Genomic DNA, 56,773 nt, shown 5'->3' with positions numbered 1-56,773 from the left:
TGTTGAGACAATTAGGAAAGCTTTTAAGTATGGCAGGCGTGTTTGTTTTTTCAATGAGCTGGACAAGTTCAACTGAAGTTGGATTTGCTGAATCCGGTAATATGACCACTGTCATTTCAGTCGAAGAACAAGCAATGGTGGAGAATAGTTTCCATCAATCAGGTTTTGTATGGCAAGAAGACGGAACAGGTTTCTTCTTTCAAAAGCTGCATCTGTCTCAACCAGCCGCGAACGTATCTCACGTGATTGGAAATGGAGATGTACATACCATCATCTCTGTCAAAGAACAGCAAATGATTGAGCATTCTTCTCTTACAGGAGGCTTTGTTCCACAAGCGAATGGCGATGGCTTCTTTTTTATAAAAGACAAGCGCTAAATATTTTTTACTATAAAGCTACGTAAAAAAAGATGAGAATAGGATTACAGCACAATAAAGTCAAGCGTTCTCTATAGGATGTATTGTAAAGCATACACTCAGCAAATGGTGACGTTTGTAACAAGTGAACACCACAAAAAAAGCGATCCAACCCGTGGACCGCTTCTTTGCGGTTAACGTCCTCGCACAATTTGAATGAGAGTAATGGCTACAAATATTCCAAACCCCACCAAATGTAGTTTGGTCATCTTGCGGTGAATGGTTGCGGCACTTCGTAATTGCTTCGTTTCAGTAGCTTTTTGAAGTGCTTTTTTATACTTTATTTTTTCTAGATAAGAAGAGATGAAATACAATAAAATGACTGCAATTAAAACCATTCTTGAATACGTCATGTTTTTCCTCTTTTTTCTTTTTTTACAACTATATCATTAGTATAATAAAAGAGAAGTATAAATCAAAGGCTAGTTTACGAATGATATGTTAGAAGCAAGGCACGGCGTGGGAGCAAACGCCAAAGACAACTTACTCCAAAATAATTCGCAAAAAAAGAAGCGTATCGCAATGCAAAATACTTCTTTTTTTCAGCTTTCTTTATCTAGTTGAGGATACAGGTATTCTATAAATCAATGCATTTGGAACTTTTCACGAACGACTGGCTTGAGATTGAGAAGTAGGCTTCTCTAATGATTTAAATGGTTCATCGTTCAATTCGGATAAGCCTTTTTTCATCAATATGTAGTAAGTCAATATTAAGGTTATCTAGGTGAACGGTACAATCACTTTCCTGTTCCTCATTCTCTTCACCTAAATAACAAACGTATAGTTCACAGTAATCGCCTGGTGAAAGCAAGTCCATTAATAGATCGCATAAGTATTGAAACGTCTTTTTTGACTTTTGGTAATTATGCGGTGAATGTACCTTGTGATATTCATAAAGGTGCATATACATTGTCTTGGTCACATACTTTCGTCATAAAGGGCACAACGTATACAATGACTGCTGAGGAAATGGGCTACCAAAAGTATTTTGATGAGTGGAAAGCGCTAGGTATACTCAACTAACGCTCTTTATAGTGAAAAAAGGTATAAGCGGGTTTAAGTTAATACTTAATCGAGGAGAGAAGAAAATGAACAAGAAAAAGGTAGGATGGATTCTATCTATAGTTGCCATAGTGGTTGTGGCAGTATTTGTAGTAGTGCCTAACTTTACATATGAATCGTCAAAAGAGCTAAATGGTTTTCCTGTTCCGACGAAAGCGAAGCTTATTGACCAAGGTGATGGAGTTAACACCTATACGTGGTCTAGAGCTTCTGGAGAAAATGGCATACCTTCCGATTATGAAAAAGCAATTAAATCGGAAGGATGGAAAAAGGGTGAAAGAGAAGGTGCTTCTGTTGTTTACACAAAAGGGAAGCATTTAATAGACCTAACCACCTCGACAGAAGAATTAGATATTACTATTTATAAATAGGCTGTGTTAATCTTCAATGTTGATATTTAGTTAAAAATAGGGAAAGCTCTTATGATAAGGCTTTCCTTCTGAAATAACTTACTTCTCTGGACCACCATCATATTTGGTTTTGCCATCCCAAAAATCATTTAGGTGATTCCACCATTTTAATGATTCTTGTTTTAAATATTGATTAAAGGCATTCGTATTTATTTCATTACTTAGTAATCTATTTTGTAAATCTTCCAATAATCCCACTGACGCCGCCTCTTTAACAAAATCGTCGCCACTTATATGCAGCAATTCAATTACATCAAATACTGCTGGAAACTCACGTAACTCATGTTTTTTATACAAATCAACGAAATGAGTAGCAAAATCAGCTAAATCTATATATAGTAACTGTTCATCTCCGTTCTCATAATTATCCTGAACATATGCATCCCACTGTTTTTGATAAGATGGACACGCTTGGAGGAGTAATTGCATTACTTCGCTTTTAGAAATTTCTTTTTTCACTGTACTGCACCCACCTTTTTAGGGGTAATAAAAATCTTATTGGGTGATTTAACATCGACCACACGATAAATTCTGATATACGTAAGCGATCATAAGTGTCTGTCATTTCAAATACATTAGATTTAGGCTTTTCATCAGTATCCTTATTGTCCTTCGAATTAACCACAGCAATTTTATGTATTATAGCCTACATACACCTCAAAAAGTCATAATGAATGATTCGTTATGGCTTTTTATGTTCGGTAAAAAGTCTCTAAACTTAATATGGTAATTTATGTTAAAATAAATAAAGAGAACTTTGTAAGTTGATTAAATAAATAGAAAGAAGTTCCGTACGTGTATATATAGCGGAGGGGGTACAGTACATATGAAAACCAAACATATTCTCTATTCGTTGCTTGCTATAGTCGTTCTTTTCTTTTCGTTTAAACTTTATGACAAGTATAAGGAAAAAAACTTTGCTGATGAAATGAATTACAATCCATCTAGTTTTGAGTCATTGACATTTTCAGATAAAAAAAGCTTAGCTTGGAAAGAAGACACGAAAGAACCCGTGGAAACGTTGATGAACTATCTAAATAACTACCAAATCAAAAAAAATGATAAGTGCACCTTTTATTCTACAAAAGGATTTGAATTTACCATTCGTTCAAAAGATGGAAAGGAAAAGTATGTATCTATTTTCAAAAACTGCGCTTATATAATGGATTATGGATTAGTTGAAATTGTTAATGGACCAGTTGATATGAGCTGGGTACAAAAATTCAATAAAGCATATGAAAAATAGAGAAGATGCGATTTTGATTTTCAACACCTTTATTAAACCGTAAAAGGAACACTATTTTGTGCTCCTTTTATTTCTGTCCAGAATAAAGTAACTTACTATCGCTCTCGTTCTATTGCTCCGATATTGAAGTAACCTCAATAAAAGAAACATCTTATCGTCTATAAGGGATACAGGACGTCTAAATAAGAACTGTTGCCCATAACTACGGGGTTAATATTTATCTATTGTAACAATCACAGGGTTTTTATCGTCTAATTTGAATAATGGGTATTAAAAATTAGGAGGTAATAATATTTGAAGAGGATTTTCTTTTTGGCCTTATTCTTAGCCTTTCTATCTTTATTTGCTTTTGGTTGTCAATCGAAAGAAGCATCTACTGAATCCACTGTTAAATCATCGCCTACATCTGAAAGTAACAAGTCACTCTCAATTGATAACAATTTTACACGCATTACCGTTTCAAAACCAAAAGGATTCAATAAAATCACTTTTGAGGATCAAGAATCCTTAAAAACCTTTGCAGACATTTTTTCACGTGCGGTAAAAGAACCAGGTAAAGTTGATATGGATATTCCCGAAGTTTATATAGAAGTAGTTTATGATAAGGACAAACAACAAAGTCTATATTTAAGGATAGGGGAAAAGGGACAAAGAAGTACATTTATGAAACCAGACGATACAAGCACCATCTATACTGTTCCAAATAAAATTACCGATAAATTAATTGAATTGGTTGGATCTCAGTATAAATAGAACCTTATCCATTAAGCACAAAATATTGAGATAACATCGCCAAAGCAATAATACACATAGGATTAAGGGACTTCAAAATAATTGGAAGTCCCTTTTTAGTTTTCTTGCCTTTTGTACGGCAATTATTTAGGCCAATTTACTTGTTGATTTTACTGTTAAATGGGTTGTGAATTTGAGTTTTGTCCTTAAAAACCGAACCCTTTAGAAAAAGAAGTCCCTATTTTCACATTCAGACATAAAGACATAGTAAACTATAAAAGCTTAAGCATAACTAAAATAAGCCAAAGTAGGAGAGAGAACCCAAAATGAACGATCACACAATGTATGAATAACTATATACAATTACTCGAAGCATTGATTACATACAAACGCGGTTGAACATGACAATAGATTATGTAGAAGAAAGTCAAAAAGAGGGTGTGGATCACTGGGGAGTAGAAACTGCTGTACGTGAACGAAAACATATAAAAAACCAATTAGACTTAGATGTTTTTAACGTATAATGAACGGTATATACCGATAACTACTTACATAGAAAAACAGAATAAAGCGAATAAATGTGAAAGAGGAATGGAAAATGAGTAAGAAACAAGTGAAAAAAAAGAAAAAGTGGAAGCGCAGCACGAAAATCATTCTGTCTATTATTGCTGTCATCGTGATAGGGATTACGTGGTTAGTCTTAGACAGCGTATTTTGGTTACGCAGTTTGGAGTATCCTATTGGTAAGGACACTGTAGATACATTCGAAAAAAACCGTTTTGAGATTGTAGGTGCGCCAGATATGGACTCACCAGAAATGGACAATAACTACGTGCTATTCGATCATAGGAAACCAGTGCTTGATGAGGTTGTTTTAGAACACATAGTTCAGACGTATGAAGGCGATCATAGTTTTTACATCGTAAATAAAGCAGGAAACTATGGGGTAATTAATACAGAGAAACACACGTTACGTGTCTATAAGTCCTTAAAGGATCTTTCGAAGAAGCAACAAGAAGAAATTAAACACGGTGAAATAACGAAGTATTGATCATAAACACAAATAAAGCGCACCCGAAAAATGTACGGGTGCGCTTTTGTCTATACTGTCGCCATTATTTGAAATCCATTTTTTTGAAACTTACAGGAAGCTAAACCGTATTAAAGAAGAGAGGGTTTGGTGTGACTAAAAAACGCAAGAAAAGGTGGGATTGCAATGGAACAGAAAGAATGCCTTAAATGCAAAGGTACGGAGTTTGTAGAAGGGACAGATTTTATGCCTATTAAAACAAGTTATATGTCTATGAAGGGCGCTAATAAAATTTTCACCTTTTGCTTAAATTGCGGTGAGGTAGATTCAATCCGTATTGAAAACACGACTCTTTTTAAAAAGAATAGATAGATTGGGGATTTTTGCACTATGTACGGATCTTCATAATTAGAGCCCACCTGACAAATATCCAGATGTGTCTTTCTGTATTTATGCTATAAAATATACCTAAACCGTATAAGGGAATAAAAAAACTTTCATGTAGTTTCTCGCTGTATATGGGCGGGGAAAAAGCACTTTAGTCTTTTAATCATCATAGCTGAGGTGACAACAGAATTGTATAAAATTTCGCGCTGGTTTATCGGAGTGCTTTTAACAGTAGGGACGAGCTTTTTAGTAGGGGTCATTTTTATTTTGCCTCAAGAAATGTCTTTTTTCAAAGTGAGTGATATCTTCCTTTTTGTCGTTTCACTTGTTATTTCACTCACGTTTACGATCTACGGTATTTATTTATTTCAAATGAGAAGACAAGGTCGACATTTTTATTGGGACGATGAAGGAATTGTGGTCGATTTAAAAGGGAATAAGGTCTACTGGCATGAAATAGAAAGTATTTCGCTTAGCAACTACCAAGGAAGAAAAGCAACGCTTATTTACCTTCATTATACTCATCATGAATCCATACGAGTTCGTTTCCAAAAAACGTGGGGCACAACTGCTTATAGCATTGATTGGTTTTTTATCGAAAGAGGAAAAGCGTACCATAAAGGTTTAATGAAGAGATGGGAAGAACAACAGAAAAAGAAACATTTTTCGTAACAAATACCCTCACGCTAATGAAGCATGAGGGTGTTTGTGTTAATTGGTCACCGTTTTTTTGACAGAGACGAATTCTTCAATGTGCTGCAGAACGTCACGCAATAGTCCAAGAGATTGATGAACATTATTCTTTTCCAAGGAGTGATCGGCGCCTTCGATCTTCACAAAGTCAATACATTCACTGTTTTGCAGCTCTTCCGCAGCATGTACATCATAAAAATCATCATTCGTTCCCATAATGGCAAGCGAACGGTTCTCACAGCGAAGCATATTTTCGTGTACGTTTCGCGCATTTAGTAGTGGTGTGAGCCAGATCACATCGTGTTTGGCATAGGATGGTTCATGTGTAAGTATGTACGACAGGGCTGCTGTGCCAATAGATTTTGCGACAAATAGCACTTCTTCAAACTCATGAGCGGATAAAATGGTGTGGACGGCTGCTGTTACGTCTTGAATAATCATGTTGGTTTGTTCGCGTTCATTCAAATGAGAAAACGTTGGATGAATCTTATAATTGTAGTTGACCTGAAAAAGGTCGTATCCGTTCTCAAGAAGCAGATTTCCTGAATAGTGCATAATTGGATGATGGTTTGTGTACCCAAGACCGGGCAACAAGATAGCGGCTTTTTTACTGCTAGTGCCTACATGTGTAATCGGGACTTCTTGTCCATGAAAACCAATGGCCGTTCGTTTTTCTATTTTCATATTCTCACCTCTAGAGATTCATATTCGACAGATTGCGAGGAAAATCCTGCTTTATTTTATAGTCACTAAATAGTTAAAGATGTGAGACGAATTGAAACAAAAATTTAAATCCGAAATAGATAAGCACCGCACCTGCACTAAACGTAATGAGGCGTAAAATCGTTTCGTGCAGCAGTCTTCTTGAGAAGTGAACGGTAAAAGCAACGTTTAAATTCCACAATAAAACTCCTAGCAAAATAAAACCGCTATATACTAACGACGTTCCGAGACTATGGGCACGAAGCGTCTCGCTAAGCGTTGATCCATAAACACCAAACCAAAAGATGATATTAAGCGGATTGGTCATCGCAATCAAAAAGCCTGTTAAATATGATTTATGTGATCGTGTTTCATCCATTTGCGCACCGAACGTAGCGCTAAACGACTGTTTAACGCTTTGAAATCCTACCCACAGTAACATAAGCGCACCAGCGCCGTATACGGTAAGCAGAACGCCTTCCTTTTGCAAGTACGGCGTAAGTCCCCAAAAGATAAACAGCATAAATGACAGGTCAACTGTCATTCCCCCTAGACCTACTAGCCAGGAAGACCAAAACCCTCCAGAAATTCCGCGCTTAATCATTTCTAAATTAATCGGTCCAACGGGAGCCGCTAAACTTATTCCAAGCACCATATATTGTACGATCATAATCCAACCATCCATACGATCTTCCTTTCTTACAAGCTCTTATTACATCGTATGGGGCTGTCCACTAAAATTAGAAGCAATATTTTCGGTTTTCACTCATACATTTGTAACGTTAGCTTGATAAAGGGTACTTGTTTGGTTCATTTTCTAAAAGGAAGTGTAAGATGTCTTCTTTTTAGATAAAGGAGGATCTTCATGACGACATCTCAGATTTATACAGCAGGAAATATTTTAGCATCGACTTCTCTTGGAACGTGGGAAAAAGAGTGCTTTTCCGTGTTTCAACACGATTTGATTTCAAAAGATCGACCGTTTCCTTGCGTACTAGGAGTAGAGGGCTTTAAGCAGGACTTATTACGTTTTTGCTTCGCATCAGCAGATGAAGGCGGCATAGAAAACCTTGCTGCATGTTTGTATCAGTATTTACAAGAATTTCGCACCATCGGACGATATACGTCATTTGTTGCTTTTTTTGAGCCAGGTGAAACGTTATCGCTTGCAGAATACGAGCAGAAATTTTGGGGTGTTCTTCAAGCGCTTCATGAACGGGATGAATATGAATGGCCAGAAGACACCCCTCAAGACCCGAGTCACCCACTATGGGAATTTTGTTTTTCTGGCGAACCGATTTTTGTTGTATGCAATACACCCGCTCACTTAGAGCGAAAAAGCCGCGCTAGCAAGACGTTCATGATTACATTTCAGCCAAGATGGGTGTTCGAAGGATTAGATGAGACGAGTAAAAAAGGCCAGCATGTAAAAAAAATTGTTCGAAAACGACTGCAAACATACGATAACGTACCCGTTCATCCTGAATTAGGCTGGTACGGGCAGGCAAGTAACCGCGAATGGAAACAATATTTTCTTCGCGACGATCAAGACGGATTACAGACATGTCCATTTCAAACGAAACGAGGGAAAGTGCATGCAAGTAAAAAGAGTCTCTATTAAAAAAGGATTTGGTGGCAGTTTAGAAGAAGTAGTTAGAAATCTACTCCCGACAGATACGGGATACGTTGAAGTGCAGCATGATGTAGCGCATAAAGAACATCCAACTCATACACATCCAACAGACGAAATTTTGCATATTTTAGAAGGATCCGTTTATTTTACAGCTGACGGTGAAACGGTGCTTTGCGAGGCAGGAGATCGGATTTTTTTACCGAGCGAGACCGTTCATTCCTCAAAAGCAGGTCCGGATGGCTGTGTGTACGTTATTTCCATTTTGAAAAATTAAAGGAGGTTATTTATGACCGCAACGAATCCTGTTTTAGTACTCATTGATGTGCAGCAAGGCTTTGAAGATCCTGCTTGGGGAGAACGTAACAATCCTCATGCAGAAGTGCAAATGAAACGCGTCTTAGATACATGGCGAAAACAACAACTTCCCGTTATTCACGTTCAACACGCCTCAACGAATCCACAGTCTCCACTTCATCCAAAGCAGCCTGGCTTTCGGTTTAAGCAAGGCTTTGATCCGCTAGATGATGAATATTTAGTGCGGAAACACGTCAACAGTAGCTTTATTGGAACAGAGCTTGACTCTTATTTAAAAGCAAACGGCGTAGAAACGCTGGTATTTGTAGGGCTTACCACAAATCACTGCATGTCAACAACCGTTCGAATGGCTGGAAATCTGGGCTATCGTTCCTATGTATTACACGATGCGACGGCTTGCTTTGATGCGGTATCATTTGACGGCAAGCACGTAAAAGCGGAGAATCTTCATTATGCTGCGCTGACGTCTCTTCACGGGGAATTTGCAACGGTCGTCTCAACTGAAGACATGATTAAAACGATACAAGGTTTCAAACAAGGAGCTATTTCCTCTTAAAAGCGCGCGTGATCGCGTTTTTAAGATGCGAAAAAAATCCTTTTCCGTTACGTTTAAATTTGTCATAATAGAATTATCACAAGCGTAAAGGAAGAAACAGATATGACAACGATACGAAAAGCAGCTCAAGCGGATCTACCAATTTTAACGGATATTTATAATCAATCTGTGTTACATACAACCGCAACGTTTGACTTAACGCCTGTTACACCAAACGAACGTCAAGGGTGGTTTGATGCGCACGGTGGTCGCTATCCATTAATCGTCGCAGAAGAAAATGGTGTGGTAATGGGATATGCGTCATTATCTTCTTTTCGTGACAAAGAAGCGTATAACGGGACGGTCGAACTTTCCGTCTACATCGACGAAGCGCATCAAGGAAAAGGGTTAGGGAAGCTCCTGATGAGTGAAATTCTCCATCAAGCAAAAGAGCTTCATTATCATGTTGTAATTTCTGGCATTACAAAGGGAAATGATAAGAGCGTCCAGCTTCATGCTCGATTTGGCTTTGAGTTTTGCGGGGAATTTAAGCAGGTTGGGTATAAGTTTGATGAATGGCAAGATGTGTTGTTTTATCAACTCATTTTAAACGCATGATCAAAAAAGAAGGGCGATCGTTTCAGTCTGCCTTCTTTTTGATTTAAGCAATAAGCTCTCGAAAGAAACCTCTATTTAATAGGGGTTTCTTTCGTTATTTTAAGGTTAGGTAAAGCACCTTCATCGCTTAACGACTTCTTGTACTAGATAAATGACACCAGTTATAAATAATGTATTCTAAATTTTCTTGACAATTTATTTTAAATCCCTTAATATCACATTAATATACTTGGTATTATAACGCATATACTTCTTATCAAGAGAGGCAGAGGGAATGGCCCTATGAAGCCTCGGCAACGGATTCCAATGGAACACCGTGCTAATTCCATTAGATGAGAAGAGGGTATAACGACATTCATCCTCTTTTCTTTGAAAAGAGGATTTTTTATTTAGAGAGAGTTGAGAGGAGAAGATGTAATGAATAAAACGTTTCACGTAGCAGGACCTGAACTGTGGGAAGAGATCGAGCAGCTCCCGAATGATCAGCATCCTGCCATTGTATTTAATAGTCACATCACAGGACTTGCCGTCGCAAGAAACTTAGGGAAAGAGGGAATCCCCGTCATCGCCTTAGATCGAGACGGCCGCGCTTATGGATTGCAGTCCAAATATGCAAATATTGCGGCATACTGTCCCAATCCGTTAGTAGATGAAGACGGATTTATTCAGCTTTTAATCGATATTGGCAAACGATTGCCGAAAAAAGGCGTTTTATTTCCTTCTAATGATGAATGGGTGTTTGCGGTATTGCGAAATCAAAATCGACTGAATGCGTATTACTTTATTCCCTTTTCTGAACTTGAAACAGTCGAGCGTATTTTGAATAAACGAACACTTTACAAGGAATCCGAGCGCTTAGGAATACCGATTCCTAAAACGTGGTATCCAGAGGAAGACGAATTAACGCACGTTCCGTTTCCATGCATTGTAAAACCTGTTGAACAACGAAGTTTTTATGATGCATTTCAAGTAAAAGTGTTTGAAGTGCACTCTCAGGATGAGTTAACGGACGTATTGAAAAAAACAAACGGACATGAGGTTGTTATTCAAGAGGTAATCGGTGAGAGTTTATCAGACTTTTATTCTCTTTGTTCCTATGTAAGTCCAAAGGGAGAAGCAAAGGGTGTTTTTGTGGGACAAAAACTTGAGCAATATCCGTTGTCTTTTGGAACAGGCTGTTTAGTACGATCAGCTTACCGACAAGAAATTGTCGATGCAGGGATTCATATTTTACATACGCTCGGTTATCACGGCATTTCAGAAGCGGAGTTCATTTATGATAAACGAGATCAGACGTATAAGCTTTTGGATTTAAATACGCGTACATGGAAATGGATTGGGTTACCGGTGGCAGCAGGAATACCACTTCCATTGATTGCTTACCTAGAAGCTATCGGAAAAGAAGCGCCTACCTACGGCCGGCAAAAAGAGCCGTTAAAGTGGGTGTATTTCCATGATTATTATCGATTAAAACAAGAGGGAGGAAGTGGAGGCACGACAGGACACTTAACAGATGATGAATTGTCAACTATCGTTCGAGGACAGCTTCCAACGGAAACACTTGTCGATGCGGTGTTTGACCAAGATGATTCTAATCCAGGCGTACAATTAATTAAAAACGGCTACGGCGATCAATACGTGTGTCCGTGTTAATAAAGGGGAGATTGTGATGAGGTACGGATTTTGGTTACCGATTTTCGGTGGGTGGTTACGAAATGTAGAAGATGAGCATATGCCCGCAACGTTTGATTATGCAAAGGAAGTCATTCAAAAGGGCGAAGAATGGGGATTTGATACAACGTTAATTGCTGAATTAAATCTTAACGATATTAAAGGGCCAAAAGAAGACTCTTTAGAAGCTTGGTCAACTGCTGCGGCGCTTGCAGCGGTGACGAATAAAATCGAAATTATGACGGCAGTTCGCCCAGGGTTTCATTCGCCTGCTGTAACCGCAAAGATGGCAGCGAATATTGACCATATTTCAAATGGACGGTTCACATTAAACGTCGTATCTGCGTGGTGGGCAGAAGAAGCAAAGCAATATGGAGGTGTGTTCACCGAACATGATGAACGATACGAGCGCACGGAAGAATTTATTACGATTTTAAAAGGGCTGTGGGAGAACGAATCGTTTACGTACCACGGGAAATTTTATCAAATTGAGGATGCTAAGCTTGCTCCTAAACCTGTGCAGTCTCGACCAACCTTATATGCAGGGGGAGAAAGTCCACGAGGAAAAGAGACGATCACATCGTTTTGTGATGCCTATGTGATGCACGGTGGAACCGTTCAGGAAATCCGTCATAAAATAGGCGATATGAAGGAATTACGAGCGAAATATCATCCTCATGCACCGTTTTCAACATTTGGAATGGCAGCTTATGTCATTTGTCGAGATACAGAGGAAGAAGCGCAAGAAGAGCTTACGCGCATTACCACAACCAAACAAGGCGATGCGTACGCAGGGTACAAGGATTTTGTTTCGAAATCGCAGCTAGAACAGCAAATAAAATTATATGATTATTCGGTGTCTAATCGTGGATTACGACCTCATTTAATTGGAACACCGCAACAAATTGCACAGCAGATTTTAGCGTTTGAAGAAGCAGGACTTGATCTACTGTTATTGCAATGTTCTCCTCAGCTAGAAGAAATGGAGCGTTTTTCGACTCAAGTAATGCCGTTAGTCGAATCGTTACGTTCAAGTCAAAAAACTTACAGATAGAAGGAGAGGCATATGAAGAAACTGATTGTTTTTATTATTGTCGGATTTTTCGCTCAACTGATTGATGGCTCGCTTGGAATGGCTTACGGCGTGACATCCACGTCCTTGCTGTTAGCTTTTGGAATTGCACCAGCCATTGCATCTGCTTCTGTTCATTTAGCAGAAGTCGTTACAACGGCAGCTTCTGGCGTTTCGCATATCAAATTTGGAAACGTCGATAAAAACATTATTAAAAGCATGACGATTCCAGGAGCAATTGGCGCATTTATCGGCGCTTGTTTTTTAAGTAACATCTCAGGGGATATTGTAAAGCCGTATATTGCTATTTTCTTATTTTTACTAGGTATTTATATCATTTATCGATTCGTGTATAAAAAGGTATCTCAATCAGCACCAGCGAAACCTTTTACAAAAAAACGCCTTGTACCGCTTGCGTTAGTCGCAGGTTTTGCTGATGCAACAGGTGGAGGTGGCTGGGGACCAATTTCAACGCCGGTTCTTCTGGCACATAAAGGAACGGAAACAAGGAAAATTATTGGTTCTGTGGATACGACGGAGTTTGCCGTATCGCTAGCAGCAACGATCGGATTCTTTATTTCACTCGGATGGCAGGACGTTAACTGGTTTTGGGTCGGAACGCTAATGGCCGGAGGATTAGTAGCAGCACCGATTGCGGCATGGCTTGTTAAAATCATTCCGTCTCACTATTTAGGGATTTTAGTCGGTGGATGTATCTTATTAACGAATTCACGGACAGTCGTTCATTCAATTGGCTTTTCTTCAGCAGGCATTTATACGATCTATGCAGGCGTATTCGTATTTTGGTTCGTATCGTTGATTTATCTACTACAAAAGCGCAAACGCCACGTATTTCATGAAGTATCCAACAGCAATAGTTAAGAAAAAACTTGTAAGCTGTGCTCAGTTTACAAGTTTTTTTTATGATTTTGTGATGACTAACGTTTTTTATGAATTATTTCACTCGTTCTACAAACCTAATGGTTCTGATATAATGAATTGGGAATTGTTTCATTTTTTTCTATATTGATGGTGTTCTTTTATTTATTTCAAGTCTAAGAGGAGATTGATAATGTGAGAGGATATGAACGGGTAGAGGTAGGGAAAAATACGGGTGGACGATATACCGGTGCGTTTTTTGCTACGTTAGGAATTTTACTTGTTGGTGCGATTATTAGCGTCTTGGTGTTAATACTTATCGTGGTGTCAGATGGCAACAAAGATACTTACATTGATGCGTCTACATTTGAAATAGTAGGCCTGAGTCCAATCGCGACACTTGCGATTTCGCACATTTCGTACTTGTTTTGGTTATTAGGGATTTGGATCAGCGTTCGATTTATTCTAAAACGACCGTTCCGGACACTGATTACACCGCTTCAACAGATTAACTGGAAGCGCATCTGGTTCGGGTTCGGCATTTTTATTGTGCTGTATATACTTGTGTTGATTATTGATTTACTTGTTTTTGCTAGTTCGTATACGTGGAACGGCTTCAGTAGTCAATTTGGTTGGTTATTGCTGTTTGTGCTCGTTTTAACACCGATCCAAACAACGGTGGAAGAACTCTTTTTTAGAGGTTTCTTGCTTCAATGGTTTGCAAAAGGAATTAAAAACCACATTCTTTTAGCGCTCATTATAGGCTTCATTTTCGGTGCTCTTCATTTTACGAATCCAGAGATGACAAATTCAAAGCTATTTATGGGACTAGACTATGTAATGGTTGGGTTTATGCTGACGATTATTGCTCTTAAAACCAAAACCCTCGAGTTTTCGCTTGCGGCACATGCGGCGAATAATATGTTTATATTTCTTTGCATTCAAATGGAGAATTCAGTAGGTGGAGCTCTTCCGTCTTTATTTACAGTAGTGGGTCTGTCACCAAAGAGTGGTTTATTTCTTGATTTGTTGCTATTTGGTGCGTATTTGATCATTGCGATGAACTATATAAAAAAAGAAAAGGCGATACATTCATAAAAACAGCGCTAGGACCTAATGATCCTAGCGCTGTTTTTATTTATTAAGAAGGGCGTTCAATAGAAAAAATCTCTCCAAGCTTTGCATAATCCTGACCAGCAAGGCGACTGACAGGCTTTACTAAATCCGTACGAATATAGCCTTTTTCCTCATCATAAAGGGCATCATCGATATGATAAGCGACAATTCGCCCAATTAGCAGATCACATGCGGGCTGTTCTTCTGTACCACCAACTTCTAAATGATGCTCAAGCGTACATTCAAAGCGAATACGTGCTTCTTTAAGACTCGGTACTTTTACACGATCACTGGGAATCGTTGTAAGAGACGTATGAGACAGTTCACTTTCTTCTGGAGGAAGACTCGCAGCGGTTTGGTTCATATCTTCAACGATATATTCATCCCCAAGATGCACAACAAATTCACCTTGTTGAATCGCATTACGCGCCGTATCTTTCTTTTCGTTTGAATTGGGATGACGCTGTACAGCAACCGATACAAGGGGAGGATTCGCTGAAACGATATTAAAATAGCTAAACGGCGCAGCGTTAATTGTTTCGTTTTCTGTCAAAGTTGTTACAAATGCCACTGGGCGAGGAATAATCGTACCTGTTAAAATTTTATAGTTATCGCGTTCTGATAATGTAGTTGGATCAATGGCTACCATTTTGTTCATTCCTTTCATATTCGAATATGTAGGTTCTATTGTAACCAAGAGAAGGGAGGAAACAAAAAAAATGAACTTATGAATGTGCTTATTAATCAAAATAAACGAGTGTAATGATAAATTGTTCTTGTAAGCGCCAGTTTCGTTAGAAAAGGAGGAATAAGGAATAAACTATAGAAGATCTTGAAAGAACGCTTAAAAGGTATTGTGAGCGCCTTAAAGCGCATGTTGTAAAGGATATAATTTAATTTGTTCATTTAGAACATAAAATAACAAAGAGAGAAGGATTTATTGTTGAAATACACGCTTATAACGAATGTACGCATTTATAATGATTATTGTTGAAAGCGCATGACAAACATTAGATCATTTACAATTCAGCATTCAACGATCACATGATCCAATCAAGGCATCATATTTAGAATGAACGTGCTGAACAGATTGCTGCAATTGCTGATTGAAATTCATTAGATGATTTCATGATTACTAATTATAATCATGATTAAATTGATCATACAAAAATGATTGATTTATGTCTCTTCATTTTTCTTTCGTCTCATTATCTAAAGTATACTTATATTTTGAGACGAAAAATCTCATAATTATTTAGGTACTTATAATATATATTATGTAAACCTCTTAGAGAAAATTATAAGGAGAGATGAAAATACACTCTTCTCTCCTTATAATAATATAATCCTTTAAATAGATTTCTCTTGATCTAACTCAGCTACCTTGTCTTTAAAACAAGGATCTTTCCTCGTCCATACTTTTACTGTATTAGGTGTTACTCCAACACTTCTCGCACAATCTTCAAGGTCATAACTGGTTGCATAGCAAGCCAGGAATTTATTTTTACGATCTGCAACCGCGGCACGTGTTATCCGTTGTTTTTTATTTTGGAGTTGCTCTAAAGGTAGTGTTTCCCGTTCAAATTCATCGAACTTACGTGACAAATACAAAGTTTTATCTTTGTAAATCCAATTAGCAAACAATCTAATATTACGTCTACCAACAATGTAAAGCCTAAAATACCGTCCTTTATCAACAAAGTCAGGCTGAAACCCATGCGCTTCAAGTACAGCTTTTATCCCAAGCATAAAAGCTTCTGAGCCCCCAACAAAGCTGACAACATACTTTGGATACGTGACGTTGCCATCTCCGTCAAAATAACCGCGAATGAAATGAGATAGCAAGTGCGCTGGTACATAAGGAAGTGTAATCGTGGTTGATTTATTTGGTGTAATTCCGTGTAGCGTCATGAGATCTTCTTTCATCGTTTTGCTATGAATGTTTAAAAGGTATACGCCTGTGCGCTCATTTTGATGTAGAGGTTGATCTGACTGAAGTTCATCTCGAATATGCTCTAGAATACTGGGCTCTTTTTGCGAAAAGCTAATACACTGCAACGTTTTTGAAATGACGCCGTCCGCTGCAATAAACCCAAGGATGTACGCCATATTCGGTGACCACGTTTTAAAGTAATGCTCATTCACCGTATATTGGCGCTTCCAACTACCGCGAGGACGAAACGTTACATTCTCCTGATGAAGGATGTTTCGAACCTGACGAACTGATATACAAGCAAGGGCCGAAATATCAGTCGTACTCTTTCCGTCCTCGTACAACTTGACGATGTGTGATTTCTCCATTTTACGCTTTTTCAACGACTATCGCTTCCTTTCCTGATAAAATAGTGAGAATGCAGATGCATTTCTCAGTTCCATTATACGAACTTATGTTCTGTTTATAAAGAAATAAGTAGGATAATAATGGGTGAAAATCCAAGTTGATGATTTCAATCCCATATGTGGACTTTTTGGATTATTATTCATATGAAAATGTTGAAACCTCGGTAATTTCGCAATAAAATAAGTTTTGATGTATTTTAATTCGTATTTTAGATGAATTCTATATGAGGAAAATGCTTTTTAAACACTGTACTGTCAAGGTTTTACTTGTAGATATAGGGGAAATGGGTTATAATAAGCGTAATTTCAAACATAGGCTTCATACATAAAAAACAAAGGCCATTATAGGTCTATATTTTAGTGATTCTTTTTTTACTTTTGACTTTACACATTGTTTAAATAAACTCGAAATTCAATTGAACGAAGGAGCGGTTACGATGAATATTACTATTTACTACGGAAATAACGAAGATAAAACGATTCATACAATGGATTGCCGCATTGATATTGAAGAAGAAGAAGTAGCTGCGTTAACGGAAGCGCGCGGTGCTTAATTTTTGTATACAGTAAAAAAGCGCTTAGGACATCTTGTTCTAAGCGCTTTTTTTATATGCCCTCTCTCCTACTTCTCTAGCTGCGTCTGAAAGAATTTTAACGATTCTTCAATAATAAGATGCTGATCATGATCAAGTGTTGCGACGTGATAGCTGTTTGGCATGGAGATTACTTCTTTTTCTTGAGATGAAATATTCTCTAAGATGTATGTACTGTTTAATGGTGGCACAACATGATCTTCTTCTGACATAAAGATAAGCGCCGGACACGTCACTTTAGATAGATCATCTTTCACAAGTGCCATCAGCTTAATAATCTCTTTCATCGACTTAAGAGGTGTTTTATCATACGCTAGCTCCTCTACCCCTTCTTTTTTAATGTCTGAACCAATAGCATCAAAAAAGCGAGGCTCTTGTTGGTCTTTCGCACCTTCCATTGCCGGAATATCAATGGCTGCATTAATCGGGATAATTCCTTTAATTTCTGGATGCTTTTCAGCAAGATACAGAGTTAATGTGCCACCCATTGAAAGCCCTGTTACAAAAATCGTCTCACAGCGTTCTTTTAACCACGCAATTCCCTCTTCAACAGAGTCAATCCAATCCTGATACGTCGTTTGCTCCATATCCTCATAGTGCGTCCCGTGCCCTTTTAAACGAGGACCGTATACCGTATAACCTGCTGCGTGATAAGCATCACCTAGTGGTTTCATACTTTGTGTACTTCCTGTAAATCCATGCGAAACTAAAATACCTACGTTGTTTCCTTCATAAATAAATGGTTCTGCCCCTTCAAGTACATCATATTGTTTCATATAAATCCCTCCCTTGGCCTTTATTGTATCACTATTCAGAATTTCACTCCTACTAATACGAATCAAAAAAAGAGAGCGAATGTGCTCTCTTTTTTAAAAAACTATGCTTTTACTTTGTTGTCACGTGATAAGAAATAAATGTACAAAATGATGGATAACAAGACAGAGAACGAGGCGGTTACGTAAATACTGCCGTATCCTAACGTATGACCAATCTGTCCGAAAATCATGGCTCCTACACCGACACCTAAGTCAAAGAATGAGAAGAACGTTGCATTGGCCATTCCTTTTCGTCGATCAGGTGCTTTTTCAATGGACCATGCTTGCAGTGCTGGCTGAATGGAACCGAAACCTAATCCGTATAGTGCACCTGCTACAAATAACATCGTCATGCTTGGAAGCCACGCAAGTAACAGCATAGCCGCTAACACTAAAACAGCGCCTGGAATAAAGATTGCGCGGTGTCCTCTACGGTCGTATAATTTACCCGCGAACGTCCGTGTTAGCATTAAAGCTAATGCGTAGACAAGAAAGTACCACTGAATGCCGTCAATTCCCTTTTGTGCGGTATATAGCGGAAGAAAAGATGCAATTCCTCCAAACGTTACGGTAATAAAGAATAATAATAAAGACGGTGGTAACGCTGATTTCTCATAAAAGTCCCATTTGACCGTAACCACTTCTTCTTTTACCTTTTGTTCGACTTTTTTATAACGGATTTGAGACGATAAAAGAGCAGCCAGTAATCCAAGACCTGAGCAAATTAAAAAGAGTGTGGTAAAGGAAACGGTGCTTGAGAGCGCTAGACCCAGAGATGGTCCAAATGCAAGCGCAAGGTTTCCGGATAATCCGTAATACCCCATCCCTTCTCCTCGTCTACTCGCAGGAATTAAATCTGTCGCAATCGTACCAGAGGCAGTTGTTGATAACCCCCATCCTGCACCTTGAACAATTCGCATAATGAATAGAAATAAAATGCTTGCCGCAAATCCGTATGACCCAACAGAAAGGACGAAAATAATTAGTCCTGATAAGTACACAAATCGTCGGCCCTTCGATTCAAGCGCATGACCTGCAGATGGTCGAATTAACAGTGCAGAAAACGTAAAAATTCCGACGACAAACCCGATGAGCTGATCTGATCCATTCAAATGCTTTACTAAAAGCGGAATGGTTGGCAGCGTCATTTGAAATCCGAGAAAGATAAAAAAGTTTGCAATGCAAATCAAAATGAAATCACGCGTCCATATTCGTTCTTTTTGAATGGGCGCTACGGATTCCTTATGTAATGGTTGACCCATGTTTTTCCTCCTTTCTTCACTATTTTTCATTGTACACCTCATTTTTCCATTTATCTATCTTGATGCCTGAGTCATCTTTCCCTTAGTATGTGTCAGGTGAAAAAAAGCTAGCGAATAAAATTTATCCAAAACTGTATAATAAGCCGGACAAACAAAAGGAGGTTTTATCAGTGGAAAATCAATTCAATCAACATTCACAAGAAGATTCGATGTCGTTTCAACACGGTGGTCATGAGATGTTCGATGTCCAGGAAGTGTTATCAGGAGCCGTGAGCTTGCTGAATACATATAAAATGACGAAAGAAATGGTGCAAGACGTGGAATTAAAAGAGGTTATAGATCGCCAAGTGTCCTTTTTAACGCAAGAATACAATACGCTCTTAGAAGCTTTTCAAACAGGAAGTAAACCGACCGTATCGCTTAAAAGCTATATGATGAAAATGGATCACAGCTTTACGTATGGGTTAAAAGAAAGCGAGCCCGTTACTCCGATTACTGAAGTAACTGATATGAACGATCAGCACGTTTCAAGCTTGCTGTTAGGAATGATGAAGTCGTCCGCGTCTCTTCGTGCAATGACCGCGCTTGAAATGACGAATCCCGTTGTTCGTCGCGTTGTGGCCGATTCTGTTCCAAATGCAGTGGAAATGGCATATGAATTATCCCTTTATCAAAATCATCACGGCTATTATCAAGTTCCACAGCTACCAACGCAAGATATGCAGAAAATGATGAATGCGTACGGTCCTTCTTCTAACACCGTTCACTAATGAAAAAAGCGCTTGAATGCTCAAGCGCTTTTGCTATCTTTTCCGACATCGACCCATTCAAGGGGTCTTGCGTGCTCTTCTAATTCTTCAATCGTTAACTCAATGGCACTGTTTCGGCTTCCACATGCCGGAAAAACCGTTTGGAATCGTTTGAGAGATTCGTCTAAATAAACGGTTACCCCCTCGTTTACAGCAAATGGACAAACGCCTCCGATGACATGTCCAACAAGCGTTTCTACCTCATCTGCACTGAGCATTTTCGCCTTTTTCCCGAACTGATGGCGGTATTTTGAGTTATCAATTTTCACATCTCCCGCTGCGACGATTAAAATGACTCGTTCATCAACTTTAAACGATAGCGTTTTAGCGATTCGTTCTGGCTCACAGTTTAAGGCTTCTGCTGCTTGTTCAACGGTCGCACTTGATTGAGACGTTTCAATGATACGCTCCTCCATCCCGTAGTTTTTAAAATAGTCTTTTACTTTTTCTACTGACATTAATTCATTCCTCTCTTTCAATTATAGATCACGAGCCCTGCGTTTTCTAAAGGCTGTTCCTCTTTGAGATAATGTTCTTCTGCTTTCCAGTATCGATTTTCAAATTTGTGTACGAGTGTTTGTGTTTCGTTGCTCTCTCGACGAAAGCGCGTTTCTCTCGAGCAATCTATGTATACAATATAGTCCAAAAACGATCGCCACACAGAGCGCTGTAAAAATACGCCTTCAATGATGATGACACCTTTAGGTGGCAAGTGTACCGATCGCCATTCATGACGATCCTCTTTGTCTAAATAAAACGGAAGCGAAAGTATTGCTTCTTCTTGTAAGGGTTTAAAAAGATGTTCTTTTAATTGCTCCACATCCCACTGCAAATGATAATATTCCTCCCATTGATCCCTACCTGTATGATAGCGCTTGGATCGCTCGGTAATAAAATCATCAATATGTAAAATCGCGTACGAAATGCTTTCTCGTTGAAGCTCTTTTTCTAATTCCTTCGTGATCGTCGTTTTCCCAGAGCGACTTAACCCGTCAATGGCGACAATAAGTCGATTAGTTTCATGGTGCTGCCATTTCTTTCGTACTTCTTTGATCAGTGAATGAATCATCATGTTAGTCTCCTTTTATAAAACGTTTGAGTGAAAATGGTGAAATGTTTTGGTTCGTTTCACCATTTGTAATGAGCTCACTTAGCATGTGACCAACTGCGCTACTGAACTTAAATCCATGTCCTGAAAAACCTGCTGCAATCGCAACGTTTGAATAATTTGGGTGCACATCAATGATAAAGTCCTCATCAGGCGTCATCGTGTACATACATGTTTTTCCGTAGGTAAGAGTATGATCGGATGCTGTCATATAGGTTTCTAAAAAGGTTGAAACATCCTCTTGATCACCATCACCGAACGGTTTCATTGATTCACTCGGATGAACTGGTTCCCCGCCGTCATGTCTCCCAACCTTCAGCCCTGCACCATCAATACTTGGAAACCCATAATAAGTGCCGTTTGTCGTCACAAATGAAAAAGCAGGAAACGTAGTATCGTTATAGAGATTTTCATCTGTCTGAAACCATGAAAATGTTTTTCGGGTCGGCTGAAGAGGCAAATTGATTCCGATTGATGATAAAAGATCGGACGACCATGCTCCAACTGTGATTATGAGCGAGTTTGCATAATACGTGCTGTTTGGCGTTTTCACCATCACTTCGTTTTCACTGAGCTCAACCGAAGATACGCGCTGATTCATAGCAAGATGAGCCCCGTTTTCTACCGCTAATTTTTTATATGTAGAAATACATGTCTCGCATTTTAAAACGCCCGATGCTGGTTCAAAGCATCCGATATAATCATTGGGTATTTTGATGCCTTTCCACCGCTGAGAAACACCCTCAGAATTCAACACGTCGAGAGATAAATCATAACGGTTAGCACTAGATATGATATTTTGAATAAAATCTGAATGCTTCGGTCCGACATTTAACACCCCAGTTTGCAAAAATAAGGATTCACCGCTTTGCTTCTCAAGCTCCTCCCACAGCTCCTGTGCGTAAAGAGCAAGTTCTACATACTGTTCTCCTTCTCCGTAGGCGTGACGGATGATGCGCGTATCACCATGATGACTCCCATTACTGTGGGGAGGATCAAACGCATCTAGTAATAGCGTCTTCTGTCCACTTTTGGATAAAAAATAACCTGCTGCCATTCCCATGGAACCGGCTCCGATGACAATCGTGTCGTAGTGCATTGTGTTGCTCCTTCCGAATTAATAAGAATTGACTGGAAAGTACTTGGCGAGGTGATCAATTGTTGGCTTATGCTTTAATTTACACACAACATTTTGATTGGAAAATATCCCTGTAAATGTCACCGCACTGTCTCGATCGATCGAATGAAGCCATTTAACACCAACTGTCCAATCAGCTAATTCAGGATCATCTTGATTGTTCGAAATATTGGGTTGAACCAACCTATGGTCCAATAACTTGGTTTCATCAGGCAAAGTAAAATCTTTTACCATTCGAGCGGGTGAAATTACTTCTCCAAATCCTACATACCCCTTACCTTTTAAATAGGCCATTACTTTGTCTCCGACGTTAAGCTTTTGAATAGCATCTCTATATTTCTTTCCTTGACCTGCGCTCAAAAAGCCGTATGTTTTGCAATCTTCCCAGCTCCGATGTTCACCGTCTCCTACATTTACGTAATAAATTCCAGTCCAAGGAGATGCGCTTTTAGAAGGTTTTGTCCGCTCACTGACTTCTTCTGGATCCATTAACCAAGAACGTCCAAGGAATTCTTGATCCTTTTCTTTAAAGAAGTCAAAGAAGATACAATTTATGTTGATATTGTATTGAGATGATAAATATTGCACAATCCTTTCTGAAGAAGGATCCAATTCAGAAGCCACAATAATCATGCTGTGCTGGCGATTAATTTCTTGTGGAAGATCAACTCCGAACCGATTGAAAAAAGCATCGCTTAACTTTCTTTGTAAATAGTTTGTTGCAATGGCATCGACTTGTTCGTATGTCAAATCCTTAACCCAAGAAGCGTAGTCTAACGTTTGAGAAACAACGTCTCTTGGTGTTCGATCTCGTTTTAATTCCAAAATAACGAGATTACCTTCGTAATCCATTGCTAGTAAATCAATTCGTCCCCCATATAACGTTACTACCTGTTTACCAATCACTAATAAATCTAAGCCTGTAATACTGCTATCAGCAGCAATCCAGTTTTCTAAACGATCTTCACTATCTAATCTAGACTTCGGTAATTCTTTTAATGTGTTATCTTCTACTTTCCATACATTCATATTAAATGCCATTATAAGGTCTCCTCTTCAATATTCAAACTATTCTACCATTAAAATATTCTAGCATATTTTCCCTTTCCATATAAACAAAAAGAAGACCAAATCCGAATAGACCTGGTCTTCTCCTTTTATTAAATTCCTTTTAACACAAACTGATTCACATACACCTGACCAGAAGGAAGGGTGAATTCTGGGTGTGTTTTCGCTCCCCAGCTGTCATCTCCTCCTACTCCCATTTGCTTGTAGTTCACGCGAACCACTACTTTATCACTTGTTGGAAGTTTGTAGTGGTGATCATGTGCTTCAAGTTCAAGTGGTGTGTACGGAAGCGCATTTGCCTCGACTAACGGTAGGCCACTAATTTTTAGCCCGATTCCTTCCTTATTCGTCACGGTCATCCAGCGTACATCTGTTTTATTTCCGCTTTCCTGTGGACGTAAGTAAGGCGTTAACTGCTCAGAAACAATTCCTTCATAGATGCCAATTTTCGCCCCTTTGTTACGGTCCCAGTGGTTTTCATGCGGGCCTTTTCCGTACCAAGAAAGCTGATCAAACTCTTTGTTCATTGCAAACAGCATACCGACTTCAGGAAGTTCAGGTAACCCTGCTTGTGCATCAACCGTTTGGGTGACGGTTACTTCTCCTGTAGGATCAAACGCATAGGTAACGCGGCAAAAGCTTGGAAGGCCCGTTGCTAAGGTAAACATCGTATGAACGATTACTTTTTGCTTTGAGTGCTCCACAGATAGCTGTGTGAGTGTCGCTTTTACATCACGCCAAACGCCCGCTCGTTCGTCTAATTTATTCCCGCGGTCATTGTCAGTTAGCGCACGCCAGAAGTTTGGACGAAGACCTTTTGTTAAGCGCTCTACGCCTTCTACTTTATAAGAATGCAGCATGCCTGTTTGCTTGCTAACTTTTGCTGTAAAAGAAGGACCTTCAATAGTCCAATCCATATCAGTTTCGGAGGCGTTCATTTCTCCTTCTTCTATAAACGAATCTGCTGCAACCTTCGTAACGACAAACTGATTAAAGGAAACTTCATGCCCTCGTTGCGCCCAAGACGTGTCTTCTTTTAAGTGAGCGCTCACTGTTAAAACGTATTCGCCTCTCTCTGAAGGAACGGTATACGGAATGTGAGCTTCTCCTGTTTGAGTCGGTTTTACATCAATCGATAAAACGTCCTCTTGAACGGTCTTGCCATCTTTCATCAGTGTCCATTTCATCTCGTAATCTTTTACGTTCGTAAATAAGTACTGATTTTCGACTTGAAAACGTTGACTCTCTAGGTCAACTAACGACCATTTGATGGATTGATGACAAGCTTTTACTTCGTGAAGCTTCGGACTGACCTTGCCATCTGCAAAAATTAACCCATTTCCACAGAACGTTCCGTCATTTGGTGTATCTCCGAAGTCACCGCCGTATGCTAAGTACGTTTTACCATCATCAGTTGTTGTTTCAAGCGCCTGATCACGCCAATCCCAAATAAATCCGCCTTGTAAAATCGGATAGCGGTCAAATAACTCCCAGTATTTAAAGAGATTTCCGCAAGAGTTCCCCATCGCATGGCTATATTCACATAAAATATACGGTTTCTTGCCGTTCCACATCGCGTACTTTTCTAAGTCTTCGATCTTGTTGTACATCGTACTTTCAATATCTGATACGTGTTCATACTCCCGGTGATGGAAAATCCCTTCATAATGAACAATTCGTGTTGGATCTTTTTCTTTTAAGAAGTTGTACATATGAACAAAATTCTCTCCGCCAAATGATTCATTTCCAAGTGACCATATTAAAATCGATGGATGATTTTTATCACGCTCATACATCGTACGACAGCGATCAACAACGTTTTCACGCCATTCCGGTTTGCTTCCTGGAACCGCTTCTCCTTCGCCTACTTGGCCATACGACCAGCTGCCGTGTGTTTCTAAGTTTGTTTCGTCAATGACGTACAATCCATATTCATCACAAAGCTCATACCACACGACATCATTTGGATAATGAGAGGTACGAACCGCATTAATGTTGTATTGCTTCATGAGCAGGATATCTTGCAGCATATCGTCACGTGAAATGGCTGCGCGTCCTTTTTTTGAGGTGAATTCGTGACGATTCACGCCGCGGAAGACGATTCGCTCCCCGTTAATTTTCATTAAGCCGTCTTCAATTCCAAACGTACGGAACCCGACCTTACAGCTCTGTGCTTCAAGAACTTGCTCATCGTCCCAGAGGCTCACAACAAGTGTATAAAGAGATGGTGACTCAGCGCTCCAAGGATGTGGCTTTTCAACTGATGCTTCAAGGTGAATCATACCTTCACTCGTAAACGAGTTTTGAAGCGATGTATCCAAGACGCTCTTGCCTTGTGCGTCATATAACTGCGCTTCTACGCGTAGCGGTTGTCCTTCGTAACGACTAGATGTAACTACGTCCGCCTTGACTGATAAAGAACCATTTTTTGTTTTCACATCGTATGGACTGCGAACCTCAAGGTCATATACATGAACGTTTGGCGTTGAGTACAAATACACGTCGCGGAAAATTCCGCTCATGCGCCAAAAATCCTGATCCTCAAGCCAGCTTGCATCACTCCAACGATAGACTTCTACTGCAAGCGTATTTTCCCCCTCTTTTACATAAGGTGTTAAATCAAATTCAGCTGGTGTAAAGCTGTCCTCACTGTACCCAACAAGTTCGCCATTTACCCATATGTAAAAAGCAGATTCAACGCCTTGGAAGCTAATGTATACAGGCTGATCTTCCCAACGCTCTGGAACCGTAAATGTTCGTACATATTGACCAACAGGATTGTACTTTGTCGGTGCAAAAGGAGGTTTTAAATCTTCCTTGCTAACCCAAGGGTATGTCACGTTTGTATATTGAGGATAATCGTACCCTTCTAACTGCCAGTGGGCAGGAACCTTCATGTCAGACCAACTGCTCACATCATAATCGGTCTTATAAAAACCCTGTACTCGTGCATCAGGATTTTCAGAGAAATGAAACTTCCATGAACCATTTAATGACTCATAAAAAGAAGAGTTTTTTCGATCGAGCGTTAACGCTTCTTCAATGGTTAAAAAAGGCATTAACGTTGCGTGCGCTTTCATTCTATTTAATTGAAAAATTTCAGGGTTATTGTTCCACTCCGGATATCCATTTGCAGGTGGTGTATATTGAAATGTCATAGTAATCTCTCGCTTTCTTAGAAAATATCTTTATATGAACATCGTAAACCCTTTCATTTTCCTTATCAATCCAATCATTTTCATGTTACTATAACAATATTCACATTACTTGAGGTGACAACATGAATAAAATGAGCTTTCCTGCTTTAATAAATAACGTAACGTCTCTTCCTCTTTACGTATCAAGCGTTGGGCATTGGGATCATCAGACGGAAATTACGCGCGGTAATGAGTTTATGGACTATCAATGGATTCAATGCGTAAAGGGATCGGGGATTGTAGAAGTGGATGGAAAAGTGCTTCGCATTGACGAAAATGAAGGATTTTTGCTATTACCCGAAGTTCCCCACGCCTATTACCCACTGACGGATGGATGGGAAGTGTGGTGGCTGTCGTTTGCTGGACAAACAGCTGGTGAAATGATGGGACATTTTAAGCTAGGTCAATCCATGAAAATTACGCTGACCGACCCTCAGCGCCTAATTGAAAAAATGGAGATTATGCTAACGGAGTTAGAGACCCATCACCGATTAGATCAGCGCGTCAGTTCAGAAATGCTTTATGGACTACTCGTGCATTTGCATATGGATTACACGCAGCCTTCATACAAACGAAATCCCTACCTTGAACAATTGCAGCCGGTTATTACCTATATAAACGACCGCTATTACGAGCCGGTGAGCCTGCAAGATCTTGCCACAGTGTTAGGCGTGACGGTTCAGCATACGTGTCTGCTTTTCCAAAAAGGGCTGCATGTTCGTCCGTTTGAATACATTGCGCGTGTACGAATTCAAAAAGCAAAAGAAAAGCTGATTCAAGACCCTACGCTATCGGTCCAAGAAGTTGGACAGCAAATCGGGTATGAATCACCTAGTCATTTTGGTAAAGTTTTTAAACAGCACGAGCACATGACGCCTGCTACGTTTCGGAAACTGTACCGATCATAAAAAAGCTTCCGCTGTACATAGCGGAAGCTCACCATCTTTTCTGAATAAAGCGATAATGAATTGGCAGCACAAAGAGAAACACGATCAGATAAATAGGAATCGATATCCAAAAGCCCCATCCGTGTAGGTTTTCGTATCCTACTTGAATGAGAATCCACTCAATCAGCGTAGAGAAAAGTGCAAATAAACTACCAATAATCCACCGATTGGTTGTATGAAAATAATTAAAATGGATGACTGCAAGCGACGATGGGATCAGGCTATAGCTTAAAAACTCCCCAATCCCCGTAATGCTTGGGTTTCCGTAATCCACAAGATCAAGCATTTTTCCAATAATCGAATCGGCAATCCAAGCGCCATACCCGACAACTCCAAACGTAATATAAAACTCTCTCCAGGTCATAATGCGCTTTGGCATAAAAAGCGCGTAGAAAAACAAAAGAAGAGATAGGAGAATTGCAGCCCATGTTCCGTCAGAATGCAGGTCTAGATTTTTTATGATAGTTCCCAACCCTCTTCACCTCATTTTGATTGTAAACTATTCATCATCTTAACCAATTCTTGCATTTTTAGACGAGATCAAAAAAGAACAACACAGAAACATAATTTTAAAAATCACAAGTTTAGACAGTAGTGTGAAATGTAATCAGCTCTTAACGTGAAGTTGAATCCTTGTAATTGAATTTTCTATTCCGTCTGCCATTGCTTCCTCTATTATGTATTCCTCATATGCATATTCTCCTATCTTTAGGCCGTTATCGGTAATGAATTGAATAATGCGAGTATAAGCATTTTCCGTTTCGTCGCCTTTTTGATACCCAACAGCATATAGTCCACGTGGACGTATGTGATAGTTTACATGTTTTGAACTTTGTTTCGTTTTTATATACAAATACTTGTAGTTATAAAACTCTTTTTTTTGAATTTGCTCTTTTGCAAGCAATGCTCCAATGGGATGACCTTGATCTAATTTATGTAGGTGAAGGTAGTTAATAAGGTCTGGAATAACCGTGGTATACTTTTGTTCGGCCTCATCTAGTATATTTTCACTAATCATGAACTTTTCTTCCTCTAAATTTTGCAATGAAACTGAGGAGAAATCTGATTCTGCAGCTTGTTCTGCTAACGCTAAGCGCGTGTGAATAACGGATTGCAAGCGAGAAAGCTTTTTAATTTTATCTTCGATTTCCATTGCTTTTTCTTTTAAAACTATCATTGTAGCTCTTGGGTCTTTATTAGTTAGGAGAGTTTTGATCTCTTTTAAAGAAACACCAAATTCTTTAAATAGAGCGATTACTTGAAAGACTTCAAATTGATGATATGAATAATATCTATATCCATTGTCTTTCTTGATTGCAGGAGAAAGTAGCCCGATTTCGTCATAATGAAATAGCGTTTGTTTTTTGACGCCACATAGATTCGCAAATTCTCCCGTTGTAAAATATTTTTCTAACTCTTTGCCCATAAAATCCTCCTTGACTATACGGTAACCATATACTTTATGATGCTCATTGTACTAGAAAGTAGCCATAAACAGCAATTGACTACTAGATGTTAAGTAACAGCTAAAAATAGTTGTTTTCTGTTGTTCGATAAACGTGTTAAGGAAATCATAGATATGGCTAAGTGGATTGCTAAAGATCATAAATGAGAGAAAGAATGAGGAGATCAATAATGAGAAAAATTGAAACTAATCGATTACTACTAAGGAATTTTCACAAAGCAGATTCTGACTACCTTCTGGAATATTTAGCTAATCCAAGGGTGAATTGTTTTCTCGAAGAAAGAATTTGCACGTTAGAGGACGCTATTAACACAATCGAGAAAAGAAAAAAAGATGACTCTTTTATTGCAGTATGCTTAAAGGAAGATAATTCTCTCATTGGAGAACTGTTTTATTTGAAAGAAGATCCTGATACGTATTCTGTGGGTTGGAATTTCAATGCTAAGTACGAAGGACATGGATATGCAAATGAAAGTGTGAAAGCCTTCTTTACGTATCTTTTTACAGATTTAGGTGCAAGAAGGCTCTATGCATACGTAGAGGATACTAACTACAGATCCCAAAAACTATGTGAGAGATTGGGGATGCGCCAAGAAGGATATTTTATTGAGTTTATTTCATTTACTGAACACGAGGACGGAACACCTAAATATGAGAATACGTTTCAATATGCTCTGTTAAGCAAAGAGTGGTTAAAAACCTAGTTCGTAAGTGCAAAGCTTTTTATAAAAACAAAACAAGACTTTCTCATTGAAAGAAAGTCCTGTTTTGTTAACCTTTTAAAATTAAATGCGGCTTAAACGCTCAGCCACTTCTTCTTCTGTTAAATTATGCTCTTTTACATAACGGTTTCTTGGGTGTACGCGGCATTCATGTGTGCATCCACGTAAATGTTTGTGCTCGTTCTCTTCTGACGTAATGATTTTTTTATTACATTCAGGGTTTGCACAGTTTACGTAGCGTTCACAAGGCTCACCAGTAAAGTAATCTTTCCCAACAACCACATGCTCTTTACGGTTTACGTCTACGCTAATACGCTCATCGAACACGTAGCATTTTCCGTCCCATAGCTCACCTTGAACTTCTGGGTCTTTTCCATATGTGACAATTCCGCCGTGAAGCTGGTTTACATCTTCAAAGCCTTCACGTTTTAACCATCCTGAGAATTTCTCACAGCGAATTCCGCCTGTGCAGTAGGTTAGAATCTTTTTACCATCTAACATTTCTTTATTTTCACGAATCCAGTCTGGAAGCTCGCGGAATGTTTCGATATCGGGCTTAATCGCGCCTCTGAAATGACCTAGATCATACTCATAGTCATTACGAGCATCGATTACGACCGTATTATCATCTTGCATCGCTTCATAGAATTCTGCTGGTTTTAAATGTTTACCTGTAATTTCATTCGGGTTAATATCGTCTTCTAAACGAAGCGTTACTAACTCGTCGCGTGCGCGAACGTGCATTTTTTTGAAGGCATGACCATCTGCTTCGTCCACTTTGAACGCCATTTGAGCGAAGGCAGGATCTTCGTTCATCACTCGCATATATTCGTCTGTTTGCTCTACTGGTCCAGAAACGGTACCGTTAATCCCCTCAGCTGCAACGAGGATACGACCTTTAAGTCCAAGCTCTTTACAAAACGCTAAATGTTTTGCTGCAAACTCCTCTGGATTTTCAATAGGAACATACATGTAATAAAGTAATACTCGATAAGGTTTTACATCGACTGCTGTCATTTCTTTTACCACCTAACTAGTTTTTATATTTGCAAGATATAAACGCATGTAGGAAGTCCTATCATTTCTGATAAACTAACAATACTTCTAAACTTGCAGGGATCTACAAAACCCCTTAGACTGCACTTTTCGAAAACAAAAGTACAAAAATATATTATAAATAGAAGTTTCTACTTTTTCAACTGTTTGTCTACATTCCGTCCACTTCTTTTTGAAAAAACTTAAGAATTGTTAAGTTTTTTCGGCATATTTCAGAAAGAATTTCTTTCTATACTGAAATCATCACAAACGAAATGCGAGGAATGAATATGGACATCATAGAGTTTGTTCGAATGAGTATAGCCATTATTTTTACGCCTTTATCAGATGACGTGTTACTTGCGACACAGCTTGGAATTTGGAATCATCATGGAGTGAATCCTATTTGGATGTGGATTGCTTCATGGACCGTGTTTTTTGTTTCGTTCAGTGCGTTTTATGCGGTAGGACGATTTTTTCGAACGATTCCATTTCTTCAGCGATTTTTGAACGGTAAACACCTTACTCGTGCACAGAACTTTCTTAACCGCCATGGCAAATGGGCGATTGCGCTGTCCTTTTTCACACCATGTCTTCGCCATCCTGCACACTACGTAGCAGGCATACTGGGGTTTTCGTTGATCCAATATCTCTTGACAACATTTCTCGCAGCTGGTGCGTATACTGGATTATGGACTTATGTTATGTATAAAGTCGGAAAGATCATCAGCTTTAAAGAGATCTTAAATTGGGGAATGGATCATAGTCTATTCCTAATCGCAGGATTCAGTACAGTTGTTATCTTCATTATTGCATTAAAACGCATTAAAAAGACAATGATCTCTCAAAATCAACCCCTTACTCATGAATGAATTTTAGCTAATAGAATGATGTAGGTAAATATCCTCTTTCTTTTAGTTCATGAAAATATTTGCCAGTGTTTCTTAATCCATAAAACCAAGAAGAGAAGTGACTGCACAACGTCACTTCTCTTCTTCTGCATAGCCTCCATATGCCTTATCATTGTCAAACCATTCTCTGTCAAATGGATTTGTTGGATCTAAAACGATTGTGCCGTTCGCATCGACTGACACTTTGCGGGGCGGGTTTTCCTTCAGTAGTTTGGCAAACTCTATCTTTAATTCGTCTAGTGACATCTCATCGACTGATTTTTGAGGTTGTTTCATTTGTAGATACACTCCTTTTGAGGTTCATCTCGCGCGGGTATACGATAGATGGTTATGTATTTATCGTATCAGACTTTTACACGAAAAGCATTTTCTTTTCCTTGTGTTTCCTCTACTCATTGAAAAACGAGCACTCCTCCTCTATTAAGGTGTGCTCGTTCACGTTATGTGTAGAAATCTGTTTAGTAAGTTAACCGAACTGTATATGGTGTTAAAGTTACGTTCTTTTTATAAAGCACTACTCAAATAAATCTGTACAACAATGGGAAAAATAAACTCTGTTAACATAATAAAGCTATTTCCAATTAACCCAAACGTTCGCCATTTATTATTCAATCCGAAATAAGCAAACAGAAGTCCTAAGATTGGAAAGGCCATAAACGGTGATAACGTCGCGATGCTTGGAGAGATACTAACTTCTCCTAAAAACAAGCGACTAATCAGAAAGGCAGCTACCATTAAACAAATTGAAATAACAGAACAATATTGCTTCATTCATAATCCCTTCTTAGCATTACTTTTACATTTTATTTTAGATAGCGATTTTAACTCAGTGAAAAAAGCGTCTCGTTTTCACCTTTCTCTGAAGAAAGGTTTTACCATAAAAGAATGTTACGTGATTAGGGATTTGAAAACAAGTAGATGAAACGGAGAAGATGTGAAGAAATGTTGAACTTTGTGATCTCAGCGTCAAAAGCGCTATTGCTTGTTTTTAGAGACGATATTTTTGTATAGTGAAAACAAAGCAATCTTCATATTTAAAGGAGGACACACATCATGCAACATACACTAGGATGGATTGGATTAGGCTACATGGGAAATCCAATGACGAAAAATCTATTAAAAGCTGAATATCACGTAAACGTATACAACCGCTCAGCGGATAAAGCAGCGCCTTTGGTTGATGCGGGAGCTGTACAACTCGCTTCACCGAAAGAGATTGTAGAGAAATCAGACGTGATTTTCCTTATGCTTTCAAACACGAAAGCAATTGAGGCGGTACTAACGGAAGATAATGGTGTCCTAGAAGCTGATCTTCACAGCAAGATCATCGTCAATATGAGTACCATTGCACCAGATGAGGCAATAGAATTCGCGAAAATGATTGAAGAAAAAGGCGGTACATATGTAGATGCGCCTGTATCAGGATCAGTGGGTGTAGCACAAACAGGTCAACTCGTTGTTCTAGCAGGTGGCGACGAGGAAGTTGTAAAAACGTTGAAACCATACTTTGACGTGTTAGGAAAAGAAACGATTCATTTTGGTCCAAGCGGAAAAGCAAGCGCAGCGAAGCTATCCATTAACCTCCTTCTCGGTATTGTTGGACAAGGAGTTGGTGAAACCCTGCTACTAGGCGAAAAATTTGGTTTAGAGAAAGAAAAAATCCTAGAAATGATTTCTCAATCAGGGATGAATACGCCTCTTTTCCAAGGGAAAAAGGATATGTATCGCAATGAAGAGTTCCCGGCTGCTTTTAAGGTGGAACTTATGTCCAAAGATTTAGGTCTTGTCAAAAATGAAGTGGATCGCATGGAAGGAATCTATCCACTTGCTGAAGCGGTTAATCAAACCTACCGTGAAGCAAAAGAAAATGGTAAAGGCGAGTTAGATATGGGCGCTGTATACCTAGAATTAAAAGAGAAAAATCAACGTTAAGAAATGTTCAATGCTAAAAAGCCCAACTTCACCTTTAATGAATGGAGAAATTGGGCTTTTTCATTTAAATCTATGTCTGAAGCATGGTTTTTAAATAAACATAATATGAAACTGCCTTAGCTCAGCTATTTATTGAAGTCATTAACTCAAAGAAGTATTCAGGTTTATGAGTTTTATTTAGGTTATACCACGAATGCAGTGTATCTGGTGCAAATACATCTAATTTTTTTAGTACTTCCATAGCAAATTCCAGAGGAGCTATTCCTGATGCAGTAATGACATTCCCATCAGAGACAGCAGTTCCCCCCTCATAGAGCTTTTCTCCTTTATAATTAGGACATACCATTTTCGTGTAGTCTAAATTATTACTCGTATGTCTTCTAGTATCTAAGTAGCCCATATTGGCGAGTGCGTCAGTTGCCCCGCAAATGGCAGCAACAATCGTTCCAATCTTTAAGGCTTCGTCCATTCTTTCTAAAATTGGTTGATGAATTTCTTCTCCCCAAGTAGTCCCTCCAGGCAAAATTAACAGATCTTCACTCTCAAGAGTACAATCACTAAAAGAAATATCTGGTTTTATTTTCAGGCCACCCATCGTTGTAATGATTTCTTTACTAGCTCCTACCGTGACTATTTTTAAAGGCAGTATATCTTTTTTGAAATACCTTCCTGTGTTTAGTTCGGCCACTAAATATCCATATTCCCAGTCTGACATTGTATGAAATACATATAAATAAACTTTTTTTGTTTGCATCCAATAACACTCCTAATCACGATTTATATCGCAATTATAATAAAACTTCCCTGACAGCTAACGTCAGGGAAGTTTTTATCCTTCATAAAATTTTATTAATTCCGACAGAACTTCAATAAATCGTTTCTTTAAATCTATTGGTTCAATAATTTGAATAGATTTACCGTATGGTAGCAGTAAATAAGGTATATATGTATGTAAAATATCTTTTTCAAGAATGAACACTGCTTGAGTTGAATTTCGTTCAACTATATAATGTCCTAAAAACCAATGCTGACAAACATCATTCAGCGTACCTTCCTTTCCATGAATAACTAAGTGCATAAGCTCTTCTTTACCTTCTATCGTTGGAAGGAGATTGTCCATAAAAAAATCACGCGCTGAAAAATCTTCTGGATGGTTAAACTTCTTTTCTGTTAGTAGTAGATGTTCAATTCGGTCTACTCTAAAGCTACGGATATCATCCCTAAGATGGCAAAACCCAATTACGTACCACTTATTATTCCAGTAAATAATTTTGTACGGATCGAAAAGTCTATCGTCTAACTGACCTTCCCCACTTTTTTTGTAGAGAATCTGTACTGAATACGCGTTAGCTACAGCTTGATGCAGGTTCTTCAAAAGAGATTCCGTAGAGAGTAAACTTAATTGGCTTATTACTTCAAGACTAGTTAAATGTTGGTTTACCTTCGTCTCCTGATCTTGATTTGAGTAGTTTTTTAGTTTTGAAATCGCCCTATTTAGCGCTTCCCCTCCATAATATCCCGCTTCTTCTGCAAAAACAGCAGCGTGAAAGAGTGACGTTTGCTCTTCAAAATCAAAAAAAAGCGGCGCTTCCATAAAATTGTCCAATAACGTGTATCCACCGTTATGTCCTGGTTCTGAAATAATAGGTACGCCACTTGTTGAAATTGTATCAATATAACGATACACAGTCCTTATGTTAATTTCTAATTTTTCCGAAATTTGTTTTGCTGTCACTTTTTCACCTGAGCGAAGCATCCATAGAATCGCTAGCATGTTGTCAGTTTTAGGCATATACGTCCACCTTTATATGAATTCTTTTGTTATATCGTTCCAATTTTTAGTATAACTTATCAGCTGTTTCTTTCCGATCCCTTTCTATACATGACCTCTAGACATATTTGTGCTTTTGGAAACTTCCTTTAAAGTAATAGCCTTTTCAATTACGTTTGATTGATGAAATTCCCTCAAAGGGTGTTGGCTAATTGACAACTTTCCACAATAACTAGAAAAGCACTCAGAAAAAAACTGAGCGCTTTTACGTAAGGTGTTCTTTCCTAAAAATCGTTCAATCCACCGTATAACGATAAAACTTCTTATCAACTGCCATTATAGGAAAATTCTCAGGTAAAACATCCGAATCTATACTTTCAAATCCATTTTTCTCATAAAATCTGTGTGCAGCTAAAAATTGCGGAGTAGTTCCAAGGTACACTTCTTTTACGCTCTTTTCTTTCGCCCAGCGAAGAGCATGATTCAATAGAATTCTTGCCGCGTTAAATGTAGCCCCTCTATAGTCTCTCTCCACAAACATCTTCCTTAACGCAACTTGACGGTTGCCAATGTCTAACAGACTAATGGTACCAATGACTTTATCGTTATAGACGGCCACCCAAAAGTTTCCGTTACCAGTTTGATAAAAATCCTCTATTGCCATTAAATCCGGCTGGTCCCCCTTTGTAATTGGAATATTGTACTCGGCTTGTTGAATAGTAAGAATTAATTCTACCACTTGATCTTGATACTCACGAGAATATTCTTTTACAATAGGTTCATTGTTCATGACATTACACCTTCTTCTATTTATTAAAGATTCTCTTGGACCACTCGACAAGGATTTCCGACTGCCACACAATTGCTTGGAATTGATTTTGTAACAACGCTTCCTGCCCCAATGACAGCATTATCACCAATCGTTACACCAGGAAGGATTACGGCACTCCCTCCAATCCACACATTATCGCCAATCGTTACGGGCTTTGTGAACGTTTTATAAGGTGCCTGAGATGGATCACCTTCATTAATTCGCTCTTCAGCGCGTAATGGGTGTGAGGCCGTATAGATTTGTACGTTTGGTGCAATTAAGACATTGCGGCCAATTGTAATTTTATTGTCATCAAGAAATACGCAGTTGTAGTTCACAAACGTGTTTTCATCAATTGAAATATTTTCACCGTAATCACAAAAGAACGGTTTTTCAATCCAAAGTCCCTTACCTGCATAACCAAAAAGCTTGGTTAAAATCTCAAACTTTTTTTCACCGTCACGAGAGTTTGTTTGGGTATACGCTTCTAAAAGGTCCTTCGCACGATGATATGTATTTAATAACTCTTCATCACGCGCATCATATGGTTCGCCTGCTAGCATTTTCTCTTTTTCAGTCATCATTATCTACTCCCTCTCCCCAAATGTCTATACGTCATAACTATAGCACGGACGTGTGAACAGAATGAATGGTTAAAGACTATTTAATATGTATTTTTAAAATAGCAGGTTAATTTCGTTTTGCAATTAATTTAACCTATGTGGTAAATTTCCGCCTTCAAATAGTTTTCAGTTGCTAGACTTCCAAAAAGACCCATGGGATTTTTAACTTTCGCAGCCTCTTCTTCTGAAACTTGGTATGTTACGTACCCCATTTCAGGGTTTATTTCAGCAGCCCCATCACAAATGTAGTAATTGCCTAATAACTCATCTGAAAACTTTGGAAGTTGATACGCATCTTGATTAAAGTGAATATGTCCAATTTTTTGCCACTGACCTTCTTCTAAAAAAAGTAGTCCTGTGTAAATTGTACAACACACTTCCTTTGGCGTTCTTTTAAAATGGGTAAATTTTAAGGGCTTTTCAGTAATTATATTATAGAATTCCATATACACACCAACTTCTGTATAACGTACATCCTTCACAATCATTCCATATACATATTGATCTTCATTTAAGGGGACCGTTATAACATCTCCAGCAATACCACTTTTTTTCTTTCTTTTTTTTGTTTTCAATTTACAACCTACAAGATCTTGTTCATTCATTTGTTCGAAAGAATGTTTGAGAGAGAACGTTAGTAGAGCTTCTATCTCAACGCTATTCGGTTTACGGTTTAGATTTTGTTCGTATAATTGGGTTACTTCTTCAAAAGCTAATGTTAGAATATCTAGAGATTCGTCATCCAACATTACCTTTTCTTTATTAAAATCTTCTTCCCAAACTCCCATTCTAACTACCTCCTCGTTATTTTCTTATAGAGTAAACGATTAATGCTTTGAATGTTAAATGATTTCAATGACACGAAACCAACTACTGGTCTTAGATTTCACTATAACTCTCTCATTATTTTCCCACTTTAATTCCCCGAGGAACCTAGCATATAAGCCTTCATGTCCAACTTCCTCTACCAACAGTTGATTGACTATCCGTAAACCCTTCTCATTATAAATTTCACACCATAATTGAAAGCCAGAAACACGATGAGATCCTTTTAAAATAGCTGTATTTTTGCGATTAGGACTTTTCTTAGGTGTTTTAGCTACCAAAAATACTTTCTCATAATTTTCCTTTACAATCTCTTCTAAAGATTCTTCTACATATTGTGCCACTATATCGGGTGAAAGCGAAGAATAGAGTTGTAAAACTGGTAACACATATTTTTTTACAACTCTACAAAATTCCATGTATTTCTCTTCGACAGTATTAAGCTCTAAAAAGGCCGTATAATCATCAGGAACCAACACATTAACTTCTTGTAAAGATTTGTTCTCGTCATATGTTACTGACTTTCTGGTATCTGCTAAAAAATAGACCAATATACTGTCTATATCCTCCAGTTGAAAGCCTAAATTATTCATTTTCTTACAAAAAATCATTTCAAAAATTCGAAGACCATGTATAAGCATATAATGCTTTTTAGGTCTTTTTTTTGCCCAATCATAAATATGAATATCTAACACTATAACACCTCGTTTTCTTTATATATTAGGTTGTGGTCTTTTATGAAACCTAGGATCAAATTTCACACCTGCTCTATATACTCTGTTTACATGCCCTTGTTCCCATTTTAAAGCTTTGCTTCTAGTCATATTTGTTTTTACAATTCTAGTATAGAACTGTTTGTTATGTTTTTTAGTCCATTTATTAGCTTGTCTTGTAGCCCTATATGACTTTCCTGACTTAGATATTTTACTCCGCTAATTCCTACCTTAACCACCTGTTTTTTTCCATTAACTTTTGTATATATTTCGTATCCATGATTTGCTCTCTTACTTGCTTTGCTATTTACGTTAATTGCTTTTAAGATACAACCTGCTCGTTTTGCATACTTAACCTTCGCAAAATTAGAAGCTACAGCCCAAGCAATTTGCATTTTACTTTTGCCTGATTTATAAGCTTTATAACCATCATAAGCAGCAAATCCTGCATTAACAACTAGCCATACCCAATGTCCGTCAGGATTTACATGCATAACTGGGTTATTATCAGCATACACATAACCATTTTGAGTAATAGGATTATCGTCGTCGCCAGGATCAGGATCTGCTGACAAGAATACTCCCTGCTCAGGGTTATAGTAACGAGCAATTAAGTAATAGAACCCTGTTTCATCATCCTGCATATATCCTGCATAAGTAAATGGATTTTGAATATCTACTTGTCCAGATGTTACTTGCTTTTGGGCATTCCCCCATGCATCATATCTGTATGATACGACCACATTTCCATTATCATCAGTCATTGCTACCACATCACCATGTGGGTTGTAATGATAATAATAAGTTTGCCCCCCTGTCTCCATAGACAGACGCAATCCATCAATTGAATATACATAAGATCGCAGAATAGTACTGTTCTCATCTGTTTCGTATAAAGGATTAATACTATCTCCGTCGTAATAGTAACGTGTGATTTTGTCATTTACATTCTTTTCAATACGACGATCATCATCATACTTGTAAGTTACAAGAGGTGCACTCTTTCCTTTTACTGTAAATTCAGTTTTATCACAATATAGAAGTATATAATTGGAAATATAATTATTAAGGAAGATAAAAATGCATTAAAATATTTTAGTATTAGCTTTTGTTCATTTGTTGAGAACTAAATTGAGATCAGACACTTATTTACTTTAATTTAGGTTTTTATGTAAACCATGCTCTTTTTAAAAGATGTACACCTTCAATAATTTTCTCATCACATACATTAGCAAAACCTAGCTGTAAAATAGGTTCTTTAGAGGGCATTCTTCGAAAATAACTGCTAGTTGGATATACACCCACCCCCTGCAGTTTTGCTTGTTCAATCAACCATCTTTCTGTATGTTTACTATGAACTTTCATTAATAAATAATGACCGGAGTGTTGTCCGATGATTGTTACACATTCTCCTAACACTTCAGTAATTACTCTTGTAAATAAACTCATCTTCTGTTTGTACGTTTTTCTCATCTTTTTAATATGACTTCTCCATAACCCTTCCTTCATAAACTGCGCCATAGCTTGTTGATGTAGGAGCGAAGCGGTTTGCTCAATCATTGCTTTTTTTTCATTACATTCGTCGTACAATACAAGATCATTATATTTTCATATGAAATACTCTTCTAATATATCCATAAATTCTTGTCAGCGAAAATTACACTTCACATAAAACGGATTTGCGGAACCAAATAAAAAAAGGAACCCCTGCAATAGGGATCAGTAGATGGTGATGTAAGAACGCGGATCATCAATTACTAACACCACGATTATGCGTTGGGTTCATCCATCAACTATTTGGGTTAACCTTATAAGCTACTAATTCAAGGGAACCTAACGTTTTATTTTTTTAGCGAATGTTTTTTGTACCACACCCAGCATGTCTAAGTTTTAGAGATTAGTTTCAAGTCGGCTGAAATTTTGCATCAGAATCAAAATATTTACCCTTCATCTGCAAGCTGAATTTTTAATTGTTTACCCCGAAATGATAACAGGTTATAATCAGAACTATGTATTTCGGGTATCGAATTAAATCTACATTTTGGTCCCTTTGTGCCTAATGTAAGATGGGAGCTTGTAGCCTACATTTCTGTAGTGAAATGAAATACAAACTATATAGAAAGGCGAGGAAAAATTGAATACACTTAGTGGAAAAAAAAGAATTCAACTTGCAATACTTTTGGGATCACTTGGACTCTTAGGGCCTTTTACAATTGATACGTATTTACCTTCCTTCCCCACAATCGTAAAAGATTTTCATACTACGGCATCACTGGTACAAATTAGTTTGACAGCATGCTTATTAGGATTAGGAGCAGGACAATTATTTATTGGCCCATTGAGTGATGTGAAAGGCCGTCGTAAACCTTTACTATTATTTCTTTGCTTATACTTATTAGCTTCTTTAACTTGCTCGTTTTCACCAAATATCTATTTCCTTATTGTGGCTCGTTTCGTCCAGGGTTTTTCGGCAGCAGGCGGGCTTGTGGTTTCAAGAGCTATTGTCAGGGACCTTTTCAGTGGAAAGGAACTGATCAAATTTTTCACTTTAATTGTATTAGTCGGTAACCTCGGCCCCATCGTTGCACCTATTGCTGGAGGAGCCATTCTTTCGTTTACCAAGTGGAATGGAGTTTTTATTGTTTTAGCTTGTATTGGAGCTATATTAATCTTCATGGTTTCTCTAAAACTACCAGAAACTCTACCACCTGAAAAACGTGTGCCTAGTAATCTGCCACAGCTCATGAGCAATTTTGGTTCCTTATTTAAGGAGCGAGAATTCATGGGATACGCATTCACACAAGGATTCACGACAGCTGGAATATTTGCTTATGTATCTGGTATTCCGTTTGTCTATCAAAATATTTACCATGTTTCTCCACAACAGTTCAGTCTACTCTTTGGAGTTAATGGTTTAGGCTTGATTATTGGAAGTCAGTTGGTTGGACGCTTGGCCGATCACATTTCGGAGCGAACATTCTTAAAGATAGGACTAGGAATTTCTATTGCGGCAGGAGCAATCCTACTCATCGCTCTTCTTTTAAAAGCTCCATTAATTTCCGTGGCGATCCCGATTTTCTTTTTTGTCTCATCAATAAGTATTATTGGTACGACGTCCTTTGCATTAGCCATTGAATCACAAGGACATATTGCGGGCAGCGCCTCCGCATTATTAGGCTTATTGCCATTTTTACTCGGATCGCTATCAGCACCTCTTGTTGGAATAGCAGGATCGTATACGGGTGTTCCAATGGGCCTTACGATCTTTGGTGCTAGCTTATTGGCGTTTCTTTCCTATTTTGTTTTAGTTCGAAAGCGTTCAGTTAACATGCAGAGGCCCAATGATGCTGAACAAGGTTCTAAGCTATAATGTGGATACATATGTTATTTAAGTCAATTAGACAGTTGACACCTAAGAAGAAAATAACATTAATGTTATTAACAACACGCCCCAAGTGATGATCCATCGCTTGGGGCTGTTTTCGTTTTAATGCATTGTTTCTATAACAAACAGTATTTTTTTCTGTTTTTAAGCTGTATATCATATACAAAGATAGTTACCATAACAGGTATTCAGGAACTAGTTTTTCCATAGGAGCCTTGTGTATCGGCACCTCTTTTTAGTTATAGCTTATTCACCTTTTTATACATTTTGATATAAAAGGCTTTTAACTTAAGCCAAAAGTCTAAGGGTGGGCGAATTTAAACTCAAAAAACAGTATTTTTTATAAGAAGGTACTGTTTTTTTGAGTTGATGTTTGTTTGCTGACCGTATAAAATACTCCCATCATTAAATTCGTCGTACACGACCATTGAACTTTCGCTGGAAATACCCTTTTGACATATCGGCAATGTATACGCCGGTCTTCCCTTGACATTCTAAAAACTTCCCATTTCCTGCATAAATCCCTACGTGACCATCTTTCTTGTAGGTATCAAAGAATACTAAGTCCCCTGGTTGCATATCACTCACAGGTACAGGAGAGCCTAAATTTTTGAGCGTTTCCGTACTCACCGACCCTCGATTGCCAAAATTGATGCCGACTTACACAAAAGCCTAGTGAACAAAGCTGCTACAGTCAAATCGCCCTGCATTAATGTCCCCTTAAGTTCGTCCACCACCGAAAACATAGACCGCCTTCATCCAAAAACGCCTACCTAAAGTACATATAAAATAAGGATCATGCTAATTATAAACTAGCATGATCCTTATTAATCCCTAGCAAATATCAAAGTGCATCTTAAAGGAAAACAACTTCTTCATTTATGGTTTTCTAATTATCACAATTCCATTATAGCCCGCTATAGGCTAGGTATATCTCCTGGCGATTGTCTAGTTTATACCATCTATGTTCACATACATCTTAAAGTGGCTGAACATGATTTACAAATATGCAGATGCTGGATCATTATCAAGCTCTTCAATTGTAATGAAATCAAAACGAACTTCTTGCTCTTTTCCTTGAGGGCTACATGCATAAACGCCTGCTAAGAAAGTTGAATTTTTTTCAGGAACATCTAGGTGAGCGATTCTAATTTGATTCCATACCTCTCCATCCAAAGAAAAATCAACATAACAATTTTGCCCTATTTTTGATATACGGTAATATAAATGAACAGTTTCATAGTCTACATATTGTGTAGACCAATCTGAATAGCCCCTATTCGTTACAACTGCCCCTAACTTGCTTAAACCATCTGGAATGTATTCTAAGGAAGTTTTTACCCATATGTCCTCCGAAAACCTAATCATTAGTCCTGCTTGGTCATACTTGGATTTTGGGAACGTCTCAACTCTTGTTGTTATTCTGAAGTTCTTGTCAGTTTCCATATAGAGAAAATGTCCATTATCCGCCTGAAAATCGTAGTGAGTTTTTTGCCAATAATCAGTTTCTTGGTCTGTTTCTAAAACAAGTTGAGAAGATTTTTTGTCTAAAAACCATTTATTGGGTTCACAACGCCAATCTAGCATTTTGTCTAAACTTGCACGATTGAAATTCTCGTTTAGTATCCAATTTTTACTCATAATGCACCGCATCCTCCTACTGTTACATATCCGAATTTCGTTTTATGTAGAACTTTTCCAATCGTTTATTTGAGATAAACTACCCATTAACCTCTTTTATTCAATAAGTAAAAGTGCTACATTCCTCTTTAGGAAATTAAATGATCTTTGAGATTTTTTCTGTTCCAACTTATTTTATAAAATAGCTAGGGATGTTTGCAATGAAATAACTGGATTTAGGGATTTAATAAAGCCAGAAAAACTTGCTAAATAGAAAGCAATATGTTTGGGGAGTTTTCTAATTTATCTTATTTTCACTAAATATCAAAAGCCATTAGTGCGTTTTCGTTTATGTATTTTACGTACACCATCTTCAGAAATCTTTTCATGCCTTTTTCTCCAGGTATATTAGATAGGATCATTTTAAAGCTTTGACATGATATGTTAAAAGTTGAAATTAAAAAAGAGCCTTGTTTAAGGCTCTATAGCAAAAATTGTGTGACTGCTCTATTAAATTTTTTGGGGTTTTCTTCTTGTAGAATAAGGCCGCAATCGTCAAAAATTTCATATTGTGTGTATGGACGTAGTGATAAAAAATAAGACAAATATTGAACAGGGTTAAAAGTTGCCTTTTTACCCCATAAAATAAGAACAGGTTGAGTAATAGAGGAGAAAAAAGATTGAACGTTGAAATTACAAAATCCAGCAACGAAAGAAGCTGGAGCATAGTTAGCATTTGGACATTGATGAGCGCTTTTATAAAAATTATCTATTACATCTGGTGTAACAAAAGATGGATCTGAATAAAAGCTTGTTTTCAGTTGTTGTTCAATACTTTCTTTTGAAGAAAATGTATTGTACAAACCATCTCCCACAAATGGCTGTGTAAAAATACCAAACGTAGTGTAACTAGAAGCGCATGGAGATGTATCATTTCCCCCGAGACCAGATGGAGTGATGAGTACTAATTTAGAAATTAGATCAGGACGTATGTAGGCAATGTAACTGCAATAAGCTGCAGGAAGATCTCGGGTAATGACAAAGGTTCGCTCATGAATAACTCCTTGTATAAACTCAATAATGGCTTCAGTAAATAATTGCGGTGTGTACATTCGTTTCTGTTTATCAGAGTTAGAGAATCCGGGAAGTTCAAGTGCATAGACAGTAAAATGCTTAGCTAATTCTTTGACATTCTTTCTCCAGCAAAAGTTAGATGCTCCTAAGCTTATACTGTGAATTAGTAACAAGCTAGGACCGGATCCTTGAACATTATAAGCAAGTTGTCCATATTTACTTGTAAACTGTTCATTACGGCCTCCAAGTTCATCATTTGGTTGCTCCGTACAAATTGGTTCATAGGGATACATATTCTACACTCCTTTTGTTCAATATCTCTTTTCTATTTGTATGAGCACGAGGTAGAAGTATGTTCGAAAAAGTAAATTATATTATAGGACATCATATTTTTAAATAATTCTATCGCTAGTAACTTTGTTTGATATTTTTTTAAAATGTATTTCAATATCATCACTTAAAACGCGTTGCTTTGTTTTATTCCCTTTAGTCTGAAATTCTTCGTCTGAAGGGAATAAAACGAAATCTAATAAGTTGATGGTAATTGTTTTTTTGTAAGGCACGATAAGGCATCCCTTCTTGCATTTGAGACGTATATAGTTTGCTTCAATAATACAAAGAACACTTTTCAATTTGCAGTTTTGACCATAACTTCATTCATGTGCTGACTCTTGGAATAAGACCATCATGGAAATTTTCTTATCTTCGTAAATAGCTTTTTATTAGAAGTTATTGCGTTATTTTTCCTTGAATTCAATAATTACTTTCCCTTTTGGCCTTCTATTTGCGACAATTTCTAGCGCTTCATTTATCTGATCTATAGAAAATAATGTTGGATGAATGGGTGGAATAATGTTGTGTTCTTCAATGATTTTAGTGATTTTTTCCAGTTGTGTACCATCCGAACGAACGAAAATAAAATGATATTCAACGTCTTGTTTCTTGGCTTTGTGATCATACTTTGCACCAGCAATGGAAAACAACTTTTGTTTCCAAAACGGGAACTTTCCTTCTTTTCCATAGCGTTTATTTGGACCTGTACGGAGAGAGAGTAACTTTCCACCTGGTTTGATAATACTCAATTCATTGTCAAATTCTTTAGGTCCCAGTGTATCAATTACATAATCCACATTTGATAACAAGTGAACATAGCTTTCTGTCCTATAGTCTATATACTGGTCTGCACCAATTTCTAATGTGCGTTCCCGCCATTCCGAGTTTCCACTCACGATGACCTTTAAACCCATTGTCTTGGCAATAGGAACAGCGATTTGACCAAAGCTACCTGATCCACCTGGAATAAAGAGCGTTTTACCAGGCTGTGCTTTAAGCTCCTCATATAGACCTTGGTACGCTGTTAGGGCCACTAATGCAGAAGCTGCTGCTTCCACGTAGGATAAGTTCTTGGGCATCAGTGCAATTGCAGAAGCATCAACTGCTGCATATTCTGCAATTGCACCGATTTTTTCTAGTGGGAGACGTGTGTAGATAGCATCTCCTACGTGAAATCTTGTTACATTCTTTCCGACTTTAACAATAATGCCTGCTAATTCATTCCCTATTGTTAAAGGGAATTTATAATGTTGAATCAGTTTTACACTACCCGTGATAATTAGAGTTTCAAGTGGATTAATTGCCGCAGCTTTGACTCTTACTAACACTTCGTTATCATTAATTTGAGGGATTGGAATGTCATTGATCTGAGCATGGATTTTCTTTGAATACTTTGTAATCTGAGCAGCTTTCATACGTGGTTGCATTTTTAAAATCGGCATCCTTTCACTGATATGATCTTCAATTTCCTTTTTCTTATCTCTTTCTCTTTATGTAGAGATCATCTAAGCGTAATTTTCTATGCTTAGATGATCTCTCTACTTAACCTACACGTGCTTCCAACGTTATTTTATTCATTTAATAATATCAATTTTAGAACGATCGTTCTTTAAAAGGTGAATTTTTAAGAATTCATGATCTGAATCCTTTTCATTCTAGTGAATTAATTTTGTTCTTTTCTCTTTAGTTATATTAAACACCTAGTATTGGATAGATTTGATCTCTCAAATTAAAATTGTAGCCTTCATCTACAATTCCTACGACTTTATCATTGTCATAAAGTTCCATCATAAAACCTGCCATTTGCTTAGCTGTGTGATACATAGGCATGAAGTTTTTATAATCAAACTCTTCTACATCTTGAGCCGTTTTCTCAAATTCTGTTTCTGTCACTGCAGGTGCTAGTACTTTTACCTTCATCTTTGCATTTTTAAGTTCAAGTTCTTTGGCAAGCCCTTCGGTAAATGCACTAACAAAATATTTAGATGCCGAATAAGTGATACCACCAATATAAGTAGCATATCCGAGTGCTGAGGATACGTTAATTAATTGAGTTCCTTCTACTTGAGAATAATCTCGTACAAATAATGTAGAAAGGATAGCTAATGATTCTATATTAAGACGTAACATAGATTCTACTTTCTCTAAATTCTGTTCCTCTACAGGAGAAGATTCACCAAGACCAGCATTATTGATCCAAGTTTCAATTTGATACTCTTTTAAGCAATTATATAATGCGTATGCCTGCTCTGTTACTGATAAATCACTTGTTTGAATAATAACATCTAAATCTGGATTGATCGCATGAATGACTGATTTAAGCCCTTCTAGTTTCTCTAATCTTCTCGCGACAATAATTAAATTTTTTCCACGATTTGCAAATTGTAGTGCTGTTTCATATCCTATACCTGAACTTGCTCCTGTAATAACGGTGTATTTCATATTCAATTTCTCCTTAAAGTCTATTTTAGTTGACGTTCGTTCGTTTATTTGACCAACGTGATATCTCTCAATCCAATGTTGACAAATTCAAACTAATAATGGTTTCTAACTCTTTCTTATTATCCGTTGTTTTTGCTAATACTCGTATCCCAATAAGGGAATTGTGAATAAATTTAGAAAGACTTTTGACATCACAGTGTTTAGAAATTTCCCCTTGTTCTTGACCACGCTTCAGTAGATAAAATAAGAATGTCTCAGTCTTTATAAACATCTCTGTAATTTTTTCAGATACTTCTTGATCCAACAATGATAACTCAACTGCTGTATTTACTGCCAAACATCCTTTTGGTTGTGTAGCATTTGGGTAAATAGCCATTTCAAATAATGTTCGTATAGCTTCCTTGGCACTTGATTCTGGTGTTATGTTATTTTTAATTTTTATATCCATTAGTTCCATATAGTGATTTAAAGCTCGAATAAATAAAGTGTGTTTATCACCGAACGTATCATAGATACTTCTGCGATGAACACCCATATGGCTTACTAAATCTTGCATGGATGTTTTTTCATAACCCTGTTGCCAGAAAAGATCCATTGCTTTCTTTAATGCTTCTTTTTCATCAAATTCTTTATTTCTAGCCATACCATTCGTTCCCACCTTAGAACAGATTATCTCGTATTTTTGAGAAAAAATGTAGAAATAGTTAATACACTTAGCGTGCAGCAACCTTATAGTATGCATCCTCCTTGCGAACTTTTTAAATGATTTAAGAATGATCATTCTTGTTTTCGTAAAAAAATAGTAGATCTAACATGTTTAAGTGTATCAATTTAAGAACGATCAGTAAAGAATTTTGATCGAAAATTAATTAGGATGAAAAGTTTCGATAAAACCAATCTGGTATGTTGGCCTTTACCCCCGTTGCTAAAGTGACTAGGTTAGGGTGTCTTTCATTGGAATGCTCTCTTATAATAAAACGACGATGCAAAACCTCTAAATCCGCGCTGCACATAAAATGGTCAATGATCTAAAATTCATTTCTTCTTTTATGCCTGATAATTTCTTAGGTGACATGAAAGCATCAAAATTACTTTCGATTACGACATCCACTTTTGCTTTTATAAGCTCTTTTAACATACTGAACAATATAGCATAACTAGCAATAGATACTTCCTGATCATTCACAATCTCATTTTTGACAAAAGCATCATATATGTCTGTCTTGATTTGATCTTTTGATAACAATGGTAGATGTAGTGACGAAGCAATCCTTTTTGATAGAACCGTTTTGCCTGCCGCTGGTGGACAGCATACAATAATAATTGAAGACATATCCATTTTCATACTTTCCTCCTGATGATCACTTCACAATACATAAGGCATCTTTTCCTTAGAAATAATGTGTGTACATATATAGGATTTTGTGTAATTTTTCCATTTTTCTAAATTATACATGCAAATGTGTGTTAATGTAATGGTTACAGCCATAAAATTACAGTTAATGGATGTAGAGGAGGATTGGGATGTATATGACTACCTTTTTTCTACTATTGATGTGTCTGTTTATTGTGATCGCAAATTGCATTGGGTTTATGTCCTATAAGAAAAGTAACAATTTATATGCGGCTTCTTTTGCTATATTGCTACTGGCAGCCGTCTTTTCAGCCATTGGTGGAATCGTCGCGTTGTTTATCATTCGGGATGCTTTTGCCGTTTTTTATGGGTTACAAGTAGGCTTGTATTTACTTATTAATAGCGCCATCATTTTTCTAATTGCCGCTTTCATAACGCTTATAAAAAAATACAGAGAGAACTAAAAAGAACATCACTTCTCAACTTGATGATGAAGGAGGCAATGAGCATGAAGAAATATTATTCGATTTTATCTGGCGTGTTTTTTATCATGGCTACCTTCCCGCTACTAGCGGGATTAACAAAGTTCGGTAACTTTTTGTATGTAGATTTGTTAAAAGTCAGCATCTTTTTTCCTTTAGTACTCGGTGTAATCGGGTTGATCTTTTCCTTAATGGGGATAAAAGGTAAGGTGAAGATAAGTCTCGTACTTATGAATACGCTAGGTATCGTACTATCATTGTTTTTGGTTTTCATCGCTATTAATGGCTTCCAGAACCCTTGACGAAGGGAATCTGAAAATGTATTTATGTGCCTTCATCCAACAGAAAGAGGCTCAAACACCATTTTTGGATGCTTAAGCCTCTTTTATTTGTTAGTGAAGATTTCATTAGCCCACTCTAATAAGGTTTCTATTTATTGACTCCTTTTTGTGGTTAACGCTATTTTATCATCGTATTTTTAAAACGTTTGACTTAACTAGCCAGATAATTTTTAACGAAAAACAAATTCAAAAAAGCACTTGACCTAAACCTTGGTTTAGGTCGTATTGTTGATATTGTATAAACAGTGTAGATACTAGAGGAGGAAATACAATATGGAAACAACCGCTTTTGTCACAGGCGCTAATAAAGGAATTGGATATGAACTTGTGCGTCAATTAGCTAATCACATGGATCATGTTTTTTTAGGTGCTCGTAATGAAGAACTCGGTAAAAAAGCAATTCATTCGTTAGGATTATCAAATGTCTCATTTGTGCAGGTAGATATTTCAGATCAAAACTCTATTCAAAGCGCTATGGATACGATCCTTGGTCAAACCAATTATCTAGATTTACTTATTAACAATGCGGGAGTAGCCCTAGACTTCCACATCTCCCCTACAGAATTAAAAGTTGAGATGCTTCGAGAAATCTTTAACATTAATTTCTTTGGAACATTTCAAATGATCCAAACGTTCCTACCTCTCGTGAAAAAAGCGAGGCGTGGAAAAATTGTCAACGTGACAACGGATATGGCGTCTCAAACGATGTTTGATAATGGAGACGTTCACCCTCTTAATATACTGGGCTACAATTCGTCCAAAACGGCGATTAATTCGCTAACCTTGTCATTTGGAAAAGAGTTTGGAGAAGGTGGTCCTGAAATTTTCGGCGTTACGCCAGGATTTACAACGACGGATCTAAATAGTAATGCACCAGGAGGAAAATCCACAAAAGAAGGTGCAAAAGTTATTGTAAAACATGCATTAAGTGAACAAAACTATAACGGAAAAGTTCTAAACGAGAAAGGAATTATTCCATGGTGAGGAAAAAATGAGGACTTATACAATTGGACAGGTTGCGGAGATTTATCAGCTATCCATTTCTCAGCTGCGTTATTACGACAAACAAGGACTATTCCCCTTCCTTCAACGGACGGAAAAAGGGGATCGAGTGTTTACACACGATTTCCTTCAGCTTTTGGATATGATCTTGTGTTTAAAAAACACGGGAATGCCTATAAAAGACATTAAACAGTTTGTTGATTGGTGTATGGAAGGAAAACGAACCGTCCCGGATAGGCTCCATATGATGAAGCAACAAGAACAGAAGGTCCTTCAACAGCTTGAAGATACCAAGGAATATTTGACAAAAATTCAAGAAAAGATTTTAAGGTTGGAAAACGAACAATAAAATGTTGAAAATCACTTAAGAAGCGATGGATTTGTCGTTTCCAGCTTTTATCGCTCCAATAAATTTGCCGCACAATTTAATTGCCAAATGGGGGAACTAGGTGAAGTCATTACCGACGGAGCAGAACGAACAACAGCTTATAGGATATATATTGCAGGTGAAATCGAAAAAGGATGTCCCTCTTCCCTAGTTATTTCTGCTGCGACTAGCATTGATATGGATCTAATAGTAGAGCGATTTTAAAATAAAAAGAGATGAGTGTAAAATACCCACTCATCTCCTTTTACAATTCAGCTTAAAAACAGAAAAACCTCCATAAGGAAATCCATGTTTCCTGTCTCCCCTATCCCTTAAAATTTATGGAGACAATTCACCGGAAGTTTGCCTTTGTCCACCTACAAAAATCTCGTATTAAATCAACTAACTCGAGACTTGCTTTCCAGTCAATTTTATCCCACGTTTGATATCTCTCCGCTCTCGCAAAGCTATGGTTAACTCCTGATGAAATGTTGACTTTATACGGTACTGATATTTGTGACAACAATTCTCTTGCTAACGGTTCATTCTTCTCTAAAGGAACGAGTTCGTCGTTTTCAGCAAAAGCAAAATAGATCGGAACAGCTATAGAAGGAATGATTGTTCTAGCATCATAATCTAAAATGCGACTTAAATAACCTACTTTAAGTACTTTTGATAATAGTTGGTACAGGGTAAAAGAAAGCTGATTGATAGGTCGCAGCCACTTTGCAGAACGGACATTACCTTTCATAATTAGATTAGAGTCCAGATTATCTAGAATTTGCTCTTTCACGCTGTATGCTGGACCAGCAATGCTGAGAGATGACTTTAATAGATCTGGATAGCGTGCAGCAAGCAGTTGAACGATCCAGCCACCTTGACTGTGGCCCATTACGCTAATTTGATGTTCATCAATATCAATCCGTTTTCTCATTGATAAAATAATGTCACGCATATCCTCTGCTCGGTCATAAAAGCTTTGTGTCTTCCATGTACCTTCTGAAGATCCAACCCCACGCTTATTAACGAGTAGCAGCGCAAAACCCTCATCTATGCAACCTTTAACGAGAGTGCGACAAAAGTAGAATTGTTCTTCCTCCAGATCCATTTCGTATGGTGTGATACCTGATCCATTTACAAATATCATTAATGGGTATTGATCTTGACCTGTAGGTTTAAACAAATGACCATTCAGAAACACACCATCTTGCGTCTTTATATGCATTGGTTCAGCTTGCCTAAGCGTATACACTGACACTGTTCACTCCTCCAAAATACAACTCTGTTAAATTGTTTGTTTCTTTTTATATTTGACTAGACCTGTTTATATCAAAAGGTAATTTCTTTATTAAATTTTGCACTTTTTGTGGATTTATGTTTTATAGTCTTTTAAATATTTCACTATATTTCTCGTTGCATTTTGTGTATCGCCCTGATCTACCTGATTTTCGTTCGTCTGTATAATCGTAATGATTAAATTTTTATATGTAATGGTCATAAGATCTGTTTTATCTATTAAGCTTGTTTTCAATCCATAATCGGACCATACGGAATATGAAGCCATATCATTTCCGATGAAGGATTTTGTGTAGGCAATAGTAACAATGATCATTCTATCTTTGTTGCTACTTTCATAGAATAGAGATTCTTGTGTTGACTTAGGTTGTTCGCCGTTAAATGTACCTTTAGTCGTCATATATTCTCTTTTACCAAAACTAAAATCCTTACTAAGTCTTAATACCTCTACATCTGACGTACTACTTTTAAGAGTATAACCGGGTACTTTTACATCCTTGACCATATTTTTAAAGAGCTTTTCGTATTGATTATAACTTAACGTTTTTTCTTCTGTTTTTTTACTTTCGATACCTTTATTATCATTTTCCGAATGTGCATTGACTTGCTGACATCCTATTAAAGAAAACAGACTCACAGTTAATAGGGACAATTTTATAAATTTCCTCATCGTTAACCACCTTCCAATATATGTTTATATTATTTTGATTTCTATCTAATAGCAATTATATTCTTGATAATATTGGTAGAAGAAACATATAAAAGAAGCTGTAAGTAGAAGTGACGATTTAGATAAGTAACGCTTGCTCCTATCTATTCAGTTACTAAATAGAAATAAAGACAGCCATTTCTTAAATCAAATGACTGCCTTCTTTTTACCACTATTTTAACCATCTTTACTTTGTCACCTTTTTATACAACTCCACAAACTTATCCACTTTCTGTAACTCAGGAAATTGTTGTAGCAAACTCTCAAAATATGTACGAATCCCTTCAATCATTCCTTCTTTAAACACAGGAATGGGAATCATATTAACGCTTGAAATAGGAATTTCCAAAGATTCTTTTACACTCTCCCCATCATACCAATAATTAGACAGGCAATAGCGAATCGCAAAAATGACATTTTCTCCAGATGTTTCTAATACGATTTCTTTATCAATTTGATCTTCGTATATGATGACCGCTTTCTTTTGGCCAATATCGTCCATCTGATTAATAAAGCTGTGTATAAATCCATAAATAGGAATAGTTAGCCCTTTGCTGGACATAGACGATGTGCCCATTTTTTCTTCAGAAATTCCATTGGCATGTTCAAAAAAGTTCTTCCCATTTATGAAAAAAATAATTTCTCCGAACATCGAATAGTAGACTTCCCCTGTTCGAATTTCATCTACTGTATTGGAGGGAAGTCCATCAGGTTGAATGTCAAGATTAAAAATCACGTTCATTTCTCCTTTATAGAAATATAGTATGAGATATTATTTAAAGTAGATAAAAAAGAGAAAATTTCGAATTAGATTCTCTCTTTTCTTAACCTCACGTAATATGATTGTCTGTCTATCATACGATTAAATAAACGTTTTTTATTTTTGTTTCTTTAAATGAATAGATTGTTCGTGACTTCCCGTTTCATCTGTCCATTTTACAGTAACGGTTAATTTTGCTTTTTTAGGAGGGGCATCACCTAAGCTAGAAAAATGATAGTTTGAATCTTCTTCCGGCTCCCCACCAGAATATTTTTCAAGCTCCGTACCTTCTTCAAATAAAATCTCGCCCACCTTTTTCTTACTCTTTTTTAACGGGGTTAATATTCCATCCCAATATGTTTCTTGTTTAGAATATTCACCTTTCCATTCTCCGTCGCTTGAATAGCCAATAAATTTAGATATTTGTTCATCATTTTTAGATTGCGCTTGAATAATTGAAATGACCACAGCTACAGCCACTACGACAACAATTGATCCGACAATCCATGCTTTTCTTCTCATCATTTACCCTCTTCTAAAGCTTCTTGTGGTTCCGTCTCCACGCTTATTGTTTTTCTAAAAATATAAGGAAAATATTATAATGTTTGGGTGAAAAAAGAAATGAGTTGAAATACCTATTTTCGCATGCATAGTAAAAAGCAGATTGCGTTTTTAATTCATAAAGTATTACTAAGAGAAATTTGGATTTTTTGAACTTAACGTAAAGCCTATGAGTAACTGAGATTTTAAACATAAATAATACTGATTCATTTTCCCAACTAAATAATAAAAGTGAAATGGCCCTCCTGAAAAATGAATAGTGCCAAAAGTGTGGTGAGTGTGGCAAAATTACTGAAAACACTCCTTTTAGCTGTCTTTATTGTTAATGCGGTATAATTAGCAAACAAAAATGGGCGAGCGTTTAAACGTTCACCCATTTTTATTAAGCGACAGTTCCCTTGTACAAACTACATGGAAGTAACGGGTTAGGGCGTGGCCATCTTCTTCCGTACGATTAATGTATGAGGATTAACGCAAGCTTTCTACGCTAGAGTTCAAATTTATCTCTATACGATCAGAATAAGCTTGTTCCAAAATGTGCATGTAATCAGTCTCGGTAATCGAACGAACGTTACTTGATGTTGAGTTGTTTTGCATCGCTAATTCTACTACTCGTGGAAAATCTTCTTTTTTCACACCCTCTAAATCTTTTAACTTTGGAATATTTAAAGATTCAGTTAACTTTACAATTCCTTGAATGAGTTTTTCAACGGCTATTTCGTCTGAATCGGAATCGCTAGCAAAGTTCATATATCTCCCTAATGTAGCATGCAACCCTTTATTCTCCATAGAATTAAATCTTAGTACATAAGGTAAAAATACGGCATTGGCAACTCCATGAGGCGTATCATAAAGTCCTCCTAGCGCTTCTGCTAAGCAGTGGACAGCAGCCACATCAGTAGATCCGAAACAGAGACCTGCCAACAGACTACCTTCTAGCATGTCGTGGCGAGCTTCTTCATTTTGTCCATCACGGAAAGCAATAGGCAATGCTGAAACGATGGTTTTCATCGCCTTAGCTCCAAACGCTTGTGAAATGGGATTTGTTCCTTTGCAGGTATAACCTTCAATTGCATGAACCAATGCATCAACACCTGTAGCAGCTGTAACAGAAGGAGGAACACTAAACGTTAATTCAGGATCAAGAACAGCCAACACAGGTCTTAATGAAGTATGTTTGAGTGTCATTTTTCGATGTGTAGATGACTCGGTAATTACAGAAGACCGAGTTACCTCTGAACCTGTACCTGCAGTAGTTGGAATACAAATTATAGGTGCAATGTTCTCATATAACCGTTGACCATCCGCATAATCAGATGGTATCCCCCCATTTGGACCGCACAAAGCAATGGCTTTTCCTGTATCCATGGCACTTCCACCACCAATTGCTACGACTGCCTCTGCACCAAAGTCACGAAATAGTTGAGCACCCTCTAAACAATTTGTATCTCGAGGATTCTGTTCAACTGAATCGAATAACACTACTCGATAACCTGAAGTCTCTAGGGTATGTATAATAGGTGAAACAAGTCCTGCACGAACTACACCAGGATCACTTACAACTAAAATAGATGGACCAACCCTTAAGTATTCTAACATTTCTGATATTTTTTTAGACTTTCCGATTCCCATCTCAATTTGAGTAGCACAAAAATAACTATAGGATTTCACTCCTATCCCTCCCATTATTTAAATTCGCGTACAGATCCTGCTTCAAAGGCTTAGGCTTCTTCATACTGTTATTCAGTATATAAAGAGACTAGATAACCTTAAATAAATTCTCTACCTATATGTATGATACAACCTCATCAACTTTTAAAGTAGTATAAATTTACCTTTTATTCTATTTTAATACAAAATTTGTTTCTTGTTGCGCAATAAATAAGGCAGAATTCCTGCATTTAAGCATTTTGTGCACTATAATTGCTATGAGTTTAGACTTTTAACAGATTTCCACCAGAAGTCCCCTTCCTCAAGGAACGATAAGGGCGAAGCCCCGTGAGTAGGTGGGGGATGAATGGTGGGTAGGCGTAAGTCTTCAACGAACATATGTGCTTGTTTTCTTTTTCTTTTTTTGGTAAGATAGGAATATAGTCCCAACAGAAAGGAGTGAATGACGTGAATGTTCAATTGGAAACACCACATCGAAAAGGAACCAAAAAAACATTACCCGAAGGATGGGTGACGCTTGGGTATCAATATGCGATTTTCCCTACAGACGAGCAGAAAGAACACTTAAACCGCGCGTTTGGGTGTGAACGTAAAGTCTACAATGAATATGTTGCCCATCTCTACACCGAATTAGAAGCCTCCGGCTTTGCAGGTGGATTCATTCGCCATAAGGTTCCAAATTACACAGAAATTACGTGTCGTTTTGCCTTTTTAGATCGTTCCAATGATTCATTTGTGTACAACGATGCCAAAAGACGCTTTCAAGCTGCTGTT

Annotated in this window: 67 protein-coding genes, 1 pseudogene and 1 riboswitch; of the genes and pseudogenes, 28 read left to right on the top strand and 40 right to left on the bottom strand. The window is 37.5% G+C overall.

The genetic code is table 11. The features are described from left to right. Positions 1-2 precede the first annotated feature (2 nt). The gene (locus AMD01_RS05485; RefSeq protein ID WP_053400406.1) at positions 3-377 is read left to right on the top strand and encodes a hypothetical protein; all 375 of its coding nucleotides are present in this window, start codon (positions 3-5) and stop codon (positions 375-377) included. Between the two features lie 173 nt (positions 378-550). On the opposite strand, the gene AMD01_RS05480 is transcribed toward AMD01_RS05485, so the two are convergent. Beyond that, positions 551-769, bottom strand: a complete 219-nt coding sequence (locus tag AMD01_RS05480; protein ID WP_053400405.1) for a hypothetical protein — start codon at positions 767-769, stop codon at positions 551-553. Between the two features lie 305 nt (positions 770-1,074). Then, complete coding sequence (locus AMD01_RS23920; protein ID WP_157052627.1) at positions 1,075-1,233, bottom strand: hypothetical protein; 159 nt, start codon at positions 1,231-1,233, stop codon at positions 1,075-1,077. A gap of 271 nt (positions 1,234-1,504) precedes the next feature. Here AMD01_RS23920 and AMD01_RS05470 point away from each other — a divergent pair, with 271 nt between their 5' ends. Further along, a complete protein-coding gene (locus AMD01_RS05470; protein WP_053400403.1) occupies positions 1,505-1,849 on the top strand; it encodes a hypothetical protein in 345 nt (114 codons plus the stop codon). A gap of 78 nt (positions 1,850-1,927) precedes the next feature. Here AMD01_RS05470 and AMD01_RS05465 read toward each other — a convergent pair whose 3' ends face one another. Further along, complete coding sequence (locus AMD01_RS05465; RefSeq protein ID WP_245638894.1) at positions 1,928-2,347, bottom strand: DUF7674 family protein; 420 nt, start codon at positions 2,345-2,347, stop codon at positions 1,928-1,930. Positions 2,348-2,714: 367 nt separating this feature from the next. On the opposite strand from AMD01_RS05465, the gene AMD01_RS05460 reads away from it, so the two are divergent. The 6 genes from AMD01_RS05460 (at position 2,715) to AMD01_RS24660 (ending at position 5,955) form a co-directional block, all read left to right on the top strand. Next, positions 2,715-3,134, top strand: coding sequence for a hypothetical protein (locus AMD01_RS05460; RefSeq protein ID WP_053400402.1), 420 nt, complete (start codon positions 2,715-2,717; stop codon positions 3,132-3,134). 294 nt (positions 3,135-3,428) lie between these two features. Next, positions 3,429-3,887, top strand: coding sequence for a YhfM domain-containing protein (locus tag AMD01_RS05455; protein ID WP_053400401.1), 459 nt, complete (start codon positions 3,429-3,431; stop codon positions 3,885-3,887). Between the two features lie 380 nt (positions 3,888-4,267). Beyond that, positions 4,268-4,390, top strand: coding sequence for a hypothetical protein (locus AMD01_RS24885; protein WP_281176839.1), 123 nt, complete (start codon positions 4,268-4,270; stop codon positions 4,388-4,390). Between the two features lie 74 nt (positions 4,391-4,464). Further along, complete coding sequence (locus AMD01_RS05450) at positions 4,465-4,917, top strand: hypothetical protein (RefSeq protein ID WP_053400400.1); 453 nt, start codon at positions 4,465-4,467, stop codon at positions 4,915-4,917. Positions 4,918-5,082: 165 nt separating this feature from the next. After that, positions 5,083-5,268, top strand: a complete 186-nt coding sequence (locus tag AMD01_RS05445) for a hypothetical protein (RefSeq protein ID WP_053400399.1) — start codon at positions 5,083-5,085, stop codon at positions 5,266-5,268. Positions 5,269-5,460: 192 nt separating this feature from the next. Continuing rightward, positions 5,461-5,955, top strand: coding sequence for a hypothetical protein (locus AMD01_RS24660; protein WP_245638893.1), 495 nt, complete (start codon positions 5,461-5,463; stop codon positions 5,953-5,955). A 39-nt stretch (positions 5,956-5,994) separates the two neighbouring features. Here AMD01_RS24660 and AMD01_RS05435 read toward each other — a convergent pair whose 3' ends face one another. Further along, positions 5,995-6,660, bottom strand: coding sequence for an alpha/beta family hydrolase (locus AMD01_RS05435; protein ID WP_053400398.1), 666 nt, complete (start codon positions 6,658-6,660; stop codon positions 5,995-5,997). Positions 6,661-6,733: 73 nt separating this feature from the next. Further along, positions 6,734-7,363: a LysE family translocator gene (locus tag AMD01_RS05430; RefSeq protein ID WP_053400397.1), complete on the bottom strand. Its 630-nt coding sequence runs from the start codon at positions 7,361-7,363 to the stop codon at positions 6,734-6,736. A gap of 180 nt (positions 7,364-7,543) precedes the next feature. Between AMD01_RS05430 and AMD01_RS05425 the strand changes: the two genes are divergently transcribed. The 8 genes from AMD01_RS05425 (at position 7,544) to AMD01_RS05390 (ending at position 14,499) form a co-directional block, all read left to right on the top strand. Continuing rightward, a complete protein-coding gene (locus AMD01_RS05425; RefSeq protein ID WP_053400396.1) occupies positions 7,544-8,299 on the top strand; it encodes a YqcI/YcgG family protein in 756 nt (251 codons plus the stop codon). Beyond that, a complete protein-coding gene (locus tag AMD01_RS05420) occupies positions 8,274-8,585 on the top strand; it encodes a cupin domain-containing protein (RefSeq protein WP_053400395.1) in 312 nt (103 codons plus the stop codon). The genes AMD01_RS05425 and AMD01_RS05420 overlap by 26 nt, the downstream gene beginning before the upstream one ends. A 12-nt stretch (positions 8,586-8,597) precedes the next feature. Further along, a complete protein-coding gene (locus AMD01_RS05415) occupies positions 8,598-9,182 on the top strand; it encodes a cysteine hydrolase family protein (protein ID WP_053400394.1) in 585 nt (194 codons plus the stop codon). A gap of 102 nt (positions 9,183-9,284) precedes the next feature. Then, positions 9,285-9,779 (top strand): GNAT family N-acetyltransferase, encoded by a 495-nt coding sequence (locus tag AMD01_RS05410; protein WP_053400393.1) that lies wholly within the window; start codon positions 9,285-9,287, stop codon positions 9,777-9,779. 250 nt (positions 9,780-10,029) lie between these two features. Continuing rightward, a riboswitch (SAM riboswitch) is annotated at positions 10,030-10,118 on the top strand. Between the two features lie 78 nt (positions 10,119-10,196). Beyond that, positions 10,197-11,432: a carboxylate--amine ligase gene (locus AMD01_RS05405; RefSeq protein ID WP_053400392.1), complete on the top strand. Its 1,236-nt coding sequence runs from the start codon at positions 10,197-10,199 to the stop codon at positions 11,430-11,432. A 16-nt stretch (positions 11,433-11,448) separates the two neighbouring features. Then, on the top strand, positions 11,449-12,504 hold the full coding sequence (locus AMD01_RS05400) for an LLM class flavin-dependent oxidoreductase (protein ID WP_053400391.1): 1,056 nt from the start codon (positions 11,449-11,451) through the stop codon (positions 12,502-12,504). A gap of 12 nt (positions 12,505-12,516) precedes the next feature. Next, positions 12,517-13,404: a sulfite exporter TauE/SafE family protein gene (locus AMD01_RS05395; protein ID WP_053400390.1), complete on the top strand. Its 888-nt coding sequence runs from the start codon at positions 12,517-12,519 to the stop codon at positions 13,402-13,404. 192 nt (positions 13,405-13,596) lie between these two features. Continuing rightward, positions 13,597-14,499, top strand: coding sequence for a CPBP family intramembrane glutamic endopeptidase (locus AMD01_RS05390; RefSeq protein ID WP_053400389.1), 903 nt, complete (start codon positions 13,597-13,599; stop codon positions 14,497-14,499). A 43-nt stretch (positions 14,500-14,542) separates the two neighbouring features. On the opposite strand, the gene AMD01_RS05385 is transcribed toward AMD01_RS05390, so the two are convergent. The 4 genes from AMD01_RS05385 to AMD01_RS05370 form a co-directional block, all read right to left on the bottom strand. Further along, on the bottom strand, positions 14,543-15,166 hold the full coding sequence (locus AMD01_RS05385) for a flavin reductase family protein (RefSeq protein ID WP_053400388.1): 624 nt from the start codon (positions 15,164-15,166) through the stop codon (positions 14,543-14,545). Positions 15,167-15,867: 701 nt separating this feature from the next. Continuing rightward, positions 15,868-16,818, bottom strand: coding sequence for an LAGLIDADG family homing endonuclease (locus AMD01_RS05380; protein WP_053400605.1), 951 nt, complete (start codon positions 16,816-16,818; stop codon positions 15,868-15,870). 661 nt (positions 16,819-17,479) lie between these two features. After that, the gene (locus AMD01_RS05375; protein WP_053400387.1) at positions 17,480-18,226 is read right to left on the bottom strand and encodes an alpha/beta hydrolase; all 747 of its coding nucleotides are present in this window, start codon (positions 18,224-18,226) and stop codon (positions 17,480-17,482) included. A gap of 101 nt (positions 18,227-18,327) precedes the next feature. Further along, positions 18,328-19,527: an MFS transporter gene (locus AMD01_RS05370; RefSeq protein WP_053400386.1), complete on the bottom strand. Its 1,200-nt coding sequence runs from the start codon at positions 19,525-19,527 to the stop codon at positions 18,328-18,330. Positions 19,528-19,697: 170 nt separating this feature from the next. Between AMD01_RS05370 and AMD01_RS05365 the strand changes: the two genes are divergently transcribed. Continuing rightward, positions 19,698-20,297: a spore coat protein gene (locus tag AMD01_RS05365; RefSeq protein ID WP_245638892.1), complete on the top strand. Its 600-nt coding sequence runs from the start codon at positions 19,698-19,700 to the stop codon at positions 20,295-20,297. A gap of 20 nt (positions 20,298-20,317) precedes the next feature. On the opposite strand, the gene AMD01_RS05360 is transcribed toward AMD01_RS05365, so the two are convergent. The 5 genes from AMD01_RS05360 to lacZ all read right to left on the bottom strand — a co-directional run bounded on the left by AMD01_RS05360 (position 20,318) and on the right by lacZ (position 26,808). Then, positions 20,318-20,794, bottom strand: a complete 477-nt coding sequence (locus tag AMD01_RS05360; RefSeq protein ID WP_053400385.1) for a YbaK/EbsC family protein — start codon at positions 20,792-20,794, stop codon at positions 20,318-20,320. Between the two features lie 17 nt (positions 20,795-20,811). After that, positions 20,812-21,408, bottom strand: coding sequence for a kinase (locus AMD01_RS05355; RefSeq protein ID WP_053400384.1), 597 nt, complete (start codon positions 21,406-21,408; stop codon positions 20,812-20,814). Between the two features lies 1 nt (position 21,409). Next, positions 21,410-22,543, bottom strand: a complete 1,134-nt coding sequence (gene solA, locus AMD01_RS05350) for an N-methyl-L-tryptophan oxidase (RefSeq protein WP_053400383.1) — start codon at positions 22,541-22,543, stop codon at positions 21,410-21,412. 18 nt (positions 22,544-22,561) lie between these two features. After that, a complete protein-coding gene (locus AMD01_RS05345) occupies positions 22,562-23,623 on the bottom strand; it encodes a PDDEXK family nuclease (RefSeq protein ID WP_053400382.1) in 1,062 nt (353 codons plus the stop codon). A gap of 119 nt (positions 23,624-23,742) precedes the next feature. Beyond that, the gene (gene lacZ / locus AMD01_RS05340) at positions 23,743-26,808 is read right to left on the bottom strand and encodes a beta-galactosidase, LacZ type (protein WP_053400381.1); all 3,066 of its coding nucleotides are present in this window, start codon (positions 26,806-26,808) and stop codon (positions 23,743-23,745) included. Positions 26,809-26,930: 122 nt separating this feature from the next. Between lacZ and AMD01_RS05335 the strand changes: the two genes are divergently transcribed. Continuing rightward, positions 26,931-27,755, top strand: a complete 825-nt coding sequence (locus tag AMD01_RS05335; RefSeq protein WP_053400380.1) for an AraC family transcriptional regulator — start codon at positions 26,931-26,933, stop codon at positions 27,753-27,755. Between the two features lie 28 nt (positions 27,756-27,783). On the opposite strand, the gene AMD01_RS05330 is transcribed toward AMD01_RS05335, so the two are convergent. Next, entirely contained in the window at positions 27,784-28,266 is a 483-nt protein-coding gene (locus AMD01_RS05330; RefSeq protein WP_053400379.1) for a hypothetical protein, read from the bottom strand. A 135-nt stretch (positions 28,267-28,401) separates the two neighbouring features. Beyond that, a complete protein-coding gene (locus AMD01_RS05325) occupies positions 28,402-29,220 on the bottom strand; it encodes a MerR family transcriptional regulator (RefSeq protein WP_053400378.1) in 819 nt (272 codons plus the stop codon). A gap of 209 nt (positions 29,221-29,429) precedes the next feature. Between AMD01_RS05325 and AMD01_RS05320 the strand changes: the two genes are divergently transcribed. Then, a complete protein-coding gene (locus AMD01_RS05320) occupies positions 29,430-29,963 on the top strand; it encodes a GNAT family N-acetyltransferase (RefSeq protein ID WP_053400377.1) in 534 nt (177 codons plus the stop codon). Between the two features lie 81 nt (positions 29,964-30,044). On the opposite strand, the gene trhO is transcribed toward AMD01_RS05320, so the two are convergent. Further along, a complete protein-coding gene (trhO, locus tag AMD01_RS05315) occupies positions 30,045-30,998 on the bottom strand; it encodes an oxygen-dependent tRNA uridine(34) hydroxylase TrhO (RefSeq protein ID WP_053400376.1) in 954 nt (317 codons plus the stop codon). Between the two features lie 332 nt (positions 30,999-31,330). Here trhO and AMD01_RS05310 point away from each other — a divergent pair, with 332 nt between their 5' ends. Next, positions 31,331-31,888 (top strand): DedA family protein, encoded by a 558-nt coding sequence (locus tag AMD01_RS05310; protein ID WP_169775935.1) that lies wholly within the window; start codon positions 31,331-31,333, stop codon positions 31,886-31,888. 111 nt (positions 31,889-31,999) lie between these two features. Here AMD01_RS05310 and AMD01_RS05305 read toward each other — a convergent pair whose 3' ends face one another. Further along, entirely contained in the window at positions 32,000-32,203 is a 204-nt protein-coding gene (locus tag AMD01_RS05305) for a hypothetical protein (protein ID WP_053400374.1), read from the bottom strand. A 228-nt stretch (positions 32,204-32,431) separates the two neighbouring features. Continuing rightward, positions 32,432-32,698, bottom strand: coding sequence for a hypothetical protein (locus tag AMD01_RS05300; RefSeq protein WP_053400373.1), 267 nt, complete (start codon positions 32,696-32,698; stop codon positions 32,432-32,434). Between the two features lie 282 nt (positions 32,699-32,980). On the opposite strand from AMD01_RS05300, the gene AMD01_RS05295 reads away from it, so the two are divergent. Beyond that, positions 32,981-33,859 (top strand): NAD(P)-dependent oxidoreductase, encoded by an 879-nt coding sequence (locus AMD01_RS05295; RefSeq protein WP_053400372.1) that lies wholly within the window; start codon positions 32,981-32,983, stop codon positions 33,857-33,859. A gap of 121 nt (positions 33,860-33,980) precedes the next feature. Here AMD01_RS05295 and AMD01_RS05290 read toward each other — a convergent pair whose 3' ends face one another. The 8 genes from AMD01_RS05290 to AMD01_RS05255 all read right to left on the bottom strand — a co-directional run bounded on the left by AMD01_RS05290 (position 33,981) and on the right by AMD01_RS05255 (position 40,162). Then, positions 33,981-34,613: a type 1 glutamine amidotransferase family protein gene (locus AMD01_RS05290; RefSeq protein ID WP_053400371.1), complete on the bottom strand. Its 633-nt coding sequence runs from the start codon at positions 34,611-34,613 to the stop codon at positions 33,981-33,983. A 75-nt stretch (positions 34,614-34,688) separates the two neighbouring features. Beyond that, positions 34,689-35,651, bottom strand: coding sequence for a helix-turn-helix transcriptional regulator (locus AMD01_RS05285; protein ID WP_053400370.1), 963 nt, complete (start codon positions 35,649-35,651; stop codon positions 34,689-34,691). A 274-nt stretch (positions 35,652-35,925) separates the two neighbouring features. Continuing rightward, on the bottom strand, positions 35,926-36,420 hold the full coding sequence (locus AMD01_RS05280; RefSeq protein ID WP_053400369.1) for a GNAT family N-acetyltransferase: 495 nt from the start codon (positions 36,418-36,420) through the stop codon (positions 35,926-35,928). A 23-nt stretch (positions 36,421-36,443) separates the two neighbouring features. Next, entirely contained in the window at positions 36,444-37,025 is a 582-nt protein-coding gene (locus AMD01_RS05275) for a sugar O-acetyltransferase (RefSeq protein WP_211263384.1), read from the bottom strand. A 128-nt stretch (positions 37,026-37,153) separates the two neighbouring features. Then, complete coding sequence (locus tag AMD01_RS05270) at positions 37,154-37,852, bottom strand: Imm26 family immunity protein (RefSeq protein WP_053400367.1); 699 nt, start codon at positions 37,850-37,852, stop codon at positions 37,154-37,156. 54 nt (positions 37,853-37,906) lie between these two features. Further along, complete coding sequence (locus AMD01_RS05265; RefSeq protein ID WP_053400366.1) at positions 37,907-38,584, bottom strand: hypothetical protein; 678 nt, start codon at positions 38,582-38,584, stop codon at positions 37,907-37,909. 137 nt (positions 38,585-38,721) lie between these two features. Then, on the bottom strand, positions 38,722-39,537 hold the full coding sequence (locus AMD01_RS05260) for an RHS repeat domain-containing protein (RefSeq protein WP_483824223.1): 816 nt from the start codon (positions 39,535-39,537) through the stop codon (positions 38,722-38,724). A 232-nt stretch (positions 39,538-39,769) separates the two neighbouring features. Then, on the bottom strand, positions 39,770-40,162 hold the full coding sequence (locus tag AMD01_RS05255; protein ID WP_157052626.1) for an aminotransferase-like domain-containing protein: 393 nt from the start codon (positions 40,160-40,162) through the stop codon (positions 39,770-39,772). A 574-nt stretch (positions 40,163-40,736) separates the two neighbouring features. Between AMD01_RS05255 and AMD01_RS05250 the strand changes: the two genes are divergently transcribed. Then, the gene (locus AMD01_RS05250) at positions 40,737-41,972 is read left to right on the top strand and encodes a Bcr/CflA family multidrug efflux MFS transporter (protein WP_053400363.1); all 1,236 of its coding nucleotides are present in this window, start codon (positions 40,737-40,739) and stop codon (positions 41,970-41,972) included. 420 nt (positions 41,973-42,392) lie between these two features. On the opposite strand, the gene AMD01_RS25010 is transcribed toward AMD01_RS05250, so the two are convergent. The 8 genes and pseudogenes from AMD01_RS25010 to AMD01_RS05215 all read right to left on the bottom strand — a co-directional run bounded on the left by AMD01_RS25010 (position 42,393) and on the right by AMD01_RS05215 (position 48,801). Continuing rightward, entirely contained in the window at positions 42,393-42,617 is a 225-nt protein-coding gene (locus AMD01_RS25010) for a C40 family peptidase (protein WP_053400362.1), read from the bottom strand. A gap of 369 nt (positions 42,618-42,986) precedes the next feature. Next, on the bottom strand, positions 42,987-43,628 hold the full coding sequence (locus tag AMD01_RS05240) for a DUF1349 domain-containing protein (RefSeq protein WP_053400361.1): 642 nt from the start codon (positions 43,626-43,628) through the stop codon (positions 42,987-42,989). Positions 43,629-44,089: 461 nt separating this feature from the next. Further along, positions 44,090-44,974, bottom strand: coding sequence for an alpha/beta fold hydrolase (locus tag AMD01_RS05235; protein WP_053400360.1), 885 nt, complete (start codon positions 44,972-44,974; stop codon positions 44,090-44,092). Between the two features lie 120 nt (positions 44,975-45,094). After that, positions 45,095-45,308: pseudogene (locus tag AMD01_RS24655) on the bottom strand (PD-(D/E)XK nuclease family transposase); the annotation flags it as partial. Between the two features lie 110 nt (positions 45,309-45,418). Continuing rightward, complete coding sequence (locus AMD01_RS05230; protein WP_053400359.1) at positions 45,419-46,441, bottom strand: NADP-dependent oxidoreductase; 1,023 nt, start codon at positions 46,439-46,441, stop codon at positions 45,419-45,421. Positions 46,442-46,706: 265 nt separating this feature from the next. Beyond that, positions 46,707-47,456 (bottom strand): SDR family NAD(P)-dependent oxidoreductase, encoded by a 750-nt coding sequence (locus tag AMD01_RS05225; protein WP_053400358.1) that lies wholly within the window; start codon positions 47,454-47,456, stop codon positions 46,707-46,709. A gap of 67 nt (positions 47,457-47,523) precedes the next feature. Continuing rightward, entirely contained in the window at positions 47,524-48,099 is a 576-nt protein-coding gene (locus AMD01_RS05220; RefSeq protein WP_053400603.1) for a TetR/AcrR family transcriptional regulator, read from the bottom strand. 351 nt (positions 48,100-48,450) lie between these two features. Beyond that, a complete protein-coding gene (locus AMD01_RS05215; RefSeq protein WP_053400357.1) occupies positions 48,451-48,801 on the bottom strand; it encodes a P-loop nucleotide/nucleoside kinase family protein in 351 nt (116 codons plus the stop codon). 185 nt (positions 48,802-48,986) lie between these two features. Here AMD01_RS05215 and AMD01_RS05210 point away from each other — a divergent pair, with 185 nt between their 5' ends. The 5 genes from AMD01_RS05210 to AMD01_RS23910 all read left to right on the top strand — a co-directional run bounded on the left by AMD01_RS05210 (position 48,987) and on the right by AMD01_RS23910 (position 51,227). Further along, a complete protein-coding gene (locus AMD01_RS05210; protein WP_053400602.1) occupies positions 48,987-49,274 on the top strand; it encodes a hypothetical protein in 288 nt (95 codons plus the stop codon). A 44-nt stretch (positions 49,275-49,318) separates the two neighbouring features. Continuing rightward, the gene (locus AMD01_RS05205) at positions 49,319-49,594 is read left to right on the top strand and encodes a hypothetical protein (RefSeq protein WP_053400356.1); all 276 of its coding nucleotides are present in this window, start codon (positions 49,319-49,321) and stop codon (positions 49,592-49,594) included. Positions 49,595-49,906: 312 nt separating this feature from the next. After that, a complete protein-coding gene (locus AMD01_RS05200; protein ID WP_053400355.1) occupies positions 49,907-50,617 on the top strand; it encodes an SDR family NAD(P)-dependent oxidoreductase in 711 nt (236 codons plus the stop codon). 7 nt (positions 50,618-50,624) lie between these two features. After that, a complete protein-coding gene (locus AMD01_RS05195; protein WP_053400354.1) occupies positions 50,625-50,984 on the top strand; it encodes a MerR family transcriptional regulator in 360 nt (119 codons plus the stop codon). A gap of 87 nt (positions 50,985-51,071) precedes the next feature. Continuing rightward, the gene (locus AMD01_RS23910; RefSeq protein ID WP_157052625.1) at positions 51,072-51,227 is read left to right on the top strand and encodes a hypothetical protein; all 156 of its coding nucleotides are present in this window, start codon (positions 51,072-51,074) and stop codon (positions 51,225-51,227) included. A gap of 127 nt (positions 51,228-51,354) precedes the next feature. Here AMD01_RS23910 and AMD01_RS05190 read toward each other — a convergent pair whose 3' ends face one another. From AMD01_RS05190 to AMD01_RS05170, 5 genes are all read right to left on the bottom strand, one after another. Further along, positions 51,355-52,260: an alpha/beta hydrolase family protein gene (locus tag AMD01_RS05190; RefSeq protein WP_053400353.1), complete on the bottom strand. Its 906-nt coding sequence runs from the start codon at positions 52,258-52,260 to the stop codon at positions 51,355-51,357. A gap of 114 nt (positions 52,261-52,374) precedes the next feature. Further along, complete coding sequence (locus tag AMD01_RS05185; RefSeq protein ID WP_053400352.1) at positions 52,375-52,968, bottom strand: hypothetical protein; 594 nt, start codon at positions 52,966-52,968, stop codon at positions 52,375-52,377. Between the two features lie 226 nt (positions 52,969-53,194). Then, on the bottom strand, positions 53,195-53,743 hold the full coding sequence (locus AMD01_RS05180) for a hypothetical protein (RefSeq protein ID WP_053400351.1): 549 nt from the start codon (positions 53,741-53,743) through the stop codon (positions 53,195-53,197). A gap of 141 nt (positions 53,744-53,884) precedes the next feature. Then, complete coding sequence (locus AMD01_RS05175) at positions 53,885-54,292, bottom strand: hypothetical protein (RefSeq protein WP_169775934.1); 408 nt, start codon at positions 54,290-54,292, stop codon at positions 53,885-53,887. A 504-nt stretch (positions 54,293-54,796) separates the two neighbouring features. Beyond that, positions 54,797-55,999, bottom strand: coding sequence for an iron-containing alcohol dehydrogenase (locus AMD01_RS05170; RefSeq protein WP_053400349.1), 1,203 nt, complete (start codon positions 55,997-55,999; stop codon positions 54,797-54,799). 447 nt (positions 56,000-56,446) lie between these two features. Here AMD01_RS05170 and AMD01_RS05165 point away from each other — a divergent pair. Then, positions 56,447-56,773, top strand: a 327-nt coding sequence (locus AMD01_RS05165) for a helix-turn-helix domain-containing protein (protein WP_169775933.1), incomplete at its 3' end; no start/stop codon positions are given.

This window comes from Priestia koreensis (assembly GCF_001274935.1).
Classification (GTDB): domain Bacteria; phylum Bacillota; class Bacilli; order Bacillales; family Bacillaceae_H; genus Bacillus_AG; species Bacillus_AG koreensis.
The sequence above is the reverse complement of the archived record's forward strand: the minus strand, read 5'-3'. Positions and strand labels throughout refer to the sequence as shown.

Bases quoted from the DNA above. Each gene is read 5' to 3' on its own strand.
- AMD01_RS05480 (WP_053400405.1), bottom strand. From the start codon at position 769: ATGACGTATTCAAGAATGGTTTTAATTGCAGTCATTTTATTGTATTTC.
- AMD01_RS23920 (WP_157052627.1), bottom strand. From the start codon at position 1,233: ATGGACTTGCTTTCACCAGGCGATTACTGTGAACTATACGTTTGTTAT.
- AMD01_RS05470 (WP_053400403.1), top strand. From the start codon at position 1,505: ATGAACAAGAAAAAGGTAGGATGGATTCTATCTATAGTTGCCATAGTG.
- AMD01_RS05460 (WP_053400402.1), top strand. From the start codon at position 2,715: ATGAAAACCAAACATATTCTCTATTCGTTGCTTGCTATAGTCGTTCTT.
- AMD01_RS24885 (WP_281176839.1), top strand. From the start codon at position 4,268: ATGACAATAGATTATGTAGAAGAAAGTCAAAAAGAGGGTGTGGATCAC.
- AMD01_RS05450 (WP_053400400.1), top strand. From the start codon at position 4,465: ATGAGTAAGAAACAAGTGAAAAAAAAGAAAAAGTGGAAGCGCAGCACG.
- AMD01_RS05445 (WP_053400399.1), top strand. From the start codon at position 5,083: ATGGAACAGAAAGAATGCCTTAAATGCAAAGGTACGGAGTTTGTAGAA.
- AMD01_RS05435 (WP_053400398.1), bottom strand. From the start codon at position 6,660: ATGAAAATAGAAAAACGAACGGCCATTGGTTTTCATGGACAAGAAGTC.
- AMD01_RS05430 (WP_053400397.1), bottom strand. From the start codon at position 7,363: ATGGATGGTTGGATTATGATCGTACAATATATGGTGCTTGGAATAAGT.
- AMD01_RS05425 (WP_053400396.1), top strand. From the start codon at position 7,544: ATGACGACATCTCAGATTTATACAGCAGGAAATATTTTAGCATCGACT.
- AMD01_RS05420 (WP_053400395.1), top strand. From the start codon at position 8,274: ATGCAAGTAAAAAGAGTCTCTATTAAAAAAGGATTTGGTGGCAGTTTA.
- AMD01_RS05415 (WP_053400394.1), top strand. From the start codon at position 8,598: ATGACCGCAACGAATCCTGTTTTAGTACTCATTGATGTGCAGCAAGGC.
- AMD01_RS05410 (WP_053400393.1), top strand. From the start codon at position 9,285: ATGACAACGATACGAAAAGCAGCTCAAGCGGATCTACCAATTTTAACG.
- AMD01_RS05405 (WP_053400392.1), top strand. From the start codon at position 10,197: ATGAATAAAACGTTTCACGTAGCAGGACCTGAACTGTGGGAAGAGATC.
- AMD01_RS05400 (WP_053400391.1), top strand. From the start codon at position 11,449: ATGAGGTACGGATTTTGGTTACCGATTTTCGGTGGGTGGTTACGAAAT.
- AMD01_RS05395 (WP_053400390.1), top strand. From the start codon at position 12,517: ATGAAGAAACTGATTGTTTTTATTATTGTCGGATTTTTCGCTCAACTG.
- AMD01_RS05385 (WP_053400388.1), bottom strand. From the start codon at position 15,166: ATGGTAGCCATTGATCCAACTACATTATCAGAACGCGATAACTATAAA.
- AMD01_RS05380 (WP_053400605.1), bottom strand. From the start codon at position 16,818: ATGGAGAAATCACACATCGTCAAGTTGTACGAGGACGGAAAGAGTACG.
- AMD01_RS05375 (WP_053400387.1), bottom strand. From the start codon at position 18,226: ATGAAACAATATGATGTACTTGAAGGGGCAGAACCATTTATTTATGAA.
- AMD01_RS05370 (WP_053400386.1), bottom strand. From the start codon at position 19,527: ATGGGTCAACCATTACATAAGGAATCCGTAGCGCCCATTCAAAAAGAA.
- AMD01_RS05360 (WP_053400385.1), bottom strand. From the start codon at position 20,794: ATGTCAGTAGAAAAAGTAAAAGACTATTTTAAAAACTACGGGATGGAG.
- AMD01_RS05355 (WP_053400384.1), bottom strand. From the start codon at position 21,408: ATGATGATTCATTCACTGATCAAAGAAGTACGAAAGAAATGGCAGCAC.
- solA (WP_053400383.1), bottom strand. From the start codon at position 22,543: ATGCACTACGACACGATTGTCATCGGAGCCGGTTCCATGGGAATGGCA.
- AMD01_RS05345 (WP_053400382.1), bottom strand. From the start codon at position 23,623: ATGGCATTTAATATGAATGTATGGAAAGTAGAAGATAACACATTAAAA.
- lacZ (WP_053400381.1), bottom strand. From the start codon at position 26,808: ATGACATTTCAATATACACCACCTGCAAATGGATATCCGGAGTGGAAC.
- AMD01_RS05335 (WP_053400380.1), top strand. From the start codon at position 26,931: ATGAATAAAATGAGCTTTCCTGCTTTAATAAATAACGTAACGTCTCTT.
- AMD01_RS05325 (WP_053400378.1), bottom strand. From the start codon at position 29,220: ATGGGCAAAGAGTTAGAAAAATATTTTACAACGGGAGAATTTGCGAAT.
- AMD01_RS05320 (WP_053400377.1), top strand. From the start codon at position 29,430: ATGAGAAAAATTGAAACTAATCGATTACTACTAAGGAATTTTCACAAA.
- trhO (WP_053400376.1), bottom strand. From the start codon at position 30,998: ATGACAGCAGTCGATGTAAAACCTTATCGAGTATTACTTTATTACATG.
- AMD01_RS05310 (WP_169775935.1), top strand. From the start codon at position 31,331: ATGAGTATAGCCATTATTTTTACGCCTTTATCAGATGACGTGTTACTT.
- AMD01_RS05305 (WP_053400374.1), bottom strand. From the start codon at position 32,203: ATGAAACAACCTCAAAAATCAGTCGATGAGATGTCACTAGACGAATTA.
- AMD01_RS05300 (WP_053400373.1), bottom strand. From the start codon at position 32,698: ATGAAGCAATATTGTTCTGTTATTTCAATTTGTTTAATGGTAGCTGCC.
- AMD01_RS05295 (WP_053400372.1), top strand. From the start codon at position 32,981: ATGCAACATACACTAGGATGGATTGGATTAGGCTACATGGGAAATCCA.
- AMD01_RS05290 (WP_053400371.1), bottom strand. From the start codon at position 34,613: ATGCAAACAAAAAAAGTTTATTTATATGTATTTCATACAATGTCAGAC.
- AMD01_RS05285 (WP_053400370.1), bottom strand. From the start codon at position 35,651: ATGCCTAAAACTGACAACATGCTAGCGATTCTATGGATGCTTCGCTCA.
- AMD01_RS05280 (WP_053400369.1), bottom strand. From the start codon at position 36,420: ATGAACAATGAACCTATTGTAAAAGAATATTCTCGTGAGTATCAAGAT.
- AMD01_RS05275 (WP_211263384.1), bottom strand. From the start codon at position 37,025: ATGATGACTGAAAAAGAGAAAATGCTAGCAGGCGAACCATATGATGCG.
- AMD01_RS05270 (WP_053400367.1), bottom strand. From the start codon at position 37,852: ATGGGAGTTTGGGAAGAAGATTTTAATAAAGAAAAGGTAATGTTGGAT.
- AMD01_RS05255 (WP_157052626.1), bottom strand. From the start codon at position 40,162: ATGATTGAGCAAACCGCTTCGCTCCTACATCAACAAGCTATGGCGCAG.
- AMD01_RS05240 (WP_053400361.1), bottom strand. From the start codon at position 43,628: ATGAGTAAAAATTGGATACTAAACGAGAATTTCAATCGTGCAAGTTTA.
- AMD01_RS05235 (WP_053400360.1), bottom strand. From the start codon at position 44,974: ATGTATCCCTATGAACCAATTTGTACGGAGCAACCAAATGATGAACTT.
- AMD01_RS05230 (WP_053400359.1), bottom strand. From the start codon at position 46,441: ATGCAACCACGTATGAAAGCTGCTCAGATTACAAAGTATTCAAAGAAA.
- AMD01_RS05225 (WP_053400358.1), bottom strand. From the start codon at position 47,456: ATGAAATACACCGTTATTACAGGAGCAAGTTCAGGTATAGGATATGAA.
- AMD01_RS05220 (WP_053400603.1), bottom strand. From the start codon at position 48,099: ATGGCTAGAAATAAAGAATTTGATGAAAAAGAAGCATTAAAGAAAGCA.
- AMD01_RS05215 (WP_053400357.1), bottom strand. From the start codon at position 48,801: ATGAAAATGGATATGTCTTCAATTATTATTGTATGCTGTCCACCAGCG.
- AMD01_RS05210 (WP_053400602.1), top strand. From the start codon at position 48,987: ATGACTACCTTTTTTCTACTATTGATGTGTCTGTTTATTGTGATCGCA.
- AMD01_RS05205 (WP_053400356.1), top strand. From the start codon at position 49,319: ATGAAGAAATATTATTCGATTTTATCTGGCGTGTTTTTTATCATGGCT.
- AMD01_RS05200 (WP_053400355.1), top strand. From the start codon at position 49,907: ATGGAAACAACCGCTTTTGTCACAGGCGCTAATAAAGGAATTGGATAT.
- AMD01_RS05195 (WP_053400354.1), top strand. From the start codon at position 50,625: ATGAGGACTTATACAATTGGACAGGTTGCGGAGATTTATCAGCTATCC.
- AMD01_RS23910 (WP_157052625.1), top strand. From the start codon at position 51,072: ATGGGGGAACTAGGTGAAGTCATTACCGACGGAGCAGAACGAACAACA.
- AMD01_RS05185 (WP_053400352.1), bottom strand. From the start codon at position 52,968: ATGAGGAAATTTATAAAATTGTCCCTATTAACTGTGAGTCTGTTTTCT.
- AMD01_RS05175 (WP_169775934.1), bottom strand. From the start codon at position 54,292: ATGATGAGAAGAAAAGCATGGATTGTCGGATCAATTGTTGTCGTAGTG.